Genomic DNA, 57,671 nt, shown 5'->3' with positions numbered 1-57,671 from the left:
CTAAGCGCTTACACTTATTCTATCAGACTGACAAGGAGCAACGCAGACATGGACAAACAGTACATCATGGCGCTGGACGAGGGCACGACCTCGACCCGCGCGCTCATCATCGATCACGAGGGCCAGATCATCGCCGACGCTCAGCAGGAGTTCCCGCAGTACTTTCCCAAGCCCGGCTGGGTCGAGCACAACGCCAACGAAATTTGGAACGCGGTGCTCACCACCATCGCCGACGCCTTTTCGCAAAGCGGGATCCAGCCGCGGCAGATCGCCGGCATCGGCATCACTAACCAGCGCGAAACGACCGTGATCTGGGACAAGCAAACCGGCCTGCCGATCCACAACGCCGTCGTTTGGCAGTCGCGCCAAACCACCCCGCTGGCCGAACAGTTGCGGCAAGGCGGCTACAATGACCTGATTCACGAGAAAACCGGCCTGCTGATCGACCCGTACTTTTCGGCGACCAAGGTCCGCTGGCTGCTGGACGAAGTGCCCGGCGCCCAGGCGCGCGCCGAGCGCGGCGAGCTGCTGTTTGGCACGATCGACACGTGGCTGGCCTGGAAGCTCTCCGGCGGCGCGATCCACGTCACCGACTACACCAACGCCAGCCGCACCATGCTGTTCAACATTCACACGCTGCAGTGGGACGATGAGATTTTGCAACTGTTGAACATCCCCAAGGCGCTCTTGCCCGAGGTCCGCAGCAATTCAGAGGTTTACGGGGAAACCGCGCCGTTTCATTTTTACGGCAGCCGGGTGCCGATCGCGGGCATGGCCGGCGACCAGCAGGCGGCCCTGTTCGGCCAGCTCGCGCTAAGTCCCGGCATGGTCAAAAACACTTACGGCACCGGCTCTTTCATTGTCATGAACACCGGCAAGGCCCCGAAAATGTCCGCCCACAACCTCCTGACCACCATCGGCTACGGCCTGAACGGTGAGGTCACCTACGCACTGGAAGGGTCGGTGTTTGTCGCCGGCAGTGCGATCCAGTGGCTGCGCGACGCGATGGGCCTAGTGCACACGGCGCCGGAGTCCGAAGCCGCCGCCCGCGCCTCGACCAGCCAAAGCGAAGTCTACGTCGTGCCAGCCTTCACGGGGCTGGGCGCACCCTACTGGGATCCGGATGCCCGCGGCGCGGTGTTCGGGCTGACCCGCGGCACCACCGCCAACGACTTCATCAAGGCGACCCTGCAGTCGCTGGCCTACCAGACCCGCGACGTCGTGGAAACGATGGCCCAGGACACCGGCATCACGCTCAAAACGTTGCGGGTCGACGGCGGCGCCGCCAACAACGACTACCTGATGCAGTTTCAGGCGGACCTGCTGCAGACGCCGATCGAACGCGCGGCCAACCTGGAAACAACGGCGCTGGGCGCGGCTTTTCTCGCCGGTCTGGCCGTGGGCTTTTGGCCAGATACGGCCGCGCTGCAACACATCGCCAAAATCGGGACGCGGTTTGCGCCCCAAATGGCACCGGCCCGCGCCGACCAGCTTTACGCCGGCTGGCGCCAGGCAGTGCAAGCGACCATGGCGTTCAAACCTGCGCAAAACTAAAAACTGAGGCCTCGCGAAGAAAATCACGTCGCGGGACCTCAGTTTTTTTATTCTTGCACATCATCCTTGGTTTGCGCTTGGGCCGCCGCCAGCTGCTTTTGCAGGTCCGCGATTTGGCTTTCAAGCTTCGCCGTTTCGTCCTTGAGATTCTTGGCCGCGTCCGCCTGTGCGTCTTCGGCCGCTTTTTGGGCCGCCTTCAGGGCTTTTTTATTCTGGCTCATGCTGGCCGTTGAAACCAGCGCGGTAATCAACGCGCCGATCAGCACCGAAACGACGATCACCACGATCAGCGGCCAGGTGAACTGGGCGCCAAAGAAATTGACGGCCACGCCCTGCCCGTTCAGCAGGGCAAACACGATTAAAACCAGCGTCAGCACTAGACCGACGATCAAACGTTGTTGATTTTTCATGAGGCGCCTCCACTACTTTTGATTGAACAGTCCGCCGGCCAAAAAATCGCCGACATGCGGGAACAAATCGTAGAACTTGGCCGCCGCGGTCATGATCCCCGGGGCGTTGATTTCGCGCACAGGCCGGTGGAAGCTGCGCACGATGCGCGCCGCCAGCTTTTCCGGGTCCAGCACGATAAAGTTGACCCGGGCGAGGTAATCATTGGCGTGGGCGACGGTGAAGAAGTCCGTGTTGATAGGCCCCGGGTTCACCGTGGTCACTCGGACGCCGAACGGGCGCAGCTCCAGCCGCAGCCCGTTGGAAAAGCCCACCACCGCGTACTTGGTCGCGGAGTACACCGCGGATTTCGGCGTGGCCATTTTACCGGCCATCGAGGCGATGTTGATGATGTGGCCGCGGCGTGCGTCGATCATTTGGCGCCCGATCAGCTGGGTCATGTACATCAGCCCGAGCACATTGGTCCGAAACATTTTCTCGACCAGCGCCATCGGGGTGTCGACCACATTTTCGAAATTGCCAAACCCGGCCGCGTTGACCAACACGTCGACCGGGCCGACGTCGCGGCTGATGCGCGCCACGACCGCCTCGATCGCCACCGGGTCGGCAACGTCGCACACAAACGCGTACGCCGGCTGGCCGGATAAGGCCGTTGCCTCAGCCTGCGCCTCGATCAGGCGGTCCTTGCGCCGCGCCAGGAACACGACGGTCGCGCCTTGCTTGGCCGCTTCCAGCCCGACTGCGCGGCCTAAGCCGCTGGAGCCGCCGGTCACGACGACCGTTTCGCCATCAAGTCTACTCATGATTGCCTCCTTTGGTGAATGGAATCACCACGTCGTCAAAATCGCGGACCACCTGCGTTTGCGGGAAGATGTGCTGCGCGCTTTTCTGCAGCAGCGCCGCCCCCTTGCCCATGTAGCGCGCCGAGATATGCGTCAGGTACAAGCGCTTGGCGTGGGCCGCCACGGCAAGCTTGGCCGCCTGCAGGTTAGTGGAGTGGTAATACTGGTGGGCCAACTTGGCCTCATCTGGACCGAACGTCGCCTCGTGCACAATCGCGTCGGCGTCCTTGGCCAGGTCAAGCTCGCTGTCTGCCTGGCGCGTGTCGCCAAAAATCGCGACCGTACGGCCGGGCTGGGCTTCGCCGATAAAGTCGTGGCCGTCAAAGGTGCGCCCATCCGGCAGCGTCACCGTTTCACCAGCCTTGAGCTTAGCGTACACCGGCCCGGCCGGAATGCCGGCCGCCTGCACCTTGTCGATCATCAGCTCACCTTCGTGGGGCTTTTCCTCGACGCGAAAACCGAAGCACGCGATGCGGTGGTTCAGCGGGGCAAAGGTCACCTTGAACGTCTCGTCATCGAGGATCACCCCCGGCGTCTTCAGCAGCACGAAGTTCAGCTGGTACGGCAGGTGAGTGCCGGTCACGGCCAAGCTGGTTTTGACGAACCGGTCGATGCCCTCCGGCCCGTAAATGGTCAGGGGGGTCTCGCCGCCCTGGTTGGCGCGGCTGGTCAAAAAGCCCGGCAGCCCGTATATGTGGTCGCCGTGCAGGTGCGTGATAAAAATCTTGGCCACCTTGCGCGGGCGAATGCTGGTTTGCAGGATCTGGTGCTGGGTGCCTTCCCCGCAGTCAAACAGCCACACCTCGTTGCGCTCATCGAGCAGCTTCAGCGCGGTGCTCGACACATTACGCGTTTTCGAGGGCGAGCCGGCCCCGGTGCCTAGAAATAAGAGTTCCATTAATTTTTCATCCTAACTATCGGTCACGTTCGCCTTATTTTATCACAACCGCCAACGCCGCAAAAACAGGGCCAAGCAGCGCTCAGCCCCATTATTGTTTGGCGTGTGCCACGACGTTTTTGGTGATGTACGCCGCGTAATACTTGTTACCGTTCGGGTTCGGGTGGACCTGGTCGTCATAGAACCAGTCCCGGTGCCCATCTGCGTACCCGTGCCAATCAATCACAGTCAGGTTGGCAAACCGCTTGGTGCCGGCCTGCAGCATCGCATTGACGCTGTTTTGCCACGGGCGCGTCGGCACCTGGGCGTTGACCCAAAAGACGTGCCGATTGGGGCCGATGGCCTGCATCATCGCATCCATCTGTGAAGTCGAAAACGGCCCGTTGGTGCCCAGCTCAATAATCACGTTGTCCGCGAGGGCCCCTTGATCTGCGTAGGACTTGACCAGGGCCACCGAATCGCCCATTTGCCGCGCCACCTTGCCGTCAATAAAGGCCTTGGGCATCAGCTGCTGCAAATCCGGCTTGGCGTCCAGCAGCACCGAATCACCGATGGCCGAAACCAGCGTGGTTTGGGCCTGCTGCAACTGGGCCTGCGAAATGCCGTACGCCTCGTAGTTTTGGTTGACCGGGTGGGCGAACTTGGTGCTTTCAGAAGTCGCCTGGCTGCTGCTTTGACTGGCTTTGTTGCTCGCGGCATCCGCCTTTTTCTGGGCCTGCAGCGCCTTTTTCGCCTTTTCCAGCGCGGCCTTTTTCTGGGCCTTGGTTTCCTGGTTGGCCTTCAGGTGCCGCTCCTCGGGGCTGACCGCCACCTTGGCAAACGGGGCCTGCGCAACGCCGGCCACACCCAAAAGCGCGATCACCGCAGCGAGAACGACGCCGACGCGAGCAAAGAACGCCCCGGCACCGCCGTGGCGGAGTTTTTGCCCAAAAGCCTGAAGCTGCGCCTTGGTGACATGCGCGGCTGGCTGTTCGATGAAGCGGTAGGACAGCTCGCTGATTACCAAAATGATGGCGACTTCGATCATCGGGTACAGCACGGGGTGATCGGCGACGTTGCGAAACGCATTTTCAAAAAAGATCATGACCGGGAACTGGTAGATGTAAATGCCGTAGCTGCGCGTGCCGACCCAGTGAAACACCGGGTTGGACAGCAGCTTACCCCACCGGGTGGCGGGACTGGCCACGACCGCCACCAGCGCCAGGGCCATCAAGGCGAAACCAACCATGCCGCCTTCGTAAAGCGCGCTGCTTTGGTCGGATAGGTTCATCAAGCTGGCGCCCATGGCCAGGACGGCAATGGTCCCCACCCCGTCCAGCAAGATGCGGCTCGGGCGCGGCAAGGTCGCCGCCAGCTTCTGGCTCGGCCAGACAAACGCCAAGGCGCTGCCCATGAGCAGGGCAAAAATACGCGTGTCTGTCCCGTAGTACAGCCGGCTGGGGTCGCCCCCACCCAGCATGGTCAGCCGGTAAAGTGCCAGCATCCAGACACCGCTCGCCAGCGCCAAGACCATGGTCGCGGCGAATCGCTTGCCATTGGTTTTTAGCAGCTTCATGAGCGCGATGAATAGAAACGGCCAGATGATGTAGTACTGGCCCTCGATCGACAGCGTCCACAGGTGAACGAACGGCGACTCGTTATGCGCGAATCGCTCGAAGTACGACTGCCCGTTGGCAATCTGCCACCAGTTGTAAACCAGCGCCAGGTTGCTGAGGACTATTTTGTGCAAATTGACCAGCAAGTCGCGCGCAAACAACCCGATGTAGGCGGAAGCGCCCAGCAGCACTGTCAACAGTGCTGGGTACAGCCGCCGAATCCGTTTGCCGAAGAACTGGCCTAACTTGATGCCGCCTTCGCGGTCGTATTGCCGCACAAAACCATCCGTGATCAGGTAGCCTGAGATCACGAAAAAAAGTAGTACCCCTAAATATCCGCCCTGAAACAGTTCGGGCCGCAGGTGGTAGAGAATGACCCCGATCACCCCAATGGTCCGCAACCCGTCAAAGCCGCCGATGTATCGCCGTCTTGGCTGGGCTGACTCCATACTATCCCGCCTTACTTATTCGCCCTATTTATTCCACAAATTCAAACGTAAAGTCGTCGATGGCGACCAGGTCACCGGTTTTGGCCCCGGCTTCGCGCAGCGCGTCGTCGACCCCGAGCCCGCGCAGCTGCCGCGCAAAGCGCAGCGCCCCGTCGTCGTGCTCGAGGTTGGCCATCTTGAACAGCCGCTCGACCTTGGTCCCGCTGAGGATGAAGGTGCCGTCATCATCGCGCGCCACGGACACTTCCGCCTCGGTTGGCTTTTCATGCGCCAGCGCCTGCTCCGCCGTGGCCTTCGGTTCAAAGACCGGCGCGTTTTTCAGCGCCTTGGCAGTGTCCTGCATTAGCTGGCTGACGCCGGTGTGCGTGATGCTGGAGATCGCGTAAATGTGATCTGCCGGCACGCCTTCCTTGATCAGCGCGGCCTTGAAGTCTTCGAAGCGTTCCTTGGCGCCTGGCATGTCGAGCTTGGTCGCCACTACCAGCTGTGGGCGCTTCAAAATATTATCGTCGTAAGTGCCAAGCTCTTTTCTGATCTGGTGATAGTCATCCAGCGGCTCGCGGCCGTTCTCCGGATCCATTTCCACCAGGTGCAAAATCACCCGCGTGCGCTCAACGTGGCGCAGGAACTGGAATCCCAGGCCCACGCCGTTCGAGGCCCCTTCGATCAGCCCTGGCAGATCCGCCATGACAAAGTCGGACCCGTCGTCCAGCTGCACCATTCCCAGGTTCGGGGTCAGCGTCGTGAACTGGTAAGCCGCGATTTTCGGCTTGGCCGAGGTGACGACCGACAGCAGCGTCGACTTGCCGACGGACGGAAAGCCCACCAACCCGACGTCTGCCAGCACCTTGAGTTCCAGCGTGACGAAGCGGTGCTGCCCGGGCTCGCCGTTTTCGGCAATTTCTGGGGCGGTGTTTTTCGGCGACACAAAATGCACATTGCCGCGTCCGCCGCGGCCGCCGCGCGCCACGACCAGCTCCTGGCCGGGTTCGGTCAAGTCACCGATCACCTGATGGATATCGGCGTCATACACCGTCGTGCCTGCCGGGACGGCCAGGCGAATGTCCTCCGCCTTGCGCCCGTACATCTGCTTGCCCAGCCCGTTGCCGCCGGCTTTCGCGTGAAAATGCCGCTGGTAGCGAAAATCCATCAGTGTGCGCAGGCCGGGATCTACGAAGAACACAATGCTGCCGCCGTGGCCGCCATCGCCGCCGGCCGGCCCACCAAAGGGCACGAACTTTTCGTGGCGAAACGCCACCATTCCGTCGCCGCCTTTGCCGGCCTCAACTTCTACTGTCACTTGATCGACAAACATGAGCTCCTCCTTATTAGTAAGTCTAAGTGTCAAGCATACGGGTTTTAGCCCGCTGGTGCAAATTCATATCAGAGCCAATTATACTAGATTACCGGCCCCGCGTCAGGCCCGCGTGCATACAAAAAGAAATCGGCTCAGGGGAAAGCCGATTTCTGAATTGTAGCAATGATTGGGTTGACCCCGTCCGAAGTGCCAACCTGTCTTGACTGACAAGTACAGGATAACATCAGTCATAAAAAACAACGGTCAATTTCAAAAGTAAACACGGTCATTTTTATGGAATCGTTTATAGGCCTTGCGGTAAGCGCTCGGGGTCATGCCCTTCCAGCCCTTAAAATTACGCGCTAGCGCCCGCTGGTTGGCAAACCCGACCGCCGTCGCGACGTAATCGATCGGCTTGTTGGAGGTCAAAAGCAGCTCTCGCGCCTTCATCAGCCGCACCTGCCGCAGGTAGCGGGTCACCGACAGCTTCAAACTCGCCTGAAACTGCGCGTTGAGCGTCGTGGCGGACACGTGCAGCTGCTGGGCAAGGCTCGCTGGGCTCAGCGGCTGTGCGAAGTCTTGGTCGATCAGGTTCATCGCGCGGTCGACCAGCGGCGGGTTGACCCGCACCGCTGGCGTCTGCAGCGGCGCCGTGAATGACTCGGCAAGCAGGGCCAGCACCTGGTAAAACGCGCTGAGGGTGCGCAGCCGGCTGACGTCCTCGCCTTCGTGTGCCTTTTCCCGGTACATCGCCATCACACTCGACCACAGGGCATCATAGGCCTTGGCAAGCGCACCGCTGGTGGGCCGACCGTGCAGCGTGAAGTGCCAGTTGACCGATTCCGGCAACAGCGTCGTCAGAAAGGTCGGGTCGATTTGGAAGCCGTACTCGAGCCAGTCGCTGCGCTTCGGCGCACTGGAGCTGTGCACCACCCGCGGATCGATGGTCCACAGGCTCCCGGGCTGAAACAGCGAAGTGACCCCGTCTTCGACCACCGTGAGCGTGCCGCCTTGGATCAGGCAGTTGAGCTCAAGCCCCTGGTGCCAGTGCGGCGCCACCTCGTGCATCGTGGCCGGCGTGCGCACGTAATCGCGAAACGGAAAATGCGGGGTCATCTGAACAATTTCGTGTTTAATTTCTGCCACCGCACTCACCTCTTTTCTACTATATTAAAACAGATCCCGCCAAGTGCCAGCGGAATCTGCATGAAAATGTCAGGCCCGCGTCATGCGGAAGCCGCTCCACGGTTTCAGGTACGACAGCAGGAACAACTCATCTGGGTGCAGGTGGCCGACCACGTTGACGCGACCGTCGTTTGGCATGTCGCGCAGCGCGATTTGGGTTTCGCCCTTGTATTGACCAAATTTCTCATTGTCAATCAGGACGTCGCCGCGTTTGATCGGCTCGGTGTGATGCGCCGGAAAGTCGCGGTCCTTGTAGGTCACGCGGGTCTGGGTGCTGCGCAGCAGGTACTCGGAGCGGTCGCCGCGGTAGCTGTGGTCATTTTTGAACAGCAGCTCGGCTTCCAGTGCCGAAATGTCGGCATCCGGCACCACCTTAAGCACCGGATACTCAGCGAACCAGGCATCGTGCGCGGCCTTGAGCTCCGCCTCGCTGGCGTACGCGTTGCCGATGATCACGTCATTGATGGTGTCCAGCAGAACATAATGCTTGACCTGCGTTTCGATCGGCAGGTGCCGGTGGTCCTCCAGCGTGCACAGCCCGTCCTGCGTCGGCCACGGGCCAAAGGTGGCGGCCTGCGACGTGATGAAGGCCGCGGTGTTCAGGTTGTACTTGGTGTACATCGCCGTGGCCTGGTTGAAAAAGTCCTGGCCCAGCCCAGAGAACTGGTGCGGATAAAAGTTATGCGACCCCAGCAGGTTCTCGCGGTTCGGCGAGTACGACATGATGTTGTCGATGTAGTGCGTACCCGAAGACATATTGACCTCGATTTTCAGGCCGTACGGGTTGCGGGTCATCCGTGCCTCTTCGGCCCCGGTGAAGCCGAGGTCGAGCCGCACGCCCCAAGCGCCGAGGTCCTTAAAGAACTTCAAGTTGTCATAGGTGACACCCAGCTGCTTGAACAGCGCCGGGTTCATGTCGACCATGACTTCCATGCCCAGGCTGTTCGCGTGATCGATCACCTTTTTAAAACTGGCCACCACCGTGTCTGCATCGCCTTTGATCTCCAGCAGTGAGGTGAACACGCGCTTGAAGCCGTACTTGGCCGCCAGGTCCAGGTAGGCCGCGTCTTTTTCATAAGTGGAACGCTCCGGATAAACGGAGACGCCTAATTTTCCCATGAGTAAAATCCCCCTTTTCTGGTACTAGCGTAGCATATTGGCCTACACCAATGAAAGTGCTTACGCTTAATTTGTGGGAACAATTTCAGCGATGACGTCTTGTGAACGTTTCTGCCAAACTTTTTGACGGTTTTTGAACGTTATGTATTGATTTTGAACGATGGCAGCGTATAATGACGTCGAGAGGTGAGGAAAGTGCTTACAGAAGAACGTCATCGCTACATCAAAGCCGCCCTGCGCCAGCAAGGTGTGGTCAAAGCCAAGGACCTCATGCAGGCACTGACCGCTTCGGAGTCAACCATTCGCCGCGACCTTCAGGACCTGGAGGAGCAAGGCGCCCTGCGCCGGATCCACGGCGGCGCGGAACGCCTGATTGACGCGGCGGTTGAGCCCAGCGTTCGGGAAAAAGCCACGCGAGACCTGATCGAAAAGCAGCGGATCGCCAAGGCGGCCGCCGCCATGATCCCGAATCACGCCACCATTTTTCTGGATGCGGGCACCAGCACGGGGCAAATGATTCCCCTGCTGGTCGGCCGAGACATCACGGTGATCACCACCGGGGTCGACAACGCCAGCCAGCTCGCCGACTACCAGATCGCCACGCGCATGCTGCCAGGCAGCGTCAAACCGGCGACCAAGGCGCTGATCGGCGCCACCACCGCCCAGGCAATGGCGGCCTGCCACTTCGACCTGGCCTTTCTGGGGACGAACGGCGTCCACCTGAAGTACGGCCTCACCACCCCGGACGAAGAGGAAGCAGCAATCAAGCGCGTGGCCATCCAGCGCGCCACCCAAACCGTGGTGCTGGCCGACCCCAGCAAGTTCGGGCAAGTCAGCTTCGCCAAGTTTGGTGAGCTGGCCGACGTGACCATTCTTACCACGGCGCTTGGTCAGCTCGCACAGTACTACGAAGATCAACCCACGATCAAGGAGGTTACCAATTGATTTATTCCGTTACCCTAAACCCGTCGATCGACTACGTGGTCACGCTTGAGCACTTGCAGCTCGGGCTGGTCAACCGCCTCGATTCGGCCATCACCCTGCCCGGCGGCAAGGGCATCAACGTCTCGCGCATTCTTAAAGCGCTGGGCCGAGACAGCACCGCGCTGGGCTTCATGGGCGGCTTCACCGGCCGCTTCATCGAAGAAAGCCTGCAGCAGCTGGACTTGCCCTGCGCCTTCACGCCAGTCGCTCAGCCGACGCGCATCAACGTGAAGCTGCGCGCGGAAAGTGAAACCGAGCTGAACGCGGCGGGCCCGACCATCAGCGAGGAAGAAATTGCGGCCTTCAAGGCCAACTTGCAGCAGCGCCTGCAGCCCGGCGATGTGGTCGTCATGGCCGGCAGCCTGCCTGCCGGGTTGCCCGCCAGCTTTTACCGCGATTTGATCCCGCTGATCCACGCGGCCAAGGCCGAGTTTGTGATCGACACCACCGGTCAGGCGCTGCTGGACACGCTGGCCGCTCACCCGCTGGTGGTTAAACCGAACCACCACGAGCTGGCCGCACTGTTCGGCGATGCCGAGTACACCGACTTGCACCAGGTGGTCGCAGCCGGGCGCAAGCTCCTCAAACTGGGCGCGCAGCACGTGCTGGTCTCCATGGCCGGCAAAGGGGCGCTGTTGGTCGAGGCGGACCGCGCCTACCATGGCAGCGCCGCGCCTGGCCGAGTGGTCAACTCAGTCGGCGCCGGCGATTCCATGCTGGCGGGCTTCACCGGCACCTTGGCGGAAACGCAAGACCCGCGCGAAGCCTTCAAGGTCGGCATCGCGTGCGGCAGTGCCACGGCCTTTTCCAAGGATCTGGCCGACCGCGCCAAGATCGATGAAGTTTATCGCACTATCACAATGGAGGAAGTGTAATCATGGATATTCGTGACTTATTGCTCAAAAACGTCATGATCATGGACCTGAAGGCCACCGATCAGCGCGGCGCCATCGATGAAATGGTCGCCAAGTACAAGGCGGAAGGCATTATCGATGACGACCAGCTGTACAAGGAAGACATCCTCAAGCGCGAGGCCGAGTCCACCACCGGCATCGGCGACGGCATCGCGATGCCTCACGCCAAGGACAAGGCCGTCAAGCGCGCCACCGTCCTGTTTGCCAAAAGTGAGGCCGGCATCGAGTACCACGCCTTGGACGGCCAGCCAGTTCACCTGTTCTTCATGATCGCCGCTCCCGAAGGCGCCAATAACACCCACCTGCAGGCCCTGGCTGCCCTGTCGTCCCTGCTGATCAACCCTGATCTCGTTGCGGCCTTGAAGAAGGCCAAAACCCCAGACGAGGTGCTCCAGCTGTTCGGTGACGCGCAGGAAGCTAAAGACGCCAAGGACAAGGCCGACGAGGCCAAGGCCGCCCAGCAGGACGCCGCGCGAGAGGCCGCTGCCGCCGCCAGCATCAGCGCGGCCTCAGCCGATGGCAAGAAGCCGTTCGTGGTCGCCGTCACCGCCTGCCCAACCGGCATTGCGCACACCTACATGGCCGAAGCCGCCCTTAAGGAACAGGCCGAGAAAATGGGCGTCGACATCAAGGTCGAAACCAACGGCTCGGAAGGCGTCAAGCACAAGCTGACCGCTGCCGACATCGACGCCGCGGTCGGCGTCATCATCGCGGCGGACAAAAAGGTCGACATGCCGCGCTTTGACGGCAAGCACCTGATCAACCGCCCGGTCATCGACGGCATCAAGAAGCCGGACGAACTGATCCAGGACACCCTGGACGAAAAAGGCCCCGTCTTCCACGCCGCCGGTGGCCACACTTCGGCCGCCGCCGAGGATACCGAGGAAAAGAAGACCCTGTGGAGCCGCATCTACGCTGACCTCATGAACGGTGTGTCAAACATGCTGCCGTTTGTCGTCGGCGGTGGGATCATCATGGCGCTGTCCTTCATTTTTGAAAATGCCTTCGGCGCCAAGTCCCAGTGGTTCACCTTCACCAACAACTTGGGGAACTACGCGTTTTCCTTCCTGGTCCCGGTCCTGGCCGCGTACATTGCGGTGTCGATCGGTGACCGGCCGGCGTTGATGCCAGGGTTTGTCGGCGGCTACATGGCCACCGTCGCCGCGGCCTCCGTCGTCCACGCCCAAAACGCGGCTGGCTTCATCGGCGGTCTGGCTGCCGGCTTCATCGCCGGCTGGATGATCGTCGGCCTGAAGAAGCTCTTCGCCGGCATGCCCCATTCGCTGGACGGCCTGAAGACCATTTTGTTCTACCCAGTCATCGGACTTGCCTTGATCGGCCTGATCATGTTCTTCATCGTCAACCCGATCTTCGCCTTCCTGAATGGCGCCTTGATCAACTGGCTTGAAGGCATGGGTACCGGCAACGCCGTCATCGTCGGCGTGATCCTCGCTGGCATGATGAGCATCGACATGGGCGGCCCCTTCAACAAGGCGGCTTACACCTTTGCCATCGGCGTTTACCAGGCGTCCGGCTTCAAGGACGGCCGCTGGATGGCCGCCGTCATGATCGGGGGGATGATCCCGCCGTTGGCCATTGCCATCGCCGCGACCTTCTTCCCTGGCAAGTTCACCAAGACTGAGCACGACTCTGCGATGTCTAACTACGTGCTGGGCCTGACCTTCATCACTGAAGGCGCGATCCCATTTGCCGCCACTGACCCGCTTCACGTCATCGGTAGCAGCGTCATCGGCTCCGCCATCGCCGGCGGCTTGACCCAGCTGTTCCACGTCAACGTCCCCGCCCCTCACGGCGGCATCGTGGCGTTGGCTCTGACTAACCAGAAACTCGGGTTTATCGTGTCACTTCTGGTCGGCACCGCCATCGCGTCCTTGATTCTTGGATTCTGGCGGCCAAAAGCCAAAGAGAACGCCTAACTAAAAGCATTTCCTCTCGCCCTTGCCGGCTCGCCGGTGAGGGCGTTTTTTAGCCAAGTCGTTTTACTTGGCGCGGCATGGGTCAGGCCCTAAACTGAAGCCATCTGAAAAAGGAGGCTGATCCTGATGCAAGCTTTTGGCTTTGAACTCAAGCACGGCGCCACGGTGCTTTCGGCCCGCACCCTGCCCGACCTGGCCCCGGCCGCCGATGAGGTGATCATCGCAGTTCAGGCGGTCGGACTGAACAACCGCGAGCGCATGGCCCGTCGCGGCACCATCCCCGGCCAGTTCAACGTGCTGGGCAGCGACGTGGCCGGCACCATCACCACGCTGGGCCGCAGCGTGACCGATCTGACCCTGGGCGAGCGCGTCCTGGTGCGCACGACCCAAGGCGATGCGACCCAAGTCCGAGCCAAGGCCCGGGACGTAGTGGTGCTGCCTAAGACGTTGACCTTCGAGCAGGCCGCCGCAATGATCACCCCGGGCATCACGGCGTACCGCGCGGTGGCCGTGTTCACGACTCTGCAGCCCGGCCACACCGTGGTGATCAAAGGGGCCAGCGGCGGCGTGGGCCTGCTGGTGGTGCAGTTGGCCAAGGCTCGAGGCGTGCACGTCATCGGCATCGCCGCCGACACCCACCGCAACCAGGTCCTGACCGCCGGCGCTGACGAGTTTTTCGCCTACGACACGGAAAACCACGTCGAGGCGCTGGACGGGCGCGCCGACATTGTCTTCAACGTCGCCTTGAACGGCATCAACGGCCAGGACGATGTGGCAATGGTGCGCCCCGGCGGCCAGATCATCAGCGTCGCCCACCGCGAGCCCTACAGCGACAAGCCGGTGCAGTTCACGCACATCCACCCGCTGGCCGTCCCGAATGACCACGACATTTTGACCGAGCTCGTGCCGCTGTTCGCAGACGGCCTGCTCAAACTGCCGATCGGCACGCTTTTTCCGTTCACGCCGGCCGGCTTTGCCGCGGCCCATGACCTGCTGCCGAGCCCGCACGAAGGCCGCATCGTGGTTTCCACCGCCGATGACTAGCGCACACTAAAATGACCCACCCGGCTGCATTCAGCGGGTGGGTCTTCGCATTTCTGCCTCTTTCAATTGTTAAAGCGTCGCGCTCATGGCGCCCATGAGCACCACGGCAATTGCCAAAGCCCCAAGTGCGACCTTGCCACCGCCCACTGCTTGGGACACGCGGTCAAATGCCCGCGCGTGCAACTCGGCGTTGCGCTCCCGGGTGGCGTTGCTGGCTGGATGCGCGTCTTGACGCGTCTGGTACTGCCCCTTCAGGCCAAACCCTGCACTCATCATAATATCATCTTCCCCTTATGGCCTAATCGTTCTCTAACCATCTTGCCATTATGATACGCGCTTACAAGCCAAAAAGGAAGCCCAGAGCCGGAAAAAAAGCGGCCTTGATCGGCCGGCATGGGGCCGAAGCAAACCGACCAGCGGCAACAGCCAAACTATATTTTCTGAAAATAGTTCTTACACCCAGTGAAAAATTCTGGTATGGTTAAACTCTGCTGCCGGCGACAACGATGTCAATTGGTTCCGTATAGGCGTGTGCGCTGACTCTACCTCCAAAAATTTTATGCTGACAGCCAAGGAGTTTTATCTGTGCCTAAGAATTTTAAAGAAGAAGTATTTTTCAGTCTCATCATGGCCGGTTTAATGGTTTTCGTCATGGCGGGTTATAACGTCGCCATGAGCGATGGCTTCACTGCCGGTTACGTGCTCGAGGTGCTCAAGGGTTACCCAGTCGCGCTTGGCGTGGCGTTGATCCTGGACCTGGGGCTGGTCGGCCCCATCGCGAAGAAAATTTTCTTCAGCCGTATCTTCAAGCCCGAAATGGAAGAAAAGCCCGCAATCATCGGCATCTGGATTTCCGTCCTGATGGTTGCCGGCATGGTCAGCCTGATGTCCGCGTTCGGCATGATCGTCACCGCCAACTTTGGGGGCAACCTTGTCCTCACCTATCTGCACACCTGGATTTTCAACCTGTTCATGGCGCTGCCACTGCAGCTGCTGATCGTCGGCCCAATCGCCCGAACCGCTTTAAGCGCGTTCCAAAATCGCGGTCCGGTCGTCGATCCAGACTAGCCTTTACCGAAACAAGTCCCCGAAAAATTAAGCAATACGACAAGCCCACGCTGGAAATCGATCCGGCGTGGGCTTGTTTTTCTTTCACCTGAAACTCACTCACCCATACCTGCGGATTTATATTATCCTGCAGTATTGTGAACAGTCCCACGAAAAAAAGCCGCCCTCTTCTGGGCGGCTCACTGAGCCTGTAGCGAGACCTTAATTGCCTGGGCCACACTTTTGCTGATGCCGAGCTTTTGAATGTCCTCGACACTGGCTTCTTTAATGTGATTAATCGTCTTGAACTGGCGGAGCAGCTTGGTGCGGGTCTTGGGCCCCACACCTTGGATCATTTCCAGCTTGGACGCCAGCGAGTTCTTGTTGCGCAGCTGCCGGTGGAACGTGATGGCAAAGCGATGCACCTCGTCTTGGATCCGCGTCAGCAGGTAAAAGCCCTGCGAGTGCGGGTCCAGGTCGATGGGCTGGTCCAGGTCGCCGTACAGCAGGCGGGCAGTGCGGTGCTTGTCGTTTTTGACCATGCCGGCGACCGGAATGTTCAGGCTCAGCTCGTTTTCCAGCACATCCTTGACGGCGTTCATTTCCAGCTCGCCGCCGTCCATCAAGATCAGGTCCGGCATTGACGCGTGCTCCTTGAGCAGCCGGGTGTAGCGGCGGCGAATCACCTCACGCGTGTTCGCCTCTTCATCGGCGCTGTGGTTACCTTCCGCCTCCGCGAGTTTGTATTTGCGGTAGTTGCTTTTTTCGGCGCGGCCGTCGACGAACTGCACCATCGCCGACACCGGATTGGTCCCCTGAATGTGGCTGTGGTCGAACGCCTCGATGACATGGCCGTACTTCAGGCCCAGCGCCTTGAAAATCTCCTCCTGAGCGCCGACCGTGGTGCGGTTGTCGAGCTCAAGCAGCCGGAACTTCTCGTCCAACTTGATTTTGGCGTTCTTCTTGGCCAGGTCCATCAGCGAACGCTTTTCGCCGCGCTGCGGGGTGCGAACCGGCACGCCCAGCACCTGGGCCAGGACATCGTTGTCGAGCCCGGCCGGCACCAGGATCTCCTTGGGCAGCACGTTGTTCTTACGATTGTAAAACTGCATGATGAAGGTTTCAAATTCCTCATTCGCCGTCGTGGTGATGGCGAACAGCCGCGACTCGCGCTTCATCAGGCGCGCCTGGCGAATGAAGAAAATTTGGACCGACATCCAGCCCTTATCCATGTAAAAGTTGAACACGTCGCGCTGGGTCTTGTCGTTCGAAATGATCTTCTGCTTTTCGACCGTCGCCTCGATGTAATGCAGCTGATCGCGCAGCTCGGCTGCGCGCTCGAACTCGAGGTTCTTGGCCGCCTCTTGCATTTTGTGGGTCAGCTCCTGCTTGACCCGGCCGGTGTTGCCGTCCAGAAAACTGCGGATCTTGGTGATCTGCTTGTCGTACTCTTCCTTCGGTACCGTCCGCCAGCACGCGCCGAGGCACTGGCCCATGTGGTAATACAGGCACGGGCGGCCTTGGTAGCCATTGCACCGGCGCAGCGGGTAGACCTTTTCGAGAAAATGAATGGTCTCCTGCGCGGCGTAGACATTCGGGTAAGGCCCGAAGTAGTAGGCGCCGTCCTTTTTGACGTCACCGGTCAGCTCGATTTTCGGGTCGCGCTCGTTGGTGATCTTGATGTACGGGTAGCCGGTGCCTTTTTTCAGCTTGATGTTGTAAAACGGCTGCCACTTCTGGATCAGTGTGATTTCAAGCAGGAAGGCCTCCTTGTCGCTGGACGTGACAATGTAGTCAAAGTCCGCGACTTCGGAGACCATCTTGGCGACCTTGCCCTCATGGCTGCTCTTGAAGTACGAGCGCACGCGGTTCTTCAGGTTTTTTGCCTTGCCGACGTAGATGATCTTGCCGTTGATGTCCTTCATCTGGTAACTACCGGGCAGATCCGGCAGCAACGCCAGTTTGTGTTCGATGTGTGCCGATGCCATGCACTCGCCTCCTTTCATATGTTTGCCGTTCTATTGTAAATTTGTCACTGACAGAATACAAGTCAGCCGGGCGCCACCGATTGAGGGAAAAGCGTGGCACCAGCGTAATGATAAGTTGGCAACTAGCCTCCGAGAGGGGGTGTCCCAGGTGAAAGAATTTCTTGAAATACTCATTGCGCCCTTGGTCGTGAGCGTAGCCACTGAGCTTTTCGGTCATTGGTTGGATGATTGTAAATGAGTATAATCGCTAGTGCCATCTGACCCACGCGTCGGTTTGCACCTGAATCGGCGAAAAAAGTGCCGCTTCCTTCTGCATAAGGAAGCGGCACTCGTGTCCCAAGTGGAATAGAAATTCTTGATGACTTGATTATATCATGTGACACTGATAGTTGCCAACTATCGATGAGTCTGAGCTTAGCCTTGGCTGGCGTCCTACCGCCGGCCGTGCTATACTGGGTTCACTAACTTTTAGCAAGGAATGAGATAAATGCCCAAGCACAACAAGAAGCGTTCCCGCAAGGAAGTCGCTCTGAAATTGGCCCGCACTTCCCGCGTTGAGCAGCAAGGGGCACTGCGCCAAGATTTGGCCCACGACCACCCTGGCATTAAGATCACCAGCAAGTATTAACCAGACCGCCCCTGCGGTCTTTTCTTTTGCCGCGGCGGTTTGTATACTGGTAAGGTTTGGGCGGAGGAAAAAATGAAAGAATTTATGGCACTGAATAACAACTTAAAACTGCGCATGCTGACGGTGTTCCTGGCGGTCATGCTGTCGAGCTCGGTCGGGCCGAACATGACAATTTACTACGCCAAGTACTTCGGCGCCGGCATCACTGGCGTCCTGCTCATCGTCGTGTCCGCGCTGGGGTTTGTCGCCGGCCTGTACGGCGGCCACCTCGCGGACGTGCACGGACGCAAGCCGATCATGGTCGCCGGCTCCCTGCTGACGCTGCTCGGCTTTGCCATCGCGGCCGCCATGAACTCCCCGCTGGGCCGCTACCCGATTCCGACCTTCTTTGGTTTCCTGATCGCTCAAGTCGGCGGCGCCATCACCAGCCCGGCCGAAGAAGCCATGGTCATCGACGTCTCAACGCCCAAGAATCGGCGCTACGTGTACGCGCTGATTTACTGGATCATCAACATTTCCGTCATGATCGGCGCGGCGCTGGGGGGCTGGTTCTTCCGCGATTACCTATTTGAACTGCTGGTCGGGATGATTGTCGTCACCATCATCAACCTGATCATCATTCAGTTCTTCATGACGGAAAGCTTCACGCCGGACCACGCGGTCTCAGGCTCTGTCTGGCAGGCGGTGCGCGGCTATCTCGGGGTGTTGTCCGACCACCGCTACGACTGGTACCTGATCGGCATGGTCCTGTCAGGCATCGTGACGAGCCAGCTCGGCTACTACCTGGCAGTCCACCTTGGGGACGATTTTCAAACGGTGCGGTTGTTTGGCATTGAGATTTACGGGCAGCGCATGCTGTCTGGGGTGACGTTGATCAACACCGCCATCATTATTCCGTTCATGTCGCTGTTCACGAGCCTGACGAAGCGGTGGTCGCTGAAACGCGCGTACAGCGTGGGCATGCTGCTGCAAACGATTGGCTTCGCCCTGGCCTGCTTGTTCTCGACCCTATGGCCGATCGTCATTTGCGCCGTGATCTTGACCATCGGCGAAATGATCGTTGTCCCGCCGAGCCAGACGCTGCGGGCGGACCTGATGGACCCGGAAAAAATTGGCACCTACTCCGGCGCTTTTTCGACGGTGAATCCGCTGGCCAGCATCCTCGCCGGCGCCTCGGTCACCATCTCAGCCTTCCTGGGCAGCTATGGCATGGCCGCGCTGTTCATGGTGCTGGGCATTCTCTCCATCGTCGTAGTCGTGCACGTCATCGGCATGAAGCCAACGCGGCCCACACCGCCAATTGAATAGTGACAGATCCGCGGCTGATCAGCGCCGCGGTTTTTTTGAACGCAGCCATCATGTGATCTTGTTGACTCGGTTGAGCGCCGCGTGCCCGATGCCAAAGGAAAGAAATCGCTGAGCGTTTGCGCTGACCTCAGCAGTGTCACGCAAGGCACAATGCACTTACTATTCGTTTGTATCTTTGTTTGTGAACGCGCATACTAAAACTCGTTCAATCATCACCAAAGAAGGGAATCTACACGATGCAAAAAACATTTAGTTTCGATCAAACATTAACTGTCAACCGGCTCGGCTATGGCACGATGCAATTGCCAGGCAAAGGCGTCTGGGGGCCTTCTGTTGACCCTGACAACGCCGTTGCCGTGATTGAAACCGCCATTGACCACGGCGTGAATTTCATCGACACCGCCGATGCTTATGGGCCACTGTATGCCAACCTTTATCTGCGTGAAGCTCTCAAGCAGCGTCCCAACAGCCAAGTGATGGTCGCCACCAAAGTCGGCTTCACTCGCCAAGGCCCTAACCAATGGATCCCGCTTGGTGCGCCAGCCTACTTGCGCCAACAAGTTGAATTAAACTTGATGACGTTGGGTTTGGATCATATCGACTTGCTGCAGCTGCACCGCATCGACCCCAACTACCCGCTGGCAGATCAAATCGGCGAACTGGCCAAGATGCAACAAGAAGGCAAAATCCGCCACATCGGGCTGAGCCAAGTATCGGTTGCCGAAATTCAAGGCGCGCAGAAGATCGCCCCGATTGTTTCGGTTCAGAATCGTTATAACCTGATTGACCGCAAAGATGAGGACGTCTTGAACTACGCCGAAGCCAACCACTTGGCCTTTATTCCTTGGTTCCCGTTGGCCACCGGGAAACTGGCGCAAGGCGAGCAATTACAAGCCATCGCCAAGCGTTACAATGCCAGCCCAGCTCAAATCGCGTTGGCTTGGCTGCTCAAGCGCTCTGATGTGATCTTACCGATTCCTGGCACCAGCTCAACCAAGCATGTCGTTGACAACATTGCCGCGCAAGACATCGAATTAAGCCAAGCAGACTTTGACACCTTAGATCAATTAGGCCGTCAGCAACAATAAGCCACTCACTCGCAATGACGCAATGGAAATTGCGAGTTTTCCGTCGTACAAAAAAGCTGCCCTGGCCGGTTGGGAAATCTCCCCGGTCAGGGCAGTATTTTTGAATCAAGGAGCGAAAGGATGGCGCTTTTAACTCGACAGCTAGCCTACCTGGGGCCCTTGGCGCTAGTCTCTTGCGCTAAAGCTCTCAGCGTAGCTAGATGTTCGAGTGTTGCCAGCCATTAGCCCGATTATGGCTAAAATTACTGAGCCAGCACTTTGCTCAGGAATTCTTTGGTCCGGTCTTCCTGCGGGTGACTGAAAATGTCTTCCGGTTTGCCCTTTTCGGCGATGACGCCTTGGTCCATGAACCAGACCTCGTTGGCCACCTGACGGGCAAAGCCCATTTCATGCGTGACAATGACCATGGTCATGCCGGACTTGGCCAAGTCCTCCATAACCTTCAGGACTTCGCCGACCATTTCTGGGTCAAGTGCCGAGGTCGGTTCGTCAAACAGCATGACGTCCGGTTCCATGGCCAGCGCCCGCGCAATGGCGACACGCTGCATCTGCCCACCAGACAGGCTGCTTGGGAACTCATCGGCCTTGTCGTCCAGGCCGACCTGGTCAAGTAAGGCTTTAGCCTTTTGGGTGGCCGCGGCGTCGTCTGCGGCCTTGACCTTCATCGGCGCCAGCTTGATGTTGTCGAGCACGGTCATGTTCGGGAACAGGTTGAACTGCTGGAACACCATGCCCATCTTTTCGCGGACCTTGTCGAGATCTTTCTCACTCAGCGTCGTCAGGTCAGTACCCTCAAACTTGACCGAGCCGCTGGTCGGCTTGTTTAACAGGTTCAAGCTGCGCAGGAACGTCGACTTGCCACCGCCAGACGCGCCGATGATGACAATAACGTCGCCTTTGTTGATGGTTTCCGAAATATCATTCAAGACGACCTGGTCCCCAAACTTTTTCACGAGATGATCGATTTGAATCAATGGCTGTGAATCGCTCATATTGACTACTTCCCTTCGCCGGCGAGACGCCGAACTAATATCTTGAGACCAACTATACACGCTAATTAGTTTTTATGCAATATATATACGAAGAAAAATTCATTTTTTCTCAGCCGATGCAAACATGCTATACTAACAGCAACGAAGGGAGTGTCTGCGCATGGGCTTGAAAGTAAACACCAAAAACGACTGGGGCGAAATGTTCGACAAGTTCGCCACCATTCCCGAAGCGGCCAAGGCGGCTGGCCCGGATCCCAAGGCCAAGGAAAAAGCCGATAAGGCCAAAGCGGCCAAGGATAAAGCCAAGAAGTAACACTCAGATCGCCTGCAAGGCGGTCTTTTTTTCGCCGCGCCAAGCCAAAATGGTTGGCCACAATCGAAGACGTGGTAGAATCAAGGCGAATGGAGGGACTCACATGGCAAAAGTATTCATCTCTGACCGCATTCCCGAAGCGGCCGCAAACGCCTTGAGCAAGGGAGGTTTCGCTGTGGATCAGTACCAAGGCCGCGGGCTGATCAGCGAAGCCGAGCTGGCAGCAAGCACCCGCGACGCCGATTTTCTGATTGCGACCCTGTCGACTCAGGTCACCAAGGCCGTCATCGACCAGGCACACAATCTGAAACTGATCGCCAACTATGGCGCCGGCTTCAACAACATCGACGTGGCCGCCGCCAGCGCGCGCCACATCCCCGTCACCAACACGCCGGCGGTTTCGACCACCGCGGTCGCCGAGGTCACGCTGGGGCTGATGCTGGCGCTGTCGCATCGCATCGTCGAAGGCGACCAGCTGATGCGCGCCACCGGCTTTGACGGCTGGCAGCCCCTGTTTTTCCTGGGCCACGAGCTGGCCGGCAAAACTTTGGGCATCGTCGGCGCCGGCCACATCGGCCAGGCGGTGGCCAAGCGCGCCGCCGCTTTCGACATGAAAATTCTGTACACGCAGCGCCACCAGCTCCCTGCGACCACCGAGCAGGCGCTGGGCGCGACCTTCGTCCCCTTTGACCAGCTGATCGCGCAGGCCGACGTCATCACCCTGCACGCGCCGCAAACCGCCGAGAATTTTCACCAGTTCAACGCTGGGGCGTTCAAGACGATGAAAAAGTCGGCACTGCTGATCAACGCGGCGCGCGGGCCGATCATCGATGAAGCGGCTTTGGCGGACGCCTTGGCCGCAGGCGACATCGCTGGCGCGGCGCTGGACGTTTACGAACACGAGCCGCAAGTCGAGCCGCGCCTGAAGACCATGAAGAACGTCATCCTGACGCCGCACATTGGCAACGCGACGGTCGAGGCGCGCGACGCCATGGCGATGATTTGCGCCGAGAATGTCATCAAAGTCAGCCGCGGCGAAGCCATCACCCCAGTTAATTAACGCAGAAGCCGCAAATGACGCTAGGCAGCTCGCCCAGCGTCATTTTTTATTTGGCAAGATACGCGGTGTAAAAGAAGTACGCCGCCAGCCCAAACGCGGCGATGCCGACCGCAATGCGAATCGCGCGTTGCGGGACGTGGCGCACCACCATCGGTCCAATGAAGCCGCCAACGAACATGCCGATCCCCAGCGGCAGCACCATCAGCCAGTAAACCTTGGTCGTGAACGCGTAAATCACCAGCGACACGATGTTGGTCAGGAACGTGGCGAAGTTTTTCAGAGCGTTGGAAACGGCAAACGACACCGGCAGGGTCAGGGACAACACTGCCAGCATGACGATTCCCGCCGCTGCCCCGAAGTACCCGATGTACAGGCCCACCAGGAACACCACGGCGTTGCGCCCGATCAGCTGCCAGCCTTTAACGGTGTGCCCAACACTACCAGCCGGCATGCTGCCGCGGGCTGACCAGAGCATCAAGCCCCCGGCGATGGCGATCAGAAACGGCACGACTTTTTCAAAGGTCGAACTCGGCGCCACCGCTAAGATGAGCGCCCCAACGATCCCGCCGGCCACCGCGTAGCCCGTGACCGCAAACATCAGGTTGCGGTTGGCCCGCAGCTCTTTTTCCGAAGACAGCCCCGCGCCGACGCCGGTGAAAATCATCGCGGCGGTGTTGGTGACATTGGCTGACACCGGCGGCACCCCCAGGGCAATCAGCACCGGGTACACGATCAGGGAGGCCATGCCGGCCATCGACGACAGCAAGCCACCGCCCAGGCCGGTTAGCACCAGAATTATCGTGAGCAAGAAAACATTCATCAAGGGGCCTCATTTCTTTTTGCTATTTTCAGTATAACGCGAACGCAGCGGTTCTGCTGAGAATGAAAAAGGCCGAGGCAACCTCGACCGTTCAGTGTTAAAGCTTGGCTTCCGGGTACTTCTTGGCCAGCGTCTTCAAGTTGGCCTTGGCGACATCGTCCAGCGGAATGTCCGCCCAGAGTGCGATTTGTGACAGGTACCAAAGCACGTCGCCCAGCTCGTCTTTGAGCTTGTCCGGTTCGAGGTCCTGGCCCTGAAAGGCGTAGCGCTTGATGCGGTCGACCACCAGCCCGGAATCCGAGGCCAGCCCCAAAGTCAGGTTGGTCAACACGTGCTCATTGCCGGCCAGCGTCTTGTTGGCCTTTTGCTGATACTCATTCAAATTCATTTTTCACTGCCTCCGATTCCCGTTTGCTTTTCCAGCCAGTCCCACACGGCGTCCTTGCCCTCGCCCGTCGTCGCCGAGAACATCACCAGCTGGTCCGTTTGGTTCAGGTCCAGCGTGCGCTTGATATCGCGCATGATCGTTTGGCGCTTGGCTTTGCTCGTCTTATCGACCTTAGTGCCGACCACCAGCACATCGACGTTGAAGTACTTGAGGTACTGATACATCGACACGTCATCCTCGCTGGGCGTGTGGCGCGCGTCGACCAGCTGCACCGCCCCGCGGAACGGCTTGCGCGTGCTCAGGTACTCCTCAATCATCCCGGCGAAGCGCTCGCGATCCCGCTTGGACACCTTCGCGTACCCATAGCCCGGCACGTCGACGAAGTACAGCAGATCCTCAATGTTGTAAAAATTCAGGGTCTGCGTCTTGCCTGGCACCGCACTGGTGCGCGCCATGCTTTTGCGGTCGATCAGCTTGTTGATTAGGCTCGACTTGCCGACGTTGCTGCGGCCGACAAACACGATCTCCGGATACCCGGTGTCCGGGTACTGCGCCGCGCTGACCGCACTGATGGTCAGGCTGACATTGTTGACTTTCATTTGCTACCTCCTGAAACGCTCTGCTTTTAAGTGTAGCATACACGCTCCTGATTTGGGCTCATCGGCTCGGTTACGGTTTGGTGACGTTTACCCGTGAGCCAATTTTTGATTTTTAAAGGACTTCACTACCCAAATCAAAACACCCTCAAGAAAATCGAGGATGCTTGCTGAAAAGCCGATGCAATTAAAACGAAAGCCCATCTGAGCAGGGAGCGCTCGAGAATAATCATTTTGAGGGGCGAACAATTCCCTGACTACTTTGACGCTTTTGATAAAACGCCTTTAATCCTCGAACATCCCGGGGCTTCAGCGCACCAATCACCTGAGTGACTTCCATTTGACGCAGATCGATTCGAAAAGCAGTATCGACCCAAGACTTCTTCCGCAAACCCGCGGCTTACCAGTCTTGAATCTCGTAAAAGACCTTCTTCAAATAATCGGGCTTGTTCTCATAAGCAGTGGTAATCTTCAGCCCGATCGCATATTCGCCCGGCCGCTTAAAAATCAGCACCGGTCGTGCCTTACCCTTTTGACCAGTGGCACTCTTGAACCTCACGAACGCACTGACCACGGTGTTACTTTTCAAGGGAGCCATCGTCTACTCCTCTTCTAAGAACTTGTTGATTGCCTCAGGATCTGAAATCAAGGGTGCAGATGAATCGTAAACCAAGCGGGTTAAGTCCATTTCGTCCTTTTCCTCTTCCGTGAGCGTCATTGGAAAAGGAATTCCGCCTTCTGCGATTGCTCGCTTATACATGGCTGTAATCACGGCAGTCGGCGTCATACCCAGGCGATCAAACAGCTCGGCGCCCTCTTCACTAAGTTCTTTATCCAGTTTAATTTGCAAACGTTTCTTCTGTTCAACTGCCATACGTTTCCCCTCTTTTCGTACTACCATGATACTACCAATGGAAGCCCATTGTACAGAATTCTGCCCAATAGGAGACCTAATTACTCAAATTAGTTTAACTTTGATCGGCTGAAGGTGCCCGGCATAAAAAAATCGGCTTGTGCTTTTTAAAACAACATGTTACATTAACCTGCACAGGAAAGAATATTCAACTAAGGAGATCCTCTAATATGACAACTTATGCAGTAACCGGCGCCACTGGTCACTTCGGCCAGCGCGCATTGAAACAACTCGCCGCACTCGTGCCCGCCAGCAGCATCGTGGCGTTGGCCCGCAACACCGAAAAGGCCAAGCTAGTGGTCCCTGCCGGCGTGACTGTCCGCCAAGCCGACTACACCGACCCGGATCAGATGACGGAAGCCCTGAAAGACATCGACCGGCTGCTCTTCGTTTCCTCCATCCCCGGCGCCGCAGTGCCGCGGCTCCAGCAGCACCAGAACGTGGTCGCGGCAGCCAAGCGCGCCGGCGTGGGCTACATTGCCTACACCAGTTTTCCGAAGGCCGACGTTTCCACTGCCGCGCTGGCGAGTGATCACCACGCGACCGAGCAGGCAATTCTGGCTGCCGGCATCAAGCACAGCTTCCTGCGCAATAACTGGTACCTAGAAAACGAACTCTCCCGCTTGAAGGCGGCCGCGGCTGGTCAGGACTTTCTCTATTCTGCCGGCGAAGGCAAGGTCGGCTGGGCGCTTGAGCGAGAATACGCAGAGGCCGCAGCCGATGTGCTAGCAGCAGAGGACACCAAGTCGGTCTACGAATTTGCCGGCCCAGCCCGCACCTATCGCGAGTTGGCCGACGCCATCAGCGGCCAGTTTGAGATCAAAAGTCTGAACGACGCCGACTACCAGGCAGCGCTCGCGGCCAGCGGTGTCCCTGCCAAATTGACCGGCATTTTTGCCGGCGGCATGGCGATGATCAAGGCAGGCGTGCTGGACGAAGCCACCACCGACCTGCCGGACGTGCTTGGCCACGCCCTCACCCCACTTTCTGACGCCGTTAAAGAAGTGCTAAAATAAGGCCTAACAACCCGATCCAAGCAAACTGAGGTGACAAGCAGTGCAATACTCCCACAAATTAAGCGACGCTGTCCACGTCCTCGCCTACGTCCAAATCGGAGCCGGATGGGACCTGTCGAGCAAGAACATTGCGGCCAGCATTGAGGCAAACCCCAGTGTGGTGCGGCGCCTGATGGCCATGCTGGTCAAAGGCGGGCTGCTCACCAGCCATCCCGGCATGGTGCAGCCGGCGCTCGCCAGGCCGGCCGCCGAGATTAGCCTGCTCGACGTTTACCGCGTCGTGGCGGCTGACACGCCCCTGCTGCACGTCGATGAGAAAACCAATCCGCAGTGCCCAATCGGCGGCAACATTCAGGACACCCTTAATGAAGTCTACGATCAGGTGCAGCAGGCAGCCGAAGCCAAAATGGCCGAGGTCAGCGTGCAGCAGATCATCGACGGCATCGTTGACCGCGCCAAAGCCCGGAACATGATGGTCTAGCGAAAAAATGGTCTCAAACCCGACCTGTTGAACTATCAACAGCGGGTTTGAGACCTTTTTTGGCGCTTTGATCGAATCGTTAGGCCATCAGTGCAATCAGCACCAGCGCCAGCCCAATCACGGCCGGCAGCACCTGCACCAGGAAAATCTTGCGCGTCACGGTCACCCCACCGTAAACGCCGACCACCAGCAGAAAGACCAGCAGGATCAACGCAACGGTCACAAAGGCCGCCCCGGCGATGGTGAAGGCACTCGCCAGCATCGCCGCACCCAGCATAAGGTTGTAAACACCTTGGTTAGCCAGGGCGATTTGCGCGTGCGGCTGTTTGACAAACTCAAGCGGCATCCCAAAGACGCTAGCCTGCTTGGCCGGTGCGCCGCGCATTTCAAGCACCGCGATGCCGAGATGCTCGACCCCAATCAGCACCAGTAACGCCTTTAACCACCAAATGATCATTTTCGGTCACGCCTCCTCATCATCAAAAATGCCCGCAACGAGACACCCCGCTGCGGACACGCGTCTGCTTAGGACGCCTTTTGGTCTTTTGCTTTAATCAGCTCCGGTTTGCCAGTTCCTTCAACGGCGCCCTTGGTCACAACGGCCTTGGTCACGTCTGGTTCTGAAGGGAGGGTGAACATCATGTCCTGCATGACCGCTTCGATGATGGACCGCAAGCCGCGCGCCCCGGTGTCGCGCTCGATCGCCTTATGAGCAATCGCGTGCAGCGCACCGGATGTAAACTCTAGCTCGGTGTTGTCCAGGGATAACAGCTTCTGATACTGCTTGACCAGCGCGTTCTTTGGCTCGGTCAGGATGCGGACCAAGTCGTCTTCGGTCAGCTTCTCCAGCGAGGCAATGATCGGGATCCGGCCGATGAATTCAGGAATGATCCCGAACTTCATCAGGTCTTCCGGAACGACCTGCTGCATCAGTGACTTACCCTCGGCGAGCTTGGACTCGTCTGAGTTCTTGCCGAAGCCAATCGTCTTTTCGCCGAGCCGGTTCTTCACGATTGATTCGATGCCATCAAACGCACCACCGACAATAAACAGGATGTTCGTCGTGTCGATCTGGATGAATTCCTGCTGCGGGTGCTTGCGGCCGCCCTGCGGTGGCACGTTGGCGATGGTGCCTTCCAAGATCTTCAGCAGCGCCTGCTGAACGCCTTCACCGGAAACATCCCGCGTGATCGAGACATTTTCAGCTTTTTTGGCGATCTTATCGATTTCATCGATGTAGACGATGCCCTTTTCCGCGCGCTCGACATCGTAGTCGGCGTTTTGCAGGAGCTTGAGCAAGATGTTTTCAACGTCTTCACCCACGTAGCCCGCTTCGGTCAGGGTCGTCGCGTCCGCGATGGCAAACGGCACGTTCAAAATGCGCGCCAGCGTCTGGGCCAGGAAGGTTTTCCCGGACCCAGTCGGCCCGATCAAGGCGATGTTGGACTTTTGCAGCTCCGTGTCGCCTTTTTCGGCCACGTTCATCTGGTTCACGCGCTTGTAGTGGTTGTAAACCGCGACGGCCAGCGCCTTTTTGGCGGCGTCTTGGCCGATCACATAGTCGTTTAGGACCTTCAGAATCTCGACTGGCTTCGGTACTTCAAGCATGTTGTCAGCGGCATCCTGCTTGAACTCCTCGTCAATGATCTCCTTGCACAGGTCGATACATTCATTACAGATGTAAACGCCAGGGCCAGCAACGATCTTTTTCACCTGGTCCTGCGACTTGCCGCAGAACGAACAGGTCACAGGCCCGGTGGTTTCAACGTTGTCAAACATTAACTTTCAACCCCTTCTTGTTAACTCCATGATACCAAACTAAGGGCATCATTCCTAGTTGCACTCGCGCTAGCATAGCATACGCCTAGGGTCCCTGCAAGCGCGGCGCCTCATTAAATTGGCCGCAGTTTAGTTGGCGTGATTGCCGGCCACAGGCGGGTTTTTAGTCGGCAGCAAATCGATGACCAGTTCAAAAATCGCGGTTACCACGATCAGCGCCGTGCCAATGGCATAGCCCCATGGTTGGTTGTTAAGCTCACCAGTGGACACCAGAATCCCGCCCAGCGAGGCCGTCCCGTAAAATCCGACCATCCACCACCACGACCAGCCGGCATCGCGGAAGCGGCGCACCTCAAGCGCAAGCGCCGGCACGATGCTCGCCAGGCCGTACAGGATCAAAATCAAAAGCCAGGCGATCAAGCTGGCCAAGCGCGGCATGTCCCCACTGAACAACTTGACGATGCCTTCATCAACCCCCAAAATCAGCCACGCCGCCGCGACGAACAAGACCGCAATGAGCAGCCGCCACAGCGCGACCCACCAGTACTCGCTGCGACTGGAGCGACCAGTGAAATTGACGTAGTTGGCAAAAAAGCCGATCCCCGCCCGCAAAAAGCCGGCGCGATAGTATGTGTTGCCTGTCTGACGCTGCACCTCAGTACTGACCGGTTTGGCCATGACGTCACCTCCCGTTTTCTTGACTACAGCATACACGACCTGTCGCATGCTGTCATTAATTCGACCTCTTGGATATTTACGGACAACAAAGGCCGGTGACCCGGCCTTTTCGTCTGTGTTCAGTTAACGCCCAGCACCAGGAACAAGAGCCCGGCCACGATGGCGGCGATCCCGATGGTGAACACCAGCCGCCGGGCGGTTTGACTCAGCCCGCGGCGCCGCGACAGCAGCACCAGCGCCAGGCCGCTCAGCATAATGAGCAGCGGCCGCTTGCCGGGTCCGCCGGCCAGCCGCACGATCAAGCGGGATAATCGAATCATGGGCCACCCTCCTCAGAATAGAAAAACACCCCTCGCCTAGGCGAGAGGTGCAGCGCCACGTTAATTACTTGGCGTCTTTGGCATCCTTAGCGTCGGCCTTTTGTTCAGCCTTGGCGTCGTCCTGCTTATCAGCTTTCTTGGCCGGCTTCTTTTCTGCCTTCGGTACGACTTCCTTGACGTTGTCCGTGATCAACGTGATCGCGTCCTGAACGCCGATGTCGTGCTTCAGCATGTCGTCGGTGAGGGCCTTGCGAACAGCCTTCTCTTCCATATTGTACTCGCCAGCCAGGCGCTTAATCTCTTCCTTGACCTGGTCGTCAGTCGGCTCGATCTTTTCTGCCTTGACCACGGCTTCAAGGACCAAGTTCGTCTTGACGCGGCTCTCGGCGTTGGCCGCGAACTGCTTCTTCAGGTCGTCTTCAGACGTGCCGGTCAGCTGGTAGTACATTTGCGGGGAGATGCCCTGCTGCTGCATGGAGCTCATGTACTGGTTCATCTGGTTGTCAACTTCGGTGTCGATCATAGCCTGTGGGATCGCCGGGATCGTGGCGTTCTCAACAGCCTTGGCGATGGCCTGCTCCTGGATGGCGTCCTTAGCGGCGTCGTCCTTCTTTTCCTGCAGGTCAGACTTGATCTTTAGCTTCAGTTCTTCAAGAGTGTCAACGTCTTCGTCGTCCAAGTCCTTGGCGAAGTCGTCGTCCAGCTTAGGCAACTCCTTGCTCTTAACTTCGTGGATGGTCGTCTTGAATTCGGCGTCCTTGCCCTCGAGTTCCTTGGCCTGGTAGTCATCCGGGAAGGTAACCTTGACAGTGACTTCATCGCCGGCTTTGTGGCCGATCAGCTGATCTTCAAAGCCCGGAATGAAGGAGTTGGAGCCCAGCTCCAGGGAGTAGTTCTTGGCGGAGCCGCCATCGAATTCCTTGCCGTCAACGGTGCCGACGTAATCGATCGTGACCGTGTCGCCCTTTTCCGCTTCGCCGTCTTCTTTGAGGACGAGTTCCGCCTGGCTCTTCTGCTTGTCTTCCAGTTCCTTTTGAACATCTTCGTCAGAAACGGTGGTGTCCTGCTTGTCGACTTCAAGGCCCTTGTAGTCGCCCAGCTTAACTTCTGGCGCTACGGTAACGGTGGCCTTGATGACCCACGGCTTGCCTTCGTCCATCGAGTCGATGTCAACTTTGGGCTGGTCGACCGGGTTGATACCGGCTTCGGCAACCGCAGCATCGTAAGCACTCGGCATCACGATGTTCAGGGCGTCTTCGTAGAGTGCGGATTCGCCGTACATGTGATCGAACACGGTGCGAGACACGTGACCCTTACGGAAGCCAGGTACGTTCAGGCTCTTCTTAACGCGGTTGAACGCTTGGTCCAGCCCTTGTTTGATTTTATCTTGCGCGATTTCGAAGGTCAAAACACCTTCTGTGTCGCCTTTCTTTTCCCAGTTTGAAGCCATGATATCCCTCCGACTATTTTCTGTTATTCGTATTACATACTGTCTCATAATACGCGAAAAGCCCACCTTTGTAAACGTTAGGTGGGCCTGCCAAGAAAAAAACTTTACGGGTGGCTAATCGTCGGCCACGGCGTCAGACGCCACTCCGCTGTACGCGTCGACGTGAACCACGTGCTCGCCGCTGTTGTGCTGCAGTGAGACCTCCCACTGGACCTGGCCGTTGTCAGTGTCCAGGTCCCACTCGGTGGCGGTGCTGCCGGCCAGTTTTTTGGTCGCGGCCGTCGTGATGTCCTTCAGCGGCTTCAGCCCGTCGCGCTTGATTGCCGGGTCGTTGTCGTCGGTCGCGTCCTCCTCGTCTTGGACGGTCTCGCCGGTGTCGCCGTTGATCGTCATTTCGTGCTCGGTCGTACCGACGTTACCGGTGATCTCATACATATAAGTCCCAGTCTCGCGGTCGACCTTCACTGACGTCACCTGCGCATCCGGGTGCGCCTTGACGAAAATGGCCCAGGCCTGATCCAGCGTCTGCTTGGGCAGGGTTTGGGCAGTCTTGCTGCTGGTCGACTGGCTGGATTTAGTCGTCTGGCTGCTCTGGTCTTTGGCTTGGTGATCATCATCATCATGGCCGCAAGCGGCCAGCCCAAGTGTCATGAGAGCAACCATGGTTATAAGGACGCGTTTGATCATTGTCAGACTCCTTTACGGTGAGTGATTGCGCTGTCATTAACCCAAGTTTAGCAAATGTTTTGCTTTCTGCATAGCAAAATAGTTTATCCTGTTTATAAGTTTTCTGAAGATAATAAAAGGGCGCCCGAAAGCGTCCCGTAATCGCCTGAAATTTTAAACCTGCCGCCGCCATGGCCGCTATTCCGCTGATTCGACCGCAGCCACCATTTCCTTAGTGTACTTACCAATGACCGGCGCCGGATCAGGGTTATCCGCAACCATTTGGACGATGGCAGAACCAACGATGACGCCGTCCGCTTCCTTGGCCAGCGTCTTGGCCTGCTCCGGGGTGTGGACCCCAAAACCGATGCACAGCGGCGCGTCGGTGACCTTGCGCAGGCTGGCGATCAAATCAGGCAAGTTAAGCGCAAAATTGTTGCGCTGACCCGTGACGCCAAGAGCGGACACAATGTAAATGAAGCCCGTCGCGTGCTGAACCAGCTTTTCTAGCCGGCTGCCCGAGGTCGGGCTGATCAGCGGGATCAGGTCGACATGGTGTTTTTCGGTGTAAGGCAGGATCTCGCCGGCTTCCTCAGCAGGCAGGTCGGGAATGACCAAGCCGTATACGCCGAGCTCCTCGCAGCGCGCGGTGAACTTATCGTAGCCGTACTTGAACGGGATATTGGCGTAGGTCAGAAACACCAGCGGCACCTGTGAGGTTTCGCGAATTTTCGCCACGATGTCGAACACGCCGTTGACCGTGATGCCACCAGCAAAGGCGCGCAGCCCAGCCGCCTGGATCACCGGCCCATCGGCAATCGGATCGGAAAACGGCACGCCGAGCTCGACGATGTCTGCACCGGCGTTGGCCAATGCTAGGACCTGGCTGACGGTACTATCAGCGGATGGGTCGCCTGCCGTCACAAATGGAATGAATGCCTTGTGGCCATTTTTAAAAACGTCTCGTAATTTACTCAATGCCCTTTACCCCCCGGTACTTCGCGATGCTGGCCACGTCTTTATCGCCGCGCCCGGACAACGTGCAAATAATGGTTGAATCCTTCGGCATGGTCGGCGCGAGCTTTTGGACGTAAGCCACCGCATGGCAACTTTCGATTGCGGCGATGATGCCTTCCTCTTTGGCGATGTACTCAAACGCCGCCACCGCCTCGTCGTCGGTGATGCCGACGTACTTCGCGCGCCCGCTGGCTGCCAGCGCGGCGTGCTCAGGCCCGATGCCTGGGTAATCAAGGCCAGCGGAAATCGTGTACACTTTGTCGATCTGACCTTCATTGTTCTGCAGGAAGACCGACTTCATGCCGTGAAAGATGCCTGGGGTGCCGAGCTCCATGGTCGCGGCAGTCTTGCCTGAGTGAATCCCCTGGCCGGCCGCCTCAACGCCGTACAGCTTGACACTGGGATCGTCGATGTACTCGGCAAACGAACCAATCGCATTGGAGCCGCCGCCGACGCAAGCAACGATGGCATCGGGCAGCTTCCCTTCGACTTCCTGAATCTGCTGCTTGGACTCCTTGGAAATGACACTTTGGAACTCCTTGACCATGGCTGGATAAGGCGCCGGGCCCATGGCGGATCCAATCAGATAATAGGTGTCATCGGGATGCGCCGCCCAGTCCTGCAGCGCCGCGTTGACGGCGTCTTTGAGCAATCCCTGGCCGGACGTGATCGGCCGCACCTTGGCGCCCAACAGCTCCATGCGGTACACGTTCAGGCGCTGCCGCTCAGTGTCTTCCTTGCCCATGAAGATCTCGCAGTCCATGCCGAACAGTGCGGCCGCGGTGGCCGTGGCCACACCGTGCTGGCCGGCACCGGTTTCGGCGATCAGCCGAGTCTTCCCCAGCTTCTTGGCGAGCAGCACCTGGCCCAGCACATTGTTGATCTTGTGTGCGCCGGTGTGGTTGAGGTCCTCGCGCTTGAGGTAAATCTTCGCGCCGCCGAGGTCCTCGGTCATATTCTTCGCGTAATACAGCAGGGACGGCCGGTTGGCGTAGTTATTCAGCAGGTCGTGGAACTCCTTTTGAAACGCGGGATCCGTCTTGCAGTCCTCAAAGGCCTTGGTCAGTTTTTCCAGCTCGGACATCAAAGTTTCCGGCACGTACTGGCCGCCAAATTCCCCGAAGCGATTATCTTTTTTATCAGTCTCGTTATCTTTTAACATCTCAAACGTTCCTTTCTGTCTCGCGGACCGCGGCGACGAAGGCATGCACCTTCGTCGCATCTTTGCGGCCGTTAGTTTCTAGGCGGCTTGACGCATCGACCAGCGCCGGCTGCGCGCAGGCGATTGCATCCTGAACGTTAGCTGCGTCCAGTCCGCCGGCCAGCATCAGCGGCCGGTTGGTGGCCGGCAGATGGTGCCAGTCCAGCGTCTGACCGGAGCCGTCGCCGGCATCCATCAGTGCCATATCCGCCGTGGTCAGCGGCTGCTCAGCATTCACCCGCGCGAACACGTCAAACCCCAGCGCGTGCAGCGCGGCCACCAGCGGCGGATCCGCCGGGCGGTGCAGCTGGATCGTGGTGATGATGGGAAAAAGCTCGGCCAGCGCCGCGGTGTCCGGTTCAACCACCACTGCCACGGGCGTGATGCCGGCTTCCAGGCCCGCCGCCAGCGCCATGGCGCGCCTTTGGCTGACCTGATGGCGCCCTGCCGCCAGGACGAACCCGGCGTAATCCGGGTGAACCCGATTGACCAGGTCCACATCGGCTGGCGTCATCAGCCCGCACACCTTCACCGCCGTCATGCTTGAACCCCCTCCACTGCACGGCGGTATTCGCGAATCGTCGCGACCCGATCCTGCGCCTTCATGAAGGTCTCGCCGATCAGCGTGCCGTTCAGCCCGCCGGCTTGCAGTTCCTGCAGCTGACTCGGCTTGGTCACGCCGCTTTCGGCGATCACTGCAATCTGTTGCGGGATCAGCCTGCGCCGGCGGATGCTGTTTTGAAAATCCACCGAAAAGTCGCGCAGGTCGCGATTGTTGACGCCCATCAGCTGCGGGCGCAGCGGCAGCGCGCGGTTGATCTCCGCTTCCGAGTGACACTCGACCAGTGGCAGCAGGCCCATTTTCAAGGTGTAATCGTACAGGTCGCGGAGCTGCTCACCTGGCAGGATCGCCGCGATCAGCAGCACCATCGTCGCACCGCTGACCCGCGCCTGGTCGATCATGTAGCGGTCGATGGTGAAGTCCTTACGCAGCACCGGCGTTTTCACGGTGCGAGTGACGGCCTTGAGATCCGCCAGCTGGCCGTGAAAATAATCCGGCTCGGTCAGCACCGAAATGGCGTCGACCCCGGCAGCCTCATAGTCGCTGGCGATTTGCGTCACTGGAAAACGCGCGGCAATTTGCCCTTTGCTCGGTGACGCCTGTTTGCACTCGGCAATGATGCCAAAATGCTGATGCAGCTGGGCCGGCAAGGTCGCGGCCGCCTTTGGGAGCGGCGCGGCCAGTGCCTGTTCGTGCAGCGCCGCCGGCGCCAATTCATTTTTTTCTCGAGTGAGCCGCTTTTGAGTCGCGGCCACCAAGTCGTCCAAAATCATGCACTCACCTCAACATGATCAACTGCCAATGCCGCATCCAGCCGCTTGATGGCGGTCCCTGAATCAATCGTCTTGCGAGCCAGGTCGATGCCGGCCTGAATGGTCGGCGCCACGTCGGTCAGGCTCAGCGCCACACCGGCGTTGAAAATGACGGCGTCGCGCTTGGCCCCTTGGTCCTTGCCGCTCAGCACAGCACGCGTGATCTGGGCGTTTTGGGCTGGCGTGCCGCCAACCAGCGCTGCTTTATCCGCGATCTTGAAGCCGTAATCTTCAGGGTTCAGCGTCAGTTGCTCGAACTGGCCATTTTTGATGCGAATTGCGTCGGTCGGACCGGTGACGGTAACTTCGTCCAGTCCGTCTTCGCCGTGAATTACCATGCCGGAGGTGACGCCGAGCTGACTGATGGCCTCCGCCATCGGCTGCATCAGGTCCTTACTGTACACGCCGAGCAGCTCATACGTTGGCCGCGCCGGGTTCGCCAGCGGGCCAATCAGGTTGAAGATTGTCGGGAAGCCGAGTTCCTTACGGGCCGGCCCCACGAAGCGCATGGACGGGTGATACTTTTGCGCAAACAGGAAGCAGAAATTATAATCTGCCAGCAGCTGCGACGATTTTTCCGGGGTCGCGTTGATGTCAAAGCCCAGCGCCTCAAGCACATCGGCCGCGCCACTCTTTGAAGACGCCGCGCGGTTGCCGTGCTTGGCGATTTTGACGCCGGCCGCCGCGATGACAAACATCGAGGTGGTCGAAATGTTGAAGGAATCGCTGTGGTCGCCGCCAGTGCCGACGACCTCCATCACTTTGGCCTGCGGGTCGAACGGCAACGCCTTGCGCCGCAATGAATCCGCTGCGCCGGCAATTTCCTGCGGTTTCACGCCCTTGGCCGCCATCGCGGTCAGGTAGCTGGCGATCATCGTCGCGTCCGCGGTGCCGGACGTCAGTTCGTCGTGCGCCGCCTTAGTTTCGTCAAATGTCAGATCCTTGTGGTTGACCAATGTGTTGATTGCTTCGTGTAATGTCATGATTTTTCTCCTTATTGGAATCCGTGAGTGTCAGGCAGCGAAGTTGGCCTTGCCATCGTTTATCGACCATGTTGATTACCCCTTTTATGAGAATACAAAAAGCTCGCCCATAAACAGTCATGCTGTTTAAGGACGAGCTCTCACTCGCGGTGCCACCTTAATTGGATCTGATCGCAATTGACGATCCAGAATCCCCCTTAGCACAGGGCTAACACCCTGCCGGCAACTGACGCGTGCCAGACGTGCTTCCTGACTCACCAAGCAAAATACACTCGGCTTTTGGGCAGCCCCTCGGTGGTCCATTTAACTATCTGCGTTCGACGACACTCCCAGCTCCGGTCGCTCTCTGCGCGTGCACAATAGTCTTGATCTCCACCTCATCGGTTTATGGACGTGCTTATTTGAATAGCTCTTATACTAATCACATTCTCATCTTGCGTCAATGGTTTTCACATAATTAATTTGGTCAAACCAGAAAAATTTCCGCTGGCGTTCGCGCAAAAATGTCGCCATTATTTCTGCAGATTCAACGTCACGGTGAAATCGAAAGGATCCGTATACAACCGATACCGCTTCAGTGGCAGCGGGCCACAGCTGTTGCTGCCAAGCGCCTGGACTCGCGCGTCCAGCCGTACTTGATCTGCAGACTGATTGCCAAGCGGCTGACCATCCCCGCCAACGATGTTCAGGTTCAGCGGGTTAAGCCCATCCACATGCAGATTCGGTCCCTGCGCGGTCTCGATCGTCGCCCAGCGCACGTCCATGTGGTTGCCAGATTCTTGCGGGACCACATACGGGAATCCCCACTGGTCGCGGTTGAGCTGATAGTGGCCCAGCGGCGCGACGTCCAAACTATCCGGATAGCTTTCCCCAAGGCCGCGGCCAAACCAGTCAACGGTTTTGATGGTCGTGGTCAGTGGCAATTGATAACCGATGCGTGGCACTTCAGTCGGCTTTTCGCCGTCGAACCAGCCCTTAGTGTGGATCGTCACACCAGCTGCGCTGACCCACAGCGTAACTGCCAGCTCGATGCCCCAGTTGATGGCTGGTGGCGCGATGCGTTGCCGAATTACCAGCATCACCGTGTCATCGTTTTGGGTCAACTGAATGCTTTCACAGCGCGCGAATAGCGTCGCAATCCGTTTCTTTTGCCGCTCCGCCACCACGTTCATATCATTGCTGATTGGCAGACGGTCCAGCGTCAGCGCGATGTCACCAGCCAGCAGCGGCGTCCCGGCCTGTGCGAGTTGCGTGATGTTGCCAGTGCCGCGGTCAACCGTCACGGTAAGCAGCCCGCGCGTGATGGTCACAGCCGCCGGAGTCTGACTCACCGAGATCGGCGCGTCAGGCTGTGCCGGCAACCCTTGATAAGCCACCTGATCAGACGCCAACTGCGCCCCTGCTTCAAACACACCTTGCTGCATCGTTGTCTCAACTCGCAGATCAAGCAGCGCATCTGCGCCAATTGTCTCAGGCAGATTCAGTGCCAGGACTGGACTCAGCGCACCTGGTTTAAGCAGAGGCAATGCCTCCTCGCCGCCTGCCACCTTTTCCCCTGCGACTTCAAGCCACCAACGCAGCACCAAGTCGCGAGTCGTTTGATAATGGTACAAACTTTTAACTACGACATGGTTCTGCGCCACGAAAAACTGGAACGGCTGAATCACATGCTCGTATTCAAGCAGCCCCGGCGACGGCACCCGATCCGGGCGCACCAGCCCGTCGATGCAGAATGTCCCATCGTTGACCGGCTCGCCGAATGCGCCGCCCCAGACGTATTTCGGGCCGTCCGGCGTGGCCTGCTTCAGACCGTGGTCCTTCCACTCCCAGATAAAGCCGCCTTGGACACTTTTGTACAACCGGAAAACATCCTGGTAATCCTGCAGGCTGCCGGCGCCGTTGCCCATCGCGTGGTCGTACTCACAGAGAATGTGCGGCTTCTGATGGTTCAGCTTGACGGCGCGCTTCTCGATGTCTTCGACCGACGTATACATTGTCGAATACATGTCGGCGACCTCCGTCTCCCGGTCGCCTTCGTAGTGGATCAGCCGGCTGGGGTCGAGCGCGCGAATCGCGGCCGCCTCTGCCACGTGGTTTTCGCCGAAGTCGCTTTCGTTGCCCAAAGACCAAATGACGATGCACGGATGGTTGAAGTCGCGGTGCACCATGCGCTCGGCGCGGCTAACAAACTCATCGCGCCAGTACGGATCATTTGTCGGCATTTCAGTGACGTACAAGCCATGGGTCTCGAGGTCGCACTCGTCGATCACCAGAAGCCCCAGCTCATCGCAGACATCGTAAAAATACGGCGTGTTCGGATAGTGGGACGTGCGGATCGCATTGATGCCGGCGCGCTTGATCTGCGTGACCTCACTCAGAATATAGTCCTGCGTGAGGGCGCGGCCGGTTTCCGGATTGAACTCGTGGCGGTTGACACCGTTAAACAGCACCGGCACGCCATTGAGGCAAATCTGGTCGTCGATCATCTCGACCCGGCGCAGGCCAAAACGCATCGGCACGATGGCGCCGGCCGTCTTATCTTCGACGACCAGCGTGTACAGCTTCGGCGTCTCGTCCGTCCACTCGTGCGGATCTGGGATCGTGATCACAGTTTTGCCAGCGGTTAGCGCGGCTTCAGCAATCGGTTCACCGGCAAAATAAACCTGCCATTCAACTGCGCCTTAGCCTCCGCTTGGACCGCCACGTCGATCTGCCACTGGCCCTTTTGGTATTGCGGCGTGATCTGCAGGTCATCCAGACTGCCTTCGTCAATAATAGTCACATCGCGAAAAATCCCGCTCAACCACCACTGGTCCTGATCCTCGAGAAACGAGTACTTGGACCATTTTTCCACCTGGACCGCAATCGTGTTCTCGCCTGACACCAGCAAGTCGGTGACGTCAAACTCCGTCATCAGCCGGCTGCCGTGCCCATCTCCGACCAGCTGGCCGTTGAGCCAGACCTTGAACGTGGAATCGACACCGTCAAAGCGCAGAATTTGACGCGTTAGCTGCGGCTTGAACGTGAAGCGCCGAAAATATAACCCGGTCGGATTTTTCGCTGGGGTCGCCTCTGGGTCCACCGGGATCGGAAAGCTGATATTCGTGTAATTTGGCTTGCCGTATCCCTGCAGCTCCATGTGGCCGGGCACCTTGATTGTTTGCCAGTCCATGGCATCGTAATCGCCGGCTGTAAACGCCTCAGGTACCTCCCGCGGCGATTGTAGGTAGCAGAACTGCCAGGTGCCATTCAGTGAATGCATATAAGGCGATGCGGCCTCTTTGTACGCAAGCGCCGTTGCCAAATCGTTGTAATAGAAGAAGCGTGTGCGTGGTGCCAATTTGCTCATGACCCTACCTCCAACACGTGACCAAGTGATCGTTAATTTGCCCCCAGTATAGCGCAGCGATAAGCCCGCGGTACTCGATGGAACACTTTTTGTTGCGTGCCAAGCTTAAGCCCCCAAACGCCGGGTCTGCGGAGGCCTTTGAAGCGACTAGCGGGGTAGGCGCGTTTTATAATAAAAGTGCAGAATCAGCAATTCTGGTCGATCACGACCCATGTAGCCAAGCAAACTGGTTTTGAAAGGACAAGACTGCCATGCGACTCAACAAATTCCAACCACATTATCAAGTCGAGCTGGCTTTTCTCGGCATGCGCACTGATCCTGCCGGTGTAGAGACCTACTACCCGCTAGAGCCAGGCGACGAGCTATTCGTCGAATGCGGCCCGGGAGGAAACCGGCATAAAGGCGCGTTTGTTCAGTGCACCCGCTACGGCCGCATCCGCGTGTGCAGCCGCAATATCGTGTCGCGCTGCAAGCGGATCTGATGAACCTTCATGCCATTAGGAGTTTTCTTCACCGCATTTAAGTACCTAGACCGCTACTAACAATAGTAAGCGGTCTTTTTTCGCATTTTCAATTTATCCTCGTACCTCATAAATACGAGAATTCAGAGTTGATGCCTCCTACAATATTTTTACCTTCTCACACCAAAAAGAGGATATCTTGTCCGAATATCCGACCAGAAGCTACACTTAGCCCGCTCAGCCCTGGTTTACAGGAAGGAAAGCGCTGTATTATGATATCAAGAAGCATGGAGATATTGGATAGATTGGTTTAGATCACGGGGAGAGCTTTCATCAAAGGGAGGAACGAAAATGGGTATTGCGGATCTATTTAAAACAAAGGAGTTTAAGGCTGAAATTGAGCGCTTGACAGTTGAGAATTCAAGATTACAAGAGATTGCTGACTTAAAACTCAGTGCACAACAAATGAAGCCTAGTGAACTTGCAGCCCTTATTCATGAAAAAGAAGACGAGCTCAGCAAGCTTGAACAAACTCTTTCAGAGCAAAAGGTTCAGGAGCAATCTGAGCTCGGAGAACTTTCTGACTCTAAAGCAAAGTTGCAGTCAGAGATCTCTTCGCTCACCGAACAGATCAATAATCTGAGGAAGGAACTCGGTGACGTTGATGAGCAAGTTGAGATGGCTAGCTATGGCCTGTATAAGCCGCGTTATGACTTTGCTAGTTCATTGGGGTATAAGGATAAATTACAGTCAGTTCGGACCGAACAGAAAAAGATGCTGAGCAACCAAACGGCTTATAATATCACCTTCCCCCTGACGTTCAATAATTCTGCCGCGAAGGGCAAAGCAATTCAAAAAAAGAACGGGAAGCAGCTCGTCCGGTCGTTTAACGTAGAGTGCGAAGCAGCTATCAACAAAGTAACCTATTCAAATATCGATCGTATTGAGTCTCGAATCACAAAGTCATTTGCTCAGCTAAACAAACTAAATGAAGGCAACGGCATTGAACTTTCACCTGATTACCTTGCAAGTAAAAAAGACGAGCTGCATCTTGCGTATGAATATGAGACAAAAAAGCAACAAGAGAAAGAAGCTTTGCGTGAGCAGCGGGAACGGGAACGAGAAGAAGCAAAAGCCCAAAAACAGATTCAAGAAGCTCAAAAACAACTTGAAAAAGATTTAGATCACTATCAAAAGGCCTTGTCAGAGATGACTGAAAAGCTGGCAACTCTGACGAATGAGGAAGAGCGAGCAGGCGTCGAAGCTAGCATTGAGGAACTGCAAAGAAATATTGACAAGGCTGAAGATGAAAAGAAAGACTTGGACTATCGACAACAAAACGCAACTGCTGGATATGTCTACATCATTTCGAATATTGGTTCCTTTGGCCCTGACATCGTCAAAATTGGTGTGACCAGACGCTTGGATCCTATGGAACGGATTGACGAGTTAGGATCGGCCTCTGTCCCATTCAAATTTGATGTCCACGCGCTTATTTTTTCGTATGACGCCTATGCACTAGAGGCGGAACTTCACCAACGATTCGATACACAACGGGTCAATAAGGTAAATAATAGGAAAGAGTATTTTCACGTCTCAATTCAAGAAATCAAAAAGGCTCTGGAGGAATATAAAGATCTTACAGTAGACTTCACCGAGACCCCCGACGCGCCTGAATATCGCGAATCCGTCGCGGCTTCCAAAGCACAATAAGGTGAAAAAAACGCGCGCGATCGTGATCAAACAGTGTAAAAAGGGCAGTGGCCACCTCAGAAGGCAGCCACTGCCTTTACTTGTATTTAGTCTTACTCATCGATCCCCAGGATCTGCCGAATCTCGGCATCGCTCAGCATCGCCTTGTTCTCGGTGCCGCTGAGAATCTGGTCGACCAGGTCGCGCTTTTGGGTTTGCAGCTTGACGATTTGCTCCTCAATCGTGCCCTTCGTGATCAGGCGGTACACATCGACCTGGTGATGCTGACCGATGCGGTGCGCCCGGGCAATGGCCTGGTCCTCGACCGCGGGGTTCCACCACAGGTCGACCAGAATCACCATGTCGGCGGCGGTCAGGTTCAGGCCAGTGCCCCCGGCTTTCAGCGAAATCAGGAAGAACGGCCGCTCACCGGCGTTGAACGCGTCGACCATGGCCAACCGCTTCTTCGGCGGCGTGTCGCCTTCCAGCAGAAAGTCCTTCAGCTTCAGCTCCTGCATCCGCTTCTGGATCTTGGCCAGCATTCCTGTGAACTGGGAAAAAATTAGCACACGCCGACCGTTTTCCGCCGCCTCAGTCAGCAAGTCCTCAAGCTGATCCAGCTTGCCGGAGCCGCCATGGTAGCCGTCAACATACAGCGCCGGCGTGTCGCAGAGCTGGCGCAGTCGGGTCAGCCCGGCCAAAATGGCCAGCTTGTTTTTCACCAGGCCTTGGCTAGACAGCCCGCGCACCTTGACCTGCATCTGTTCGAGTTGGGCCAGGTAAACCGTCTTTTGTGCCTTGGTCATTTCGTTGGTCAGATTGGTTTCGACCAGCGGCGGCAGATCCTTGAGTACGGTCTGCTTTTCGCGGCGCAGGATGAACGGCGCCACCCGCAGCGCGACCTCGTCCGGTGACATTTTCTCGAACACTTTTTTGCTCGGCAGCAGGCCCGGCAGGACCAGCGCAAAAATGGCCCACAGCTCACCCGTACGGTTCTCGATTGGCGTGCCCGAAAGCGCGTAAGTGGCCCGCGGCTTCAGTTTACGCAAACTCTGGTGTGTCTTGGTCGCACTGTTTTTGACAAACTGCGCCTCGTCCAGCACCAGGTAGTTCAGCGGGCGCTTGGCGTACTCGGCGGCGTCGCGCTGGACGCTGTTGTATGAGGCAATCAAGATGTCGAACTCGTTCCCCGCAATCACCGCCGTGCGCTCAGGCTTGGTGCCGTCGACCACAGCCACCTTGAGGTCAGGGGCAAACTTCGCGCACTCGGCCTGCCAGTTGTACAGCAAGGACGCCGGTGCGACGATTAAGTTCGGCTTACCGGCCTGCAGGTGATGCATCAAAAAGGCAATCATTTCCAGGGTTTTGCCTAGGCCCATTTCATCGGCCAAAATGCCGCCGAAGCCGTGCGCATTCAGCATTTCCAGCCACTGCACGCCGGCCTTCTGGTACGGCCGCAGCGTGGCGTTCACGGCCAGCGGATTGTCGCTTTTAAACTGCTCCGGGTGTGTCAGGTCCTGCGCCAAGCGATTGACCTGCGCATCGAAGTCCGCGCTTTTGCCCAGCGCTGCCTGGACCGCCAGCGTCTGCGCGGCCGGCACCTCGACTTTGCCGTGATGCAGCTGACCGTGACGAAGGTTGGCCAGCGCCTTGGCCACACGGCGCAGCGGCTCGTCCAGGATCACCAGCGAGCCGTCTTTGCGCGTCATGTACGGCCGCTCGACGTCGATCTGACTCAGCATCTGGTCCACTTCACCGGATTGAACGCCTTTCATCGAAAATGAAATCGAGAGAAGCCCGTTTTTTTCGCTGACATCAACCTTGGGTGCCAGCGCCTTGCCATCCTGGACCATGGCCGCCAGCGCAGGGCTGACCGTCACCTTGCCGTTTTCGCGGAGGTTCGGCAGCAGCTGCTGGTAAAAGTCGTACATGGTTTCGGCATCCGGCACTGCCAGGCGCCACACCGTTTTGCTCGGCTTGAACCCCAGACTGGTGAGGTAATCGACCGCCTGGCGCTCCTTGACCGTGTCGCGCGGCTGATTCAGCGTGGCCGGCGCCCCGGCGGGGATTTTTTTGCCACCGTAATCAAAACTAAGCGACAGCGTGATCGCATTCAGGTCGCGGTCCAGCGCAAACAGTGGCGTCATCGCCGGCGCGGCCACCAGTTCGGCACCAGACACCTTGCCAATTTTGGCAAACGCGGCCGCCAGTGTGCGGACGGCACCGCCCTCGTCCGGCCTGAAGTTCAGTTTTTGCTGCCAACTCTGGGGGCTGACCGGACTGATTCCGGGGTCAAGCAGCTTGTCCACCAGTGCCAGCTGCGCCTCAGTCAGCTGGTAGCAGTGGTCGTCGCGCACCAGCATGCGGTCGCGGCGCATCACCAGCCCTGCGTCGGCCACCAGCGCGACCTGGAACCCGGCGTGTGTCTGGTTGATCGACATGTTGAACAGCCCTGAGTCCGGGGTGAACGGCGCGATCACCACCTGCGGAAACGAGCGGTCGCGATACGGTTCAAACTTAAAATTGGCCAGCTTTTCAAAGGTCTTCGTCTGCTCGCGCAAGCTGCCCGGCGCTAGGATCAACTCGCGCGCCGCCGCGGCGTTGTTCACATCATGGTCGCGGCTGGTACGGTAGGCCTCAGACATCGAATCCAGCAGCTCGCGCTCAGGCTGGTCGAACGCGTTATGCGCCAGCACGTAACTGGCCTTGCCGTTAGTGTCAAAGCGCGCCTCGGCTTCGTACGCGTCGAAGAAGCGCCACAGATCCGAGACCACGTAAAAATGCCCGCCGCCTTCGCGTGCCGCGATGTGCAGTTCAATGAAAAAGCGCAACTCAGTCTCCCAGTTCTCGGTCTCAACGCTGGCCACGCCCATGGTGACTTGAAGCGCAAGCGGAATCACCGCCGTTTTGCTGGACGGGCCGTGAAACAGCGGCGCTGGTTCAATCGCGCGCTGCTGCAAAAAGCGCTGGCCGCTGGACTGCTTCTCCGGCTTGGCCGGCGCCCATTTGAAGACGGGCTTTTCGATCGGCATGTCGCCTTCTTCAATCACGTCCTCAACGTCTTCGTTCTGATCGCGGAAATAAATCTCGACCGCCGCAATGTGCTTGCAGTAGCCATGGCCGGGAAAATACGGGCAGCTGCAGAAATCCTCGCCAGCGTCCGCACCCAAAATCACCGTGTACGGCTCAGTCCCGTACACGGTCGCCTCGATTTCCTGGCCCTGGTCGACCGCGGTGATCTCCACCTTGCCGGCCCGCACAATTTTCTCGCCGCGCGTCCACATAATACTCGGCATTTTCCGTCTCGCCATGCGATTGCCCCTTTTGTTTCAGTATGTCGATTTTAACATACCCGGCGGCCGGCTGTACGCGGCTTTTGCCTGTCAACTCACACCACTGCCGGCTTTTACTGGTTCGACTGCGGCACCTTTTCGCCGCGGACAATCAGCATCATCGGTGCCCGCGTCCACGACTGATTCGTGGCAATGTCCTCAGCACTGCCGCGCGGCTCTTCCAGTCCGGTAATCGTGAAGCCGTTGTTCAGCAGACTGTTGACGATGGTCGCCAGCGTGTGATGATATTTTGGCACCTTCTGGCCAAGAAAAGTCGTCTCGCGCAGCCCCTCGTCAAAGTAATGATCGACCGGCCAAACCGTCCGGCCATCGTCAGTGGTGACCCACTGTTCATGCCCTTCCGCCGTATACAAGGGGTGCTCGATGGTGAATAGCAGCGTCCCCCTTGGTGTCAGCATGCCGGCGATGCGCGCCATCAGCCCGGGCAAGTCAGCCACATAATGAAACGCCAGCGAGCTGATCACCAAGTCAAAACTGCCGGCCGGGCGCTCAAAGGTTGCAAGGTCGCCAAGCTCGTAAGTAATCGTAGGTTCATCAGTTCGCGCCCGCGCCGCTGCCAGCATGCGCTTTGAGCTGTCGACACCTAGCACGTGGGCTGCCCCATGCGCCGCAATTTCGCGGCACTGCCAGCCGTAGCCACACCCTAAGTCAAGCACACGCCGACCAGCCACATCAGGCAACAGCCGCTTAAAGTCCAACCACTCCCCCGCCGCCTTGAGGCCTTGCCGGCTTCTCGGCATCTGAGCATAGGCCGCAAAGAACTTCGAATCATCATACAGATTTTTCATTTTCCCCTCCCCGGCTACTTTAGTGCGGATGCTTGCTGCTTGTTCACCTGAGCAAGCGCCTTAAGTATAGCATCGCCACTCGCCCGCACCGTCACCCAATTAGTCCATCGGCGCCCGCTCTGACCTTTCGATATCGCCCCCAACTACGTCAGCTCAGCTGCTGGTGAGCCAGACGTCAATTTTCAGTGCTTCAGCAAATCGGTTACGCTTTTTGCGCAATCACGTTTAAGAGGCCGAAGGCAAAAAAAATGAGGCCACATGCCCGATTTTGCCGAAGAGGCACACGACAAATTTTAAAATTGGCGCAAGATGAGGACAGAAACCACGTCACTCAAGGACTCCAGCGACCATACTGAATATGAAAGAAGAAACCATATTCAGCCAAAATGCCCAACACCTCACGAGCCGTGGCTTTCGAGTTTTCCCCGCACCAATTTATAAATTTGTCGTGTGTCTTTTTCGAATTTCCAGCCTCGAGAGCGATTTATTGCGAGCCGATTCAAAAACATCGCGTTTTGAGCCAAAACGTCCCGCGATTGCCAAGGTTTGCATTGACAATGCCTTTGGAGATTTTGAGTTGATTTTGCCTAAGAGGCGAAAGAGACGTCGCTTACAATTTGTGCGCTTAATCAGGTCCAGACCCTTGTCTGCTGCAAACTTACTCCTGCCGCGAACTTGCTCGTTTGTCTGCGCCCTCAGCGGTGATTGCAATTTTGCAAAACAAAAAGTCGAGACGCATTAACGTCTCGACGGTTTTGAATGGTTTAATTTTAGTACCAACCCTGAGCATTTGAATGTGCCAAAGCGTTAGCCCAACTGCCATAACGGGTAGCAACGTACTGATCAGCAGCCTTTTCCTGGTTGGCAGCTGAGTAGTCGCCGTTCAGGTATGAGGAACTGAGTTGGTATTTGCCAATGTATTGACCGTTCTGCGCGGTGTAAGAACCACCGGATTCGCGCTGGGCGATTGCAGCTTTCGCAGCCGCTTCACTGCCGGTCGCAGTGCTACGATACGTCGTGGTTGGCTGTGCAGTCTGCGTCTTTGGTGCGGTGTACTTAGGTGCAGCGTAACGAGGAGCCGTGTACTTCGGTGCCGTGTAAGTCTTAGCCGGTGCAGTCTGTGCTGGCGCCGCCTTTTGAACTGGGGCGGTCTGCGCTGGTGCGGCTTTCTGAACTGGTGCGGCCTGTGCTGGCGCAGCTTGCTGCGTCGTGGCAGCTGGTGCTACTGGTGCTGTCGCCTGAGTCTGCGATGCCACTGGCACACCAGCAAGTTTAAGGACCTGACCCACCATCAAGAGATTGCCATTTTGAATGCCGTTCAAGCTGATCAAAGTCGATTGGCTAACGCCGGTGCTGGCAGCGATGCCTGAAAGTGTATCGCCAGCTTTAACTGTATAGGTAGAAGTCGAAACGGCTTGGGCCTGAACAGCGACGTTCAATGTCAGCGTCTGGCCAACCATGATGACGTTTTTGTCGGCCAGTTTGTTGGCTGCAGCCAGCCTGTCGACATTGGCGTTATTTGCTGCGGCAATCGCAGAAAGTGTGTCACCCGCTTTAACCACGTACTCGCCGGTGGTAGCCGCGCTGACAGAGTTGGTTTGCCCCAACACTACTGCCGTGCCAAGTACTGCTGCCGTTGTAAAGAGCCATGCTAAATGTGAGTTTTTGATAATTATTCACTCCTATGTGTTTGTCCAGTAACGATTCAACAGTGACTGTACTAACGAGTCAAGGTCACAGAGCGAATACAGCAGCATTACAAATTTCGAATCATTTGTATTATTGTAATATTCTGATTTTGTGTGACGAGGCTGTAACAGAAGAAGTCTTACATTAGACATGACTGATACGTTTCTGTAATCACACAAAAAGTTTTTTAGCTTAACTAACGAGGTCATGCCCGACCGAATCACCCCCTCAACCAATTGCCAGCACCAATCGTCTACTTGATTTCGGAAGGAACTGAAGGTTATGAAATACGCACGAACTCACCAAGGACTTCAAATCGGTCGCAAAAACACCAACCAGTCAGCTTTCATGACCAAATTCCATTCTTTGATCTAGGCACATCGGGGCTTTTGGCCATTTAAGCAAAGAGGCTGCTGTGCCATGTCAATATTCTAGAGATTATTTCTTGAGGCCAGACTTTGTGATGCCGCTTATGCCTAAAAGTGCTGCAGATGCAATTCCAATTCCTGCTTGCGCGCCATACGTTCTCAACAGTCTGAGATGTTCAGTACAGAAATAGGAATGACTATTTCTAGTCTCCTTGTGACACCCCGGAACTAGGCAAATTCGTGGCTTCTTCGATTTCTTCATGTTTTTCTACTCCTATCTGCTGACTCACAACATCCCCGATTATTTGAGCTGTACTTTCATTCACAGATTCAACCAATTTTTGGACCTGCCCATCAGCGCCGTGATGACCGTTATCAATCAACCATGCCAGTGAACGTTTATCCTCTGAATCAGTGTCCAAAAACACCTGTTTGATAAAGGAGCGATAGTTGCTTAAAGTTGCTAACAATGAACGCTCCTCACCCAACGCCGTATATGCAGCCAAACTCATCTGCACCGAGAGATTAAGGTACCCAAGTGACTCTTGAAGCAGTTCTTCAACATGCGCTGCCTCCTTTGGCTTAGTCTTGATATCTGACAACGTCTGGGCATCATCACGAAGAGCTAGCATCAGCCTACTGGTCGTCTCAGAAGCCATTGTTACTGCTTGCATTAGCATACGATCGCGCAGTTGCCCGTTGTTAGCAGCCAAGCCTTCTATGATCAACTGCCGAGCGGTGAACACACCAGCAAAACGGTCATTATATTGTCCTTTCTCCACACGTTGAACCGCCCGACTAAGTTCCGCCATTTGGTCACTAACAGCTTGGAGCTGGCCTTGAATGGCTAAAAGCTCTGGTAAGTCCCCGAGTTGGGTGACGACTTTTTTCTCGAGGTCAACAACCCCTCGATCCTTATTCGTAACAGCATCTACTATGACACCATAGAGACTGTCTGAATCTTTGTGGACACCCAGTTTCCACTCGCCGGTATCTAATTTGTTCTGCGTAAATGCAGAAAACTTAGCAACATACTCAGTCTTACCATTACCTAAATTGCGGACGATGTCACGTCCCACCATTGCTTGAGTTATGGTCTGCTCAAGGGATGATGCTAGCTGAGCGGAGGCGGTCTCCTGCAGTTTCTTTCCAAGTGAGTTATCTAAAGAATATCCGTAAAGGCCCAAATCGGTAACGTCGAACTGAAGCTGATCTTTTGTAGGCAAAACAACTCCAAATGAACCCAATGAAGATTTCCCCCTATCGTCTTAAAAACATACTTGTATAGTGCAGCGCTAACCATTCACATCAAATGAATAGTAGAGCTCCTTTATTCGTTCTGCCATCAACTGACGACGTTCTCTCAAGAAGTCGTCATAGCTTGTATAATCCATATCCTTAAGACTTTCAGGAATTGCATTGGCCTCAAAGTTCTCAGCTGTGGCAAATTGAGTCACTTCTTGAGTATGTAAATAACTCACGGGAGCCTGGTCAGATATTTGAAGATTTCTCGGCTGTGACAAGAAGACAAAATTGGCGATTTGATTGTATTGATCCTGCCGGAACCCATGCTTTCTGAGATAAGCACGCGGGAAAATATGATGAATGTTTCCTTCCTCCGTCACGGCATCAACCACCTTCAGGTTATCTTCCAACCAGAGTGGACTGTTTGACTTTGCCTGTGCCATTAAGAACGCACGCCATAAATTCGAAGCCGAACTGGAAGTGTTGAGCTTTTGCGGTAATGTGGTTGACCAAAAACCATCGTACAGTTGAATCTTTTCTTGTCTTGCCAGGACACTCAGCGGATCCTCAGATCTGAATTGTTTAATATCGATTTCACTCTGACTTTCTGCTGCACCACTGTACCGCTGCGTTAAAATCGACATCAATAACCAGCGACGAACAATATTTTCAATTTGCGAATGAGAAAAATCTTTACTGTATTCATTTTTTAGGAGCAAATAAAGCGCGTAACTAAAGTTTAGTGCGCCAGTACCCTGGAACTTCACCTTACTGTGGCTAATCATCCCCATGCCCCGCAGAATCATCATGAAACGCTGGAAATTGCTCTTGTCAGTGACCTGCTGAATCCCGTCAGCCAACAAATCATAGGTGTGGTCCATCGCCTCCTGGGTATACTGCTTAGTCGCAAAGTCACGACCCGATACCAGACTGATTAAATCTGCATGTTTCCCACGGGCAAATTTAAAGTTGAGGATGACATGAAAGATGTCGCCAAATTCAGGTTGGTAAAGATCAGTATGCTCGTCTGCAGCCCAAGCTATCCATTTGTAATATTCGGAGTTCGAAAACTTACTGTCATTGTCGCGTATGTCTGCAATAGCTGCCGGATCTCGCATTAATCTGCTAAAATACTCGACAACCTTTCTTAACATATCACCGTGGTGGAAATCGTCAGAGGAAAGCTTAGACATAATAAAATCAGCCGAGGAGAGCACCGTTCCCTTTGAATTAATACGATTGAATATCTCGGTTACTGCATCCATGTCCAGATGTTCAGACAGCTGAATATTCCCGATTTCATTACTTGTCAAATTTCGCAGATGCTGAATCGCAGGCGCAACCGAATCTGGATCAAGTCCGTTTTTCGCAGCAAACTTGGTGATGAAAGTAAAATCGCTATAGCCATCTGTAAATAACTGAGCAATATCATCAATCCAAGTCGGATCTTTTGCAATTGCCGGGGTTCTGGTTGCAAATATTTCTTTTTGAGGATTAAAAGCGATACGAATTCGTTTCTTCACGAACCGCCTATCCATCACTTTTTCACCAGCAATCGCCGCCGTTAAAGCCGTGACCCGCTGTTGGCCATCAATCATGAGCGTTTTGCCATGAGCAATACCGCCATCTTTAAGTCGGATATCTGGGTTGTTCCACGTAATGATGTAGCCAATTGGGTAGCCTCGGTATAGTGAGTCGATCAGGTCACGAACTTTGTATGACTGCCAAACAAAAGGCCGCTGCATTTCAGGAAGCCCAATTTTGCCCTCACTAATCCAACTAATCAGGTCACCAATCTTATTGTTCTGCACGTGATATTTTAATGTTTCAAACGAAGCCATTCGATACCTCCAAAAGGGGCTAAGCCGACAATAAACTTAAATTTCTAGAACGACTAGCCTAAACCAAATGCCTTAAATGCTGCCTCTTCCACGGTTTGGTAAGTGACCCAAGTAAATGCTCCAAATAGATCAGCCGGCACCTCGCTCATCTGTGACATCGCAGAGGACGGCAGCAGCACACTCTTCGCCCCGCTATCCTTGGCAACCTGCAAGGTATCAGCAAGGTTCGTAATCTTGTCGATTGACCCACCGACAGTCATATCGCCAAGCACAACCATGCTATCAAGTGTGGACCGACCGACCGAAATTGAAATCAGTGAGATGTATGTGGCCAATGCCATATGTTCACTAATTCCATTGCCGTTAAGGTTAGATATCTGGACAACGTAATTATGTTTCTTGGGCATGATACGCTGGTCAATATCTGCATAATGGCTTTCCAAGCGCCGCATGGCAGTATCCATACCTTCACGCGTGCCTCGGTTGTATCCAACCCCCGCTTTTTCCAGCTTGCCCTTGCCCGGCATTTGTTGGGACTCTAGCTTGAACAAGCTGAGTCGGCCAGAGTCATCATACTGAATCGTGTAGACATAGCCCGGTTTCTCAGTACCTGATGGAATCAGCGTGGCCGATCCCTGTTCTGGTACCGTGACAAACTTCTCCTCGCCTGATTCGCGGTCAATGTACGAGAAGTTCACGTCGTAGAATTCCATCCCGCCAATCTTTTTAAGCTGTTCTTTAACGCGCCGGCGCATTTCCAGTGCAAATTGAAGCACTTCCTCCAACTCATCTTTGGTGAATTTGCCATCGGGAAAAAGAAGCTTAATCATCCCTGATACAGTCTTACGCACCGCAATCGTGTCTCGTTGATTGAGCTGAGCACCAAGAGTGAAGTATTCCTCGATCACATCCCCGTACCCAGTCTTGCGCAGCTCACGCATGACTTCAGCCATATAATCTGTGATCAATCCGTAGCCTTTGGTGAAAAAGGCTGGCTTATACTTAGGAATCTCCCAACCAGGCAGGTAGGCATGAATACGATCCAAAAAAGCCGTATCAGTGCCCATCTCGGGAGGAAAGGGTTCGAATAGGTTGGACGTCCTCAGTAAAACGTCCACACTTTGATTGATGTTGCCAACAAAAACCATCCCGGCAGATGCCTGAACTTCTGTTCGCCCGCGGACAAATGAACCCGATGCCATATAATCCTTCATAATCTGAATACCGTCTTGATCCTTGAAGTTGATCCCGGCGACTTCATCAAACGCGACGACATCCCACATGCCGACCAAGCCGACCTCATGACGGGCCATGTTGTAGAATAGATTAGCAACCGTGGTCTGACCACCTGAAACAAGAATCGTGTTCGGCGACAACTCTTTGTACACATGGGACTTGCCAGTGCCACGCGGCCCCAATTCAACCAGGTTGTAGTTGTTCTCAACAAAAGGAATCAAACGCGCAATCAGCAATAATTTGACACGTTTATCAAACTGATCCGGCTCCATCCCAATAGTTCGCAACAGCAAATCCAGCCACTCATCGGTGGTGAAATGCTGCCGTGCATCTTTGATCTCTTGCATATCAATCGACGGCACCTGTACAGGAGTCAGCGAATCTATGACAAAATGGTCCTCGCTCTCGTGGTCGTAACTGAGGCGCACGATTGACCAAATGCCGCCAATAAGTAAGCGTTCATACTGTTTGGGATATTGCTCATCAACTGGTACCCCTTCAAGATTTAAATTACTAAAGCTAGCCTCATACCGATCCAGCTTTTCATTTAGCTTAACCGTAACGGTATCAATCACGGTGTAGGACCCGTTTTCACGGATCTTAGACTTCACCTTCTCGGCTTCGTCCTGACGCACATAATTATTGGCAAGCGTCTTTTTAACGTTTTCCACGCCCCGCTCAATCGTGACTGGGTCTGAACCGTTGGCATACTGACCAAGCAAAAATTCCAGTACATAAGTCGGCACATTTGCGCCTTCCTTAATCCGAGCAGTCAGATCCTTACGAACGAAACGGCCCGGCAGATATTCCTCCAGTTTTTCCAGCAGCGCTTTCTGATCAGTTTGCTTTTCTTCATCAGATGTCAAAACCGAACCCTCCTTGGATTACTATGTCCATTTGATAATCCGATGAATACTCAACATCGGTCTCGTCATTATGCAGGATCAAGTGGTAGGTCTGCCCGTTTTCAAAAGTCTGCTCCGTGAGCGTTAAGCGAATATTCTTAATTCGGGCAGTTGGATCTTGATTCGCAATATCAGCGACAAATGGTGTGACGCCGGAGATCTTACGGTGCTGATCATCGGCAAAGTAAATCGAATAATGTGCCAGTGTGTTGACATCGCTGATCGCCTCATCCTGCATGACTCTGACAGTCATCTGGCGAGAGGTGATACGGCGACTAGACGTCACATCGTGAATCTTGGCGCTCACAGCTTGAGAACGTCCTTTACGAAGTTTGATGTTAACCACTGGCACCAGCATTTCTTGCGCCGAAGCGCCACCATGAACATAGTTCTGACTTGCACCAGGGGCCCTGAAAATGTTGAAGTTAGTCGGATAGTTAACATAAGTTGGATCATCATTTCCCAACAGGTCACCAAGGCGTTGGTACCCTACCCCGGTTAATTCGATCGGCCGTTGACTGAAGGCGTACCTTTGCTCTTTCTTATCAGTCTCAAAATTGCTGATATCAGTCTTGTTGGCCTCATCGATCGGCGCCCAACGGTAAATGAAGCCGTGATCAGCCGTGACTAGGATGTTACTTACACTAAGATTTCGCAGATATTCAATAGTTCGACTTAACGTGTCAATCGTGTGATCAACCGCTTTGAACACACTACTCTCTGTCTTGGCACTTTCCCCAGTGACATCAATTTCGTTGTGATAGAGGTAGACAATTTGTTGACCCGTGAGCAGTGCCTTCCGTTCTTCCGTATTCATATTCAGAAACTTGGAAACCTGGATGGCTTGACTGGCGGGATTTTCTGCCTGCAGAACTTCTCGACGCTTGTCCACATTATCAACGTTCTGGCCATCAACGGTCACATTTTTTTCACCATGATACGCAAGGTGATGATTTGGCAGCAACGCCGCCATCCCAAAGTAAGTCACAGAGGGCAAGCCCGTAACCATCCAGTCCATCTTGGTTTCAAACTTATCTTGCCGATCTAACTTAGCCTGCAGCTCCTTAGCTGCTTCGAAGCGGAAGGCATCCGAAATAATCACCACAGTTCGTTGCTGTTCCGAAGTGACAAAGTTGGAATAAAAGCGGCGCTGTTGGTGAGAAGGTACGATGGCCTGCGGAGAATACACCTGATTCCAGGAACTAACCGAATGAGCAAGGTAATCATTTAGATAGGAATTCTCGACCTTGGAACGCAACCCTTCAACCAGTTCAATCTGATCAGGGTCAACATTCATTAGGCTGACCACAAATTCACGGTACGTTGTGTCGATCCGATAATCATGGGAGGTGTAGTCGTCAATCATGTCGTCTAGGTTTTCAGCGTTCCCTTTGACGTGAAAACCCAGTAACGTGACTGCCGCCAACTCAATCTGATAAAGCCTATCGTACTTCTCGTGATAAGCCATCTTACCTCGAAGGTTAATCGCCTCTTTAAGCGTCATGTCCCCAACCCGAACTGCGATATCGTCATCTAGCAAACGAGCTGTCATCCACTGAACAATCATGATGTCGATCTGAGGAAAAGCGTCAATCTTAATTAGCTGTGAGATATCCAGCCGTTTGAATTGACTCTCAGCATGAACGAATTGCCAGACGTCCGTAGCAATTCTGAAAAGGTCCGCCTTGACATCAATCATATTGCGACTATTTTGCACAAAAGAAATGGCGTTATTCACCATGCCCAGTTGATAATCAGCAAAAGAGGTAGGCAAATCAAGCTGGGCTTCATCAAAAGCAAAGTTCAGCAGAATGGCTGTCATTAATCCCCGCAGCGTTGGTTTTGTCTTTGTGTAACCATATGCTTGCACAACGAAGCTCCAGAATGTTTCTAGCAATCCATACTTTGCAAACAACTGCAGAATAGCATTATCATCATCCAATGAGCCATTATGCAGTACAGCACGCAGGACAGCGTTAAGTCTCACTTCGTCAGCCTTTGATAAGACGGCTAGCACCGTCATGCCTGGGTCAATGCCTGGCCGATACAGCCTCTGAAATTTTTCCTTGCGTTCCCTGCTGCCAAAAAATTGTGCATGGCTTTCTAACCAAGCCTTCTGTTCAGACGGCAAGCCCAACTCGTTGATGAGCATCAAAGTGGCATCGGCGGTATAAGTTTTGGAAAAGCGAATAAAATCAGCCAGGAAATTCAGCTTTAATTCAGGCATTGGCGCTGGTGAATAAACGAGCGCGCTCTCACCGCTCTTCTGAAGCTCCAGAAGCTTTAGTTTTGTCTTAAACTGCTCATCCGGCGCCATCCGAATGATGGGCTGATCAAGCCGCTGTTGTAAATCATCGATGTTGTCTGAAAAGCTTGCTTGATCGTCATACCAGAAGACAAAATGGTTGCTGGGTGTGAACATCCCCTTAAGCGCTTCCGTGACCTGGTCAAGATTCAAATCTGCCATTCCCGAGTTATCCCCATTCTTCTTTGAAACTGCCGATTATTTACTACTCCTAGTATACCCAAGGGAGAACTTTGTTACTACATTCGTCTTCGATTAACGAGCTAACCAAGCGAACTTTGGGAAGATTCCAGGGAGCCCGATTGCATACTGGGCTAGTTCAAATTTGATACATGACTTTGAAAATGGAACACCTATGGGAGAGCTGGTTGATCCAAGACAAGGCTTGGCCACAGCAGATAACAATCGGTTTCTGCGACAGTGGTTCGAAGTTAGTATAGGCAGTATCAATTTTAATGCCACATCTGGTAAAGATGCTTATCAATCTGGATTAAAGTGGTTCCCTTATAATAAAGGCGGTGCTTACCGTAAGTGGTATGGCAACTATGATTATGTTGTCAATTGGGAACGCGATGGTTACGAGATAAAACACTTCACCGATAACCGAGGAAAAGTAAGATCGCGTCCTCAGAACACAGATTATTACTTTCGTGAAGCGATTACCTGGTCTGACGTAACCAGCGGAATCTTTAGTATGAGGTGGAGAGACTCTGGAAGCATCTTTGATTCCGTCGGGATGGAGGCATTCTCCAAGGATAAAAGTTGTGCTGATTTAAAGTATGCAATGGGTCTCATGAACTCGAAGGTCGGCAATTATGTTCTGAAGATGCTTAATCCAACTATCCATACTCGCGGTGGTATCAACAATATTCCTGTATTAATCGATCTAAATATTGACTCTACGGTTATAGATTCATGTATTAGACTATCAAAGGCAGATTGGGACAACTATGAGATATCTTCAAATTTTCGTCAACATTCTTTAATTACTTTCGCTGAGCATCCACTCTCACATCCGCAAAAAATCGCGCATTATGGTCCTTATGTGCCAAATTTGCGCCAACTTTTAGAAAAAGATGAATGGAGAGTGGAAATCAATGGTTAGTTATCGAAAGCGTGGAGAAGTATGGCAGTATGAGATTTCGTATAAGGACAATGACGGCCAGTATAAGAAACTGCGTCGTTCTGGCTTTCGTCTAAAAAGCGATGCAGAATTGGCAGCCAGCAAAGTTCGGACCGACTTCGTAGATGTTCGACAATACCGTAATGCGGAGTTATCTCTGGCAGATTTCTTCGAACGCTGGCTCAACCTGTACAAAGCAGGCTCGGTGAGCGACATTACATTAAGAAAATACACTAATACCTTAGAACATATTCGCCAGATCTTCGGAGACATCAAGCTTAAAGATCTCAACCGTTCCCTATACCAAGATCGCATTAATCATTTTGCACAGACTCACGCAGTTCGCACCGTCTCAACATTTCATAAGCAAATTAGAGCAGCCTTGTTGGATGCGCTAGACGAGCACGTGATCATCTTTGACCCCACCCGCAAGACAGTCATCACCGGGAAATCCGTTAAGCCTAGGAGAAAAGCACTCGATTACGAGGACTGGCAAAAGTTAATCCATAATCTGGATCCAACAGATCAAGACGATCTGATTATCTACGTCGCGGCTGTGACAGGAATGCGCTACGCCGAAATTCTCGGCCTCACACCCGATGACCTTGATTTGTCTACGGGGCTACTGCGGATCAACAAAACGTGGGACTATAAATATCGTACAGGATTCAAAAAGACCAAAAATCGAGCCTCAATCCGGACTATACCCTTGGATTCGAAAACAATAGGACGACTCAATGAATATATTCTAGATCACGAAATAGCTCAGAATACCCCAGTGTTCTTAACAGATGGTGTCGCACCGGTCTCTGCTCAAATTAATAAGGTTCTAACCGAGAAATTAAACAAACTAGGGCTCCCCAGAATCACCTTTCACGGTCTAAGACATACTCACGCCTCAGTTCTGGGATCTAGAATTTTTGGTGTTGATACTAATAACGCCAGAGATTCTAGATCCATCTTTGTATAACAAAAGAACACCTA

The 57,671-nt window shown here is 55.6% G+C and carries 52 protein-coding genes; 17 read left to right on the top strand and 35 right to left on the bottom strand.

Annotated features, from left to right (window positions below; translation table 11 throughout):
- The first annotated feature begins 48 nt into the window (after positions 1 to 48).
- On the top strand, positions 49 to 1,554 hold the full coding sequence (glpK, locus tag EKM86_RS02075) for a glycerol kinase GlpK (protein ID WP_125754860.1): 1,506 nt from the start codon (positions 49 to 51) through the stop codon (positions 1,552 to 1,554).
- Positions 1,555 to 1,601: 47 nt separating this feature from the next.
- On the opposite strand, the gene EKM86_RS12545 is transcribed toward glpK, so the two are convergent.
- The 7 genes from EKM86_RS12545 to EKM86_RS02040 all read right to left on the bottom strand — a co-directional run bounded on the left by EKM86_RS12545 (position 1,602) and on the right by EKM86_RS02040 (position 9,347).
- Positions 1,602 to 1,964, bottom strand: coding sequence for a lipopolysaccharide assembly protein LapA domain-containing protein (locus tag EKM86_RS12545; protein ID WP_125754859.1), 363 nt, complete (start codon positions 1,962 to 1,964; stop codon positions 1,602 to 1,604).
- A 12-nt stretch (positions 1,965 to 1,976) separates the two neighbouring features.
- Positions 1,977 to 2,765 (bottom strand): SDR family NAD(P)-dependent oxidoreductase, encoded by a 789-nt coding sequence (locus tag EKM86_RS02065; RefSeq protein WP_125754858.1) that lies wholly within the window; start codon positions 2,763 to 2,765, stop codon positions 1,977 to 1,979.
- Positions 2,758 to 3,702: a ribonuclease Z gene (gene rnz, locus EKM86_RS02060; protein WP_125754857.1), complete on the bottom strand. Its 945-nt coding sequence runs from the start codon at positions 3,700 to 3,702 to the stop codon at positions 2,758 to 2,760. The genes EKM86_RS02065 and rnz overlap by 8 nt, the downstream gene beginning before the upstream one ends.
- 91 nt (positions 3,703 to 3,793) lie before the next feature.
- Positions 3,794 to 5,746 (bottom strand): acyltransferase family protein, encoded by a 1,953-nt coding sequence (locus EKM86_RS02055; RefSeq protein ID WP_125754856.1) that lies wholly within the window; start codon positions 5,744 to 5,746, stop codon positions 3,794 to 3,796.
- Positions 5,747 to 5,774: 28 nt separating this feature from the next.
- Positions 5,775 to 7,061 (bottom strand): GTPase ObgE, encoded by a 1,287-nt coding sequence (obgE, locus tag EKM86_RS02050; protein ID WP_125754855.1) that lies wholly within the window; start codon positions 7,059 to 7,061, stop codon positions 5,775 to 5,777.
- A gap of 252 nt (positions 7,062 to 7,313) precedes the next feature.
- Positions 7,314 to 8,189, bottom strand: a complete 876-nt coding sequence (locus tag EKM86_RS02045) for an AraC family transcriptional regulator (RefSeq protein ID WP_125754854.1) — start codon at positions 8,187 to 8,189, stop codon at positions 7,314 to 7,316.
- Between the two features lie 69 nt (positions 8,190 to 8,258).
- A complete protein-coding gene (locus tag EKM86_RS02040) occupies positions 8,259 to 9,347 on the bottom strand; it encodes a DUF871 domain-containing protein (protein ID WP_125754853.1) in 1,089 nt (362 codons plus the stop codon).
- Between the two features lie 195 nt (positions 9,348 to 9,542).
- Between EKM86_RS02040 and EKM86_RS02035 the strand changes: the two genes are divergently transcribed.
- The 4 genes from EKM86_RS02035 to EKM86_RS02020 all read left to right on the top strand — a co-directional run bounded on the left by EKM86_RS02035 (position 9,543) and on the right by EKM86_RS02020 (position 14,226).
- Entirely contained in the window at positions 9,543 to 10,292 is a 750-nt protein-coding gene (locus tag EKM86_RS02035; RefSeq protein WP_125754852.1) for a DeoR/GlpR family DNA-binding transcription regulator, read from the top strand.
- Positions 10,289 to 11,206: a 1-phosphofructokinase gene (gene pfkB, locus EKM86_RS02030; RefSeq protein ID WP_125754851.1), complete on the top strand. Its 918-nt coding sequence runs from the start codon at positions 10,289 to 10,291 to the stop codon at positions 11,204 to 11,206. The genes EKM86_RS02035 and pfkB overlap by 4 nt, the downstream gene beginning before the upstream one ends.
- A 2-nt stretch (positions 11,207 to 11,208) precedes the next feature.
- Positions 11,209 to 13,182 carry a PTS fructose transporter subunit IIABC gene (locus EKM86_RS02025; protein WP_125754850.1) on the top strand — a complete coding sequence of 658 codons (1,974 nt, stop codon included), beginning with the start codon at positions 11,209 to 11,211 and terminating at the stop codon, positions 13,180 to 13,182.
- Between the two features lie 126 nt (positions 13,183 to 13,308).
- Positions 13,309 to 14,226, top strand: coding sequence for a quinone oxidoreductase family protein (locus EKM86_RS02020; protein ID WP_125754849.1), 918 nt, complete (start codon positions 13,309 to 13,311; stop codon positions 14,224 to 14,226).
- Between the two features lie 69 nt (positions 14,227 to 14,295).
- Here EKM86_RS02020 and EKM86_RS02015 read toward each other — a convergent pair whose 3' ends face one another.
- Positions 14,296 to 14,502 carry a hypothetical protein gene (locus EKM86_RS02015; protein WP_125754848.1) on the bottom strand — a complete coding sequence of 69 codons (207 nt, stop codon included), beginning with the start codon at positions 14,500 to 14,502 and terminating at the stop codon, positions 14,296 to 14,298.
- 309 nt (positions 14,503 to 14,811) lie between these two features.
- On the opposite strand from EKM86_RS02015, the gene EKM86_RS02010 reads away from it, so the two are divergent.
- On the top strand, positions 14,812 to 15,294 hold the full coding sequence (locus EKM86_RS02010) for a DUF2798 domain-containing protein (RefSeq protein WP_125754847.1): 483 nt from the start codon (positions 14,812 to 14,814) through the stop codon (positions 15,292 to 15,294).
- Between the two features lie 179 nt (positions 15,295 to 15,473).
- Here EKM86_RS02010 and uvrC read toward each other — a convergent pair whose 3' ends face one another.
- Positions 15,474 to 17,261 carry an excinuclease ABC subunit UvrC gene (uvrC, locus tag EKM86_RS02005; protein WP_125754846.1) on the bottom strand — a complete coding sequence of 596 codons (1,788 nt, stop codon included), beginning with the start codon at positions 17,259 to 17,261 and terminating at the stop codon, positions 15,474 to 15,476.
- Positions 17,262 to 17,748: 487 nt separating this feature from the next.
- Here uvrC and EKM86_RS12305 point away from each other — a divergent pair, with 487 nt between their 5' ends.
- The 3 genes from EKM86_RS12305 to EKM86_RS01995 all read left to right on the top strand — a co-directional run bounded on the left by EKM86_RS12305 (position 17,749) and on the right by EKM86_RS01995 (position 20,285).
- Complete coding sequence (locus EKM86_RS12305) at positions 17,749 to 17,889, top strand: hypothetical protein (protein ID WP_164506131.1); 141 nt, start codon at positions 17,749 to 17,751, stop codon at positions 17,887 to 17,889.
- A gap of 72 nt (positions 17,890 to 17,961) precedes the next feature.
- Positions 17,962 to 19,197, top strand: a complete 1,236-nt coding sequence (locus EKM86_RS02000; protein ID WP_125754845.1) for an MDR family MFS transporter — start codon at positions 17,962 to 17,964, stop codon at positions 19,195 to 19,197.
- Between the two features lie 236 nt (positions 19,198 to 19,433).
- Positions 19,434 to 20,285 carry an aldo/keto reductase gene (locus tag EKM86_RS01995; protein WP_125754844.1) on the top strand — a complete coding sequence of 284 codons (852 nt, stop codon included), beginning with the start codon at positions 19,434 to 19,436 and terminating at the stop codon, positions 20,283 to 20,285.
- A 242-nt stretch (positions 20,286 to 20,527) separates the two neighbouring features.
- Here the strand turns inward: EKM86_RS01995 and EKM86_RS01990 are convergent, their stop codons facing one another.
- Positions 20,528 to 21,277 carry an amino acid ABC transporter ATP-binding protein gene (locus tag EKM86_RS01990; protein ID WP_125754843.1) on the bottom strand — a complete coding sequence of 250 codons (750 nt, stop codon included), beginning with the start codon at positions 21,275 to 21,277 and terminating at the stop codon, positions 20,528 to 20,530.
- 160 nt (positions 21,278 to 21,437) lie between these two features.
- On the opposite strand from EKM86_RS01990, the gene EKM86_RS12300 reads away from it, so the two are divergent.
- The gene (locus EKM86_RS12300; protein WP_164506130.1) at positions 21,438 to 21,590 is read left to right on the top strand and encodes an SPJ_0845 family protein; all 153 of its coding nucleotides are present in this window, start codon (positions 21,438 to 21,440) and stop codon (positions 21,588 to 21,590) included.
- 103 nt (positions 21,591 to 21,693) lie between these two features.
- The gene (locus EKM86_RS01985) at positions 21,694 to 22,650 is read left to right on the top strand and encodes an NAD(P)-dependent oxidoreductase (protein WP_125754842.1); all 957 of its coding nucleotides are present in this window, start codon (positions 21,694 to 21,696) and stop codon (positions 22,648 to 22,650) included.
- A gap of 46 nt (positions 22,651 to 22,696) precedes the next feature.
- Here EKM86_RS01985 and EKM86_RS01980 read toward each other — a convergent pair whose 3' ends face one another.
- The 5 genes from EKM86_RS01980 to EKM86_RS01960 form a co-directional block, all read right to left on the bottom strand.
- The gene (locus tag EKM86_RS01980; protein WP_125754841.1) at positions 22,697 to 23,470 is read right to left on the bottom strand and encodes a sulfite exporter TauE/SafE family protein; all 774 of its coding nucleotides are present in this window, start codon (positions 23,468 to 23,470) and stop codon (positions 22,697 to 22,699) included.
- Positions 23,471 to 23,567: 97 nt separating this feature from the next.
- Entirely contained in the window at positions 23,568 to 23,858 is a 291-nt protein-coding gene (locus EKM86_RS01975) for a nucleoside triphosphate pyrophosphohydrolase family protein (RefSeq protein WP_125754840.1), read from the bottom strand.
- Positions 23,855 to 24,457: a ribosome biogenesis GTP-binding protein YihA/YsxC gene (gene yihA, locus EKM86_RS01970; RefSeq protein ID WP_125754839.1), complete on the bottom strand. Its 603-nt coding sequence runs from the start codon at positions 24,455 to 24,457 to the stop codon at positions 23,855 to 23,857. Before yihA ends, EKM86_RS01975 begins: the two co-directional genes overlap by 4 nt.
- Positions 24,458 to 24,854: 397 nt before the next feature.
- Positions 24,855 to 25,052, bottom strand: coding sequence for a hypothetical protein (locus EKM86_RS01965; protein ID WP_125754838.1), 198 nt, complete (start codon positions 25,050 to 25,052; stop codon positions 24,855 to 24,857).
- A 3-nt stretch (positions 25,053 to 25,055) separates the two neighbouring features.
- Positions 25,056 to 25,328 (bottom strand): type II toxin-antitoxin system RelB/DinJ family antitoxin, encoded by a 273-nt coding sequence (locus EKM86_RS01960; RefSeq protein WP_164506129.1) that lies wholly within the window; start codon positions 25,326 to 25,328, stop codon positions 25,056 to 25,058.
- A gap of 209 nt (positions 25,329 to 25,537) precedes the next feature.
- Here EKM86_RS01960 and EKM86_RS01955 point away from each other — a divergent pair, with 209 nt between their 5' ends.
- Both EKM86_RS01955 and EKM86_RS01950 read left to right on the top strand, forming a co-directional pair.
- On the top strand, positions 25,538 to 26,383 hold the full coding sequence (locus tag EKM86_RS01955) for an NAD(P)H-binding protein (protein WP_125754836.1): 846 nt from the start codon (positions 25,538 to 25,540) through the stop codon (positions 26,381 to 26,383).
- 40 nt (positions 26,384 to 26,423) lie between these two features.
- Positions 26,424 to 26,864: an Rrf2 family transcriptional regulator gene (locus tag EKM86_RS01950; RefSeq protein ID WP_125754835.1), complete on the top strand. Its 441-nt coding sequence runs from the start codon at positions 26,424 to 26,426 to the stop codon at positions 26,862 to 26,864.
- Between the two features lie 79 nt (positions 26,865 to 26,943).
- On the opposite strand, the gene EKM86_RS01945 is transcribed toward EKM86_RS01950, so the two are convergent.
- The 13 genes from EKM86_RS01945 to EKM86_RS01885 form a co-directional block, all read right to left on the bottom strand.
- A complete protein-coding gene (locus tag EKM86_RS01945; RefSeq protein WP_125754834.1) occupies positions 26,944 to 27,321 on the bottom strand; it encodes a DUF1304 family protein in 378 nt (125 codons plus the stop codon).
- 68 nt (positions 27,322 to 27,389) lie between these two features.
- Positions 27,390 to 28,643 (bottom strand): ATP-dependent Clp protease ATP-binding subunit ClpX, encoded by a 1,254-nt coding sequence (clpX, locus tag EKM86_RS01940; protein ID WP_125754833.1) that lies wholly within the window; start codon positions 28,641 to 28,643, stop codon positions 27,390 to 27,392.
- Between the two features lie 129 nt (positions 28,644 to 28,772).
- Positions 28,773 to 29,321: a DUF805 domain-containing protein gene (locus tag EKM86_RS01935; protein ID WP_164506128.1), complete on the bottom strand. Its 549-nt coding sequence runs from the start codon at positions 29,319 to 29,321 to the stop codon at positions 28,773 to 28,775.
- Between the two features lie 119 nt (positions 29,322 to 29,440).
- Positions 29,441 to 29,641 carry a hypothetical protein gene (locus EKM86_RS01930; protein WP_125754831.1) on the bottom strand — a complete coding sequence of 67 codons (201 nt, stop codon included), beginning with the start codon at positions 29,639 to 29,641 and terminating at the stop codon, positions 29,441 to 29,443.
- Between the two features lie 64 nt (positions 29,642 to 29,705).
- Complete coding sequence (tig, locus tag EKM86_RS01925; protein ID WP_125754830.1) at positions 29,706 to 31,091, bottom strand: trigger factor; 1,386 nt, start codon at positions 31,089 to 31,091, stop codon at positions 29,706 to 29,708.
- Between the two features lie 114 nt (positions 31,092 to 31,205).
- Positions 31,206 to 31,778 carry a PepSY domain-containing protein gene (locus EKM86_RS01920; RefSeq protein WP_125754829.1) on the bottom strand — a complete coding sequence of 191 codons (573 nt, stop codon included), beginning with the start codon at positions 31,776 to 31,778 and terminating at the stop codon, positions 31,206 to 31,208.
- Positions 31,779 to 31,955: 177 nt separating this feature from the next.
- On the bottom strand, positions 31,956 to 32,735 hold the full coding sequence (gene trpA, locus EKM86_RS01915; protein ID WP_125754828.1) for a tryptophan synthase subunit alpha: 780 nt from the start codon (positions 32,733 to 32,735) through the stop codon (positions 31,956 to 31,958).
- Positions 32,728 to 33,936 (bottom strand): tryptophan synthase subunit beta, encoded by a 1,209-nt coding sequence (gene trpB, locus EKM86_RS01910; protein ID WP_125754827.1) that lies wholly within the window; start codon positions 33,934 to 33,936, stop codon positions 32,728 to 32,730. The genes trpA and trpB overlap by 8 nt, the downstream gene beginning before the upstream one ends.
- A 1-nt stretch (position 33,937) precedes the next feature.
- Positions 33,938 to 34,516 carry a phosphoribosylanthranilate isomerase gene (locus EKM86_RS01905; protein WP_125754826.1) on the bottom strand — a complete coding sequence of 193 codons (579 nt, stop codon included), beginning with the start codon at positions 34,514 to 34,516 and terminating at the stop codon, positions 33,938 to 33,940.
- Complete coding sequence (gene trpC / locus EKM86_RS01900; protein WP_125754825.1) at positions 34,513 to 35,310, bottom strand: indole-3-glycerol phosphate synthase TrpC; 798 nt, start codon at positions 35,308 to 35,310, stop codon at positions 34,513 to 34,515. The genes EKM86_RS01905 and trpC overlap by 4 nt, the downstream gene beginning before the upstream one ends.
- Positions 35,307 to 36,332: an anthranilate phosphoribosyltransferase gene (gene trpD, locus EKM86_RS01895; protein ID WP_125754824.1), complete on the bottom strand. Its 1,026-nt coding sequence runs from the start codon at positions 36,330 to 36,332 to the stop codon at positions 35,307 to 35,309. The genes trpC and trpD overlap by 4 nt, the downstream gene beginning before the upstream one ends.
- A gap of 512 nt (positions 36,333 to 36,844) precedes the next feature.
- Positions 36,845 to 38,941: a glycoside hydrolase family 2 TIM barrel-domain containing protein gene (locus EKM86_RS01890; RefSeq protein WP_125754823.1), complete on the bottom strand. Its 2,097-nt coding sequence runs from the start codon at positions 38,939 to 38,941 to the stop codon at positions 36,845 to 36,847.
- A 14-nt stretch (positions 38,942 to 38,955) separates the two neighbouring features.
- Positions 38,956 to 39,681 (bottom strand): sugar-binding domain-containing protein, encoded by a 726-nt coding sequence (locus EKM86_RS01885; RefSeq protein WP_125754822.1) that lies wholly within the window; start codon positions 39,679 to 39,681, stop codon positions 38,956 to 38,958.
- 251 nt (positions 39,682 to 39,932) lie between these two features.
- On the opposite strand from EKM86_RS01885, the gene EKM86_RS01880 reads away from it, so the two are divergent.
- Together EKM86_RS01880 and EKM86_RS01875 are read left to right on the top strand one after the other, a co-directional pair.
- Positions 39,933 to 40,163 carry a hypothetical protein gene (locus EKM86_RS01880; protein WP_125754821.1) on the top strand — a complete coding sequence of 77 codons (231 nt, stop codon included), beginning with the start codon at positions 39,933 to 39,935 and terminating at the stop codon, positions 40,161 to 40,163.
- Between the two features lie 330 nt (positions 40,164 to 40,493).
- Positions 40,494 to 41,855 carry a DUF4041 domain-containing protein gene (locus EKM86_RS01875; RefSeq protein WP_125754820.1) on the top strand — a complete coding sequence of 454 codons (1,362 nt, stop codon included), beginning with the start codon at positions 40,494 to 40,496 and terminating at the stop codon, positions 41,853 to 41,855.
- A gap of 92 nt (positions 41,856 to 41,947) precedes the next feature.
- Here EKM86_RS01875 and EKM86_RS01870 read toward each other — a convergent pair whose 3' ends face one another.
- From EKM86_RS01870 to pglZ, 7 genes are all read right to left on the bottom strand, one after another.
- Entirely contained in the window at positions 41,948 to 45,145 is a 3,198-nt protein-coding gene (locus tag EKM86_RS01870) for a DEAD/DEAH box helicase (RefSeq protein ID WP_125754819.1), read from the bottom strand.
- A 95-nt stretch (positions 45,146 to 45,240) separates the two neighbouring features.
- Entirely contained in the window at positions 45,241 to 45,975 is a 735-nt protein-coding gene (locus tag EKM86_RS01865) for a class I SAM-dependent methyltransferase (RefSeq protein WP_125754818.1), read from the bottom strand.
- Positions 45,976 to 46,745: 770 nt separating this feature from the next.
- Complete coding sequence (apf, locus tag EKM86_RS01860) at positions 46,746 to 47,582, bottom strand: aggregation-promoting factor (protein ID WP_379909894.1); 837 nt, start codon at positions 47,580 to 47,582, stop codon at positions 46,746 to 46,748.
- A 653-nt stretch (positions 47,583 to 48,235) separates the two neighbouring features.
- Complete coding sequence (locus EKM86_RS01855; protein WP_125754816.1) at positions 48,236 to 49,279, bottom strand: hypothetical protein; 1,044 nt, start codon at positions 49,277 to 49,279, stop codon at positions 48,236 to 48,238.
- A gap of 48 nt (positions 49,280 to 49,327) precedes the next feature.
- Positions 49,328 to 51,118 carry a GmrSD restriction endonuclease domain-containing protein gene (locus tag EKM86_RS01850; protein WP_125754815.1) on the bottom strand — a complete coding sequence of 597 codons (1,791 nt, stop codon included), beginning with the start codon at positions 51,116 to 51,118 and terminating at the stop codon, positions 49,328 to 49,330.
- Between the two features lie 53 nt (positions 51,119 to 51,171).
- Positions 51,172 to 53,220, bottom strand: a complete 2,049-nt coding sequence (gene brxL, locus EKM86_RS01845) for a protease Lon-related BREX system protein BrxL (protein ID WP_125754814.1) — start codon at positions 53,218 to 53,220, stop codon at positions 51,172 to 51,174.
- The gene (gene pglZ, locus EKM86_RS01840; RefSeq protein WP_125754813.1) at positions 53,210 to 55,726 is read right to left on the bottom strand and encodes a BREX-1 system phosphatase PglZ type A; all 2,517 of its coding nucleotides are present in this window, start codon (positions 55,724 to 55,726) and stop codon (positions 53,210 to 53,212) included. Before pglZ ends, brxL begins: the two co-directional genes overlap by 11 nt.
- A 193-nt stretch (positions 55,727 to 55,919) precedes the next feature.
- Between pglZ and EKM86_RS01835 the strand changes: the two genes are divergently transcribed.
- Both EKM86_RS01835 and EKM86_RS01830 read left to right on the top strand, forming a co-directional pair.
- Positions 55,920 to 56,669, top strand: coding sequence for a hypothetical protein (locus EKM86_RS01835; protein ID WP_125754812.1), 750 nt, complete (start codon positions 55,920 to 55,922; stop codon positions 56,667 to 56,669).
- Positions 56,641 to 57,657, top strand: a complete 1,017-nt coding sequence (locus EKM86_RS01830) for a tyrosine-type recombinase/integrase (RefSeq protein ID WP_225419334.1) — start codon at positions 56,641 to 56,643, stop codon at positions 57,655 to 57,657. Before EKM86_RS01835 ends, EKM86_RS01830 begins: the two co-directional genes overlap by 29 nt.
- Positions 57,658 to 57,671 lie beyond the last annotated feature (14 nt).

The sequence above is a fragment of the Lacticaseibacillus hegangensis genome (genome assembly GCF_003946465.1).
Classification (GTDB): domain Bacteria; phylum Bacillota; class Bacilli; order Lactobacillales; family Lactobacillaceae; genus Lacticaseibacillus; species Lacticaseibacillus hegangensis.
This window is presented reverse-complemented; position numbering and strand designations above follow the sequence as displayed.

Excerpts from the sequence above, each read along its gene's own strand:
- EKM86_RS01930 (WP_125754831.1), bottom strand. The coding sequence starts at position 29,641 with ATGATTCGATTATCCCGCTTGATCGTGCGGCTGGCCGGCGGACCCGGC.
- EKM86_RS01905 (WP_125754826.1), bottom strand. The coding sequence starts at position 34,516 with ATGACGGCGGTGAAGGTGTGCGGGCTGATGACGCCAGCCGATGTGGAC.
- EKM86_RS02055 (WP_125754856.1), bottom strand. The coding sequence starts at position 5,746 with ATGGAGTCAGCCCAGCCAAGACGGCGATACATCGGCGGCTTTGACGGG.
- EKM86_RS01945 (WP_125754834.1), bottom strand. The coding sequence starts at position 27,321 with ATGATCATTTGGTGGTTAAAGGCGTTACTGGTGCTGATTGGGGTCGAG.
- EKM86_RS02000 (WP_125754845.1), top strand. The coding sequence starts at position 17,962 with ATGAAAGAATTTATGGCACTGAATAACAACTTAAAACTGCGCATGCTG.
- EKM86_RS02025 (WP_125754850.1), top strand. The coding sequence starts at position 11,209 with ATGGATATTCGTGACTTATTGCTCAAAAACGTCATGATCATGGACCTG.
- EKM86_RS01830 (WP_225419334.1), top strand. The coding sequence starts at position 56,641 with ATGAATGGAGAGTGGAAATCAATGGTTAGTTATCGAAAGCGTGGAGAA.
- trpB (WP_125754827.1), bottom strand. The coding sequence starts at position 33,936 with ATGTTAAAAGATAACGAGACTGATAAAAAAGATAATCGCTTCGGGGAA.
- EKM86_RS01985 (WP_125754842.1), top strand. The coding sequence starts at position 21,694 with ATGGCAAAAGTATTCATCTCTGACCGCATTCCCGAAGCGGCCGCAAAC.
- EKM86_RS02020 (WP_125754849.1), top strand. The coding sequence starts at position 13,309 with ATGCAAGCTTTTGGCTTTGAACTCAAGCACGGCGCCACGGTGCTTTCG.
- EKM86_RS01965 (WP_125754838.1), bottom strand. The coding sequence starts at position 25,052 with ATGGCTCCCTTGAAAAGTAACACCGTGGTCAGTGCGTTCGTGAGGTTC.
- EKM86_RS12305 (WP_164506131.1), top strand. The coding sequence starts at position 17,749 with ATGCCCAAGCACAACAAGAAGCGTTCCCGCAAGGAAGTCGCTCTGAAA.
- EKM86_RS01935 (WP_164506128.1), bottom strand. The coding sequence starts at position 29,321 with ATGGCCAAACCGGTCAGTACTGAGGTGCAGCGTCAGACAGGCAACACA.
- EKM86_RS12545 (WP_125754859.1), bottom strand. The coding sequence starts at position 1,964 with ATGAAAAATCAACAACGTTTGATCGTCGGTCTAGTGCTGACGCTGGTT.
- EKM86_RS01980 (WP_125754841.1), bottom strand. The coding sequence starts at position 23,470 with ATGAATGTTTTCTTGCTCACGATAATTCTGGTGCTAACCGGCCTGGGC.
- EKM86_RS01850 (WP_125754815.1), bottom strand. The coding sequence starts at position 51,118 with ATGGCTTCGTTTGAAACATTAAAATATCACGTGCAGAACAATAAGATT.
- obgE (WP_125754855.1), bottom strand. The coding sequence starts at position 7,061 with ATGTTTGTCGATCAAGTGACAGTAGAAGTTGAGGCCGGCAAAGGCGGC.
- EKM86_RS12300 (WP_164506130.1), top strand. The coding sequence starts at position 21,438 with ATGGGCTTGAAAGTAAACACCAAAAACGACTGGGGCGAAATGTTCGAC.
- tig (WP_125754830.1), bottom strand. The coding sequence starts at position 31,091 with ATGGCTTCAAACTGGGAAAAGAAAGGCGACACAGAAGGTGTTTTGACC.
- EKM86_RS01875 (WP_125754820.1), top strand. The coding sequence starts at position 40,494 with ATGGGTATTGCGGATCTATTTAAAACAAAGGAGTTTAAGGCTGAAATT.
- EKM86_RS01870 (WP_125754819.1), bottom strand. The coding sequence starts at position 45,145 with ATGGCGAGACGGAAAATGCCGAGTATTATGTGGACGCGCGGCGAGAAA.
- EKM86_RS01835 (WP_125754812.1), top strand. The coding sequence starts at position 55,920 with ATGGGAGAGCTGGTTGATCCAAGACAAGGCTTGGCCACAGCAGATAAC.
- EKM86_RS01995 (WP_125754844.1), top strand. The coding sequence starts at position 19,434 with ATGCAAAAAACATTTAGTTTCGATCAAACATTAACTGTCAACCGGCTC.
- pglZ (WP_125754813.1), bottom strand. The coding sequence starts at position 55,726 with ATGGCAGATTTGAATCTTGACCAGGTCACGGAAGCGCTTAAGGGGATG.
- EKM86_RS01880 (WP_125754821.1), top strand. The coding sequence starts at position 39,933 with ATGCGACTCAACAAATTCCAACCACATTATCAAGTCGAGCTGGCTTTT.
- EKM86_RS02015 (WP_125754848.1), bottom strand. The coding sequence starts at position 14,502 with ATGATGAGTGCAGGGTTTGGCCTGAAGGGGCAGTACCAGACGCGTCAA.
- EKM86_RS01975 (WP_125754840.1), bottom strand. The coding sequence starts at position 23,858 with ATGAATTTGAATGAGTATCAGCAAAAGGCCAACAAGACGCTGGCCGGC.
- EKM86_RS01920 (WP_125754829.1), bottom strand. The coding sequence starts at position 31,778 with ATGATCAAACGCGTCCTTATAACCATGGTTGCTCTCATGACACTTGGG.
- EKM86_RS01990 (WP_125754843.1), bottom strand. The coding sequence starts at position 21,277 with ATGAGCGATTCACAGCCATTGATTCAAATCGATCATCTCGTGAAAAAG.
- EKM86_RS02065 (WP_125754858.1), bottom strand. The coding sequence starts at position 2,765 with ATGAGTAGACTTGATGGCGAAACGGTCGTCGTGACCGGCGGCTCCAGC.
- trpC (WP_125754825.1), bottom strand. The coding sequence starts at position 35,310 with ATGATTTTGGACGACTTGGTGGCCGCGACTCAAAAGCGGCTCACTCGA.
- EKM86_RS01960 (WP_164506129.1), bottom strand. The coding sequence starts at position 25,328 with ATGGCAGTTGAACAGAAGAAACGTTTGCAAATTAAACTGGATAAAGAA.
- EKM86_RS01955 (WP_125754836.1), top strand. The coding sequence starts at position 25,538 with ATGACAACTTATGCAGTAACCGGCGCCACTGGTCACTTCGGCCAGCGC.
- EKM86_RS01865 (WP_125754818.1), bottom strand. The coding sequence starts at position 45,975 with ATGAAAAATCTGTATGATGATTCGAAGTTCTTTGCGGCCTATGCTCAG.
- uvrC (WP_125754846.1), bottom strand. The coding sequence starts at position 17,261 with ATGGCATCGGCACACATCGAACACAAACTGGCGTTGCTGCCGGATCTG.
- clpX (WP_125754833.1), bottom strand. The coding sequence starts at position 28,643 with ATGTTTGACAACGTTGAAACCACCGGGCCTGTGACCTGTTCGTTCTGC.
- EKM86_RS01885 (WP_125754822.1), bottom strand. The coding sequence starts at position 39,681 with ATGAGCAAATTGGCACCACGCACACGCTTCTTCTATTACAACGATTTG.
- trpD (WP_125754824.1), bottom strand. The coding sequence starts at position 36,332 with ATGACATTACACGAAGCAATCAACACATTGGTCAACCACAAGGATCTG.
- EKM86_RS02040 (WP_125754853.1), bottom strand. The coding sequence starts at position 9,347 with ATGGGAAAATTAGGCGTCTCCGTTTATCCGGAGCGTTCCACTTATGAA.
- yihA (WP_125754839.1), bottom strand. The coding sequence starts at position 24,457 with ATGAAAGTCAACAATGTCAGCCTGACCATCAGTGCGGTCAGCGCGGCG.
- glpK (WP_125754860.1), top strand. The coding sequence starts at position 49 with ATGGACAAACAGTACATCATGGCGCTGGACGAGGGCACGACCTCGACC.
- rnz (WP_125754857.1), bottom strand. The coding sequence starts at position 3,702 with ATGGAACTCTTATTTCTAGGCACCGGGGCCGGCTCGCCCTCGAAAACG.